General features: G+C 75.0%; 47 protein-coding genes (1 of these 47 running past the window's edge). 25 read left to right on the forward strand and 22 right to left on the reverse strand.

Going from position 1 to position 48451, the window contains the following annotated elements; translation table 11 throughout:
* The 7 genes from ACI79G_RS16550 to ACI79G_RS16580 form a co-directional block, all read right to left on the reverse strand.
* Positions 1-99, reverse strand: partial view of an MBL fold metallo-hydrolase gene (locus ACI79G_RS16550; protein ID WP_456882211.1) — the start only. The gene continues 774 nt to the left of window position 1, outside the view; the window shows 99 of its 873 coding nt (coding positions 1-99); its start codon is at positions 97-99; the stop codon falls past the left edge of the window.
* Complete coding sequence (locus tag ACI79G_RS16555; protein ID WP_456882212.1) at positions 96-1079, reverse strand: Gfo/Idh/MocA family protein; 984 nt, start codon at positions 1077-1079, stop codon at positions 96-98. The genes ACI79G_RS16550 and ACI79G_RS16555 overlap by 4 nt, the downstream gene beginning before the upstream one ends.
* 121 nt (positions 1080-1200) lie before the next feature.
* The gene (locus tag ACI79G_RS16560; RefSeq protein ID WP_456882213.1) at positions 1201-2226 is read right to left on the reverse strand and encodes a class I SAM-dependent methyltransferase; all 1026 of its coding nucleotides are present in this window, start codon (positions 2224-2226) and stop codon (positions 1201-1203) included.
* The gene (locus ACI79G_RS16565; RefSeq protein WP_456882214.1) at positions 2223-3122 is read right to left on the reverse strand and encodes a hypothetical protein; all 900 of its coding nucleotides are present in this window, start codon (positions 3120-3122) and stop codon (positions 2223-2225) included. The genes ACI79G_RS16560 and ACI79G_RS16565 overlap by 4 nt, the downstream gene beginning before the upstream one ends.
* Positions 3119-4315, reverse strand: coding sequence for an inositol-3-phosphate synthase (locus ACI79G_RS16570; RefSeq protein WP_456882215.1), 1197 nt, complete (start codon positions 4313-4315; stop codon positions 3119-3121). Before ACI79G_RS16570 ends, ACI79G_RS16565 begins: the two co-directional genes overlap by 4 nt.
* 147 nt (positions 4316-4462) lie before the next feature.
* Positions 4463-5047, reverse strand: coding sequence for a GrpB family protein (locus ACI79G_RS16575; protein ID WP_456882216.1), 585 nt, complete (start codon positions 5045-5047; stop codon positions 4463-4465).
* Positions 5048-5057: 10 nt separating this feature from the next.
* The gene (locus ACI79G_RS16580) at positions 5058-5417 is read right to left on the reverse strand and encodes a cupin domain-containing protein (RefSeq protein WP_456882217.1); all 360 of its coding nucleotides are present in this window, start codon (positions 5415-5417) and stop codon (positions 5058-5060) included.
* Positions 5418-5643: 226 nt separating this feature from the next.
* Here ACI79G_RS16580 and ychF point away from each other — a divergent pair, with 226 nt between their 5' ends.
* The 5 genes from ychF to ACI79G_RS16605 all read left to right on the forward strand — a co-directional run bounded on the left by ychF (position 5644) and on the right by ACI79G_RS16605 (position 10691).
* Positions 5644-6717, forward strand: a complete 1074-nt coding sequence (ychF, locus tag ACI79G_RS16585) for a redox-regulated ATPase YchF (protein ID WP_456882218.1) — start codon at positions 5644-5646, stop codon at positions 6715-6717.
* A 380-nt stretch (positions 6718-7097) separates the two neighbouring features.
* Positions 7098-7274, forward strand: a complete 177-nt coding sequence (locus tag ACI79G_RS16590) for a hypothetical protein (protein WP_456882219.1) — start codon at positions 7098-7100, stop codon at positions 7272-7274.
* Entirely contained in the window at positions 7271-7945 is a 675-nt protein-coding gene (locus ACI79G_RS16595; protein WP_456882220.1) for a peptidoglycan-binding domain-containing protein, read from the forward strand. The genes ACI79G_RS16590 and ACI79G_RS16595 overlap by 4 nt, the downstream gene beginning before the upstream one ends.
* A 180-nt stretch (positions 7946-8125) precedes the next feature.
* On the forward strand, positions 8126-8959 hold the full coding sequence (locus ACI79G_RS16600; RefSeq protein WP_456882221.1) for an alpha/beta fold hydrolase: 834 nt from the start codon (positions 8126-8128) through the stop codon (positions 8957-8959).
* A gap of 214 nt (positions 8960-9173) precedes the next feature.
* Positions 9174-10691, forward strand: coding sequence for a flavin-containing monooxygenase (locus ACI79G_RS16605; protein WP_456882222.1), 1518 nt, complete (start codon positions 9174-9176; stop codon positions 10689-10691).
* Positions 10692-10793: 102 nt separating this feature from the next.
* On the opposite strand, the gene ACI79G_RS16610 is transcribed toward ACI79G_RS16605, so the two are convergent.
* A complete protein-coding gene (locus tag ACI79G_RS16610; protein WP_456882223.1) occupies positions 10794-12290 on the reverse strand; it encodes a hypothetical protein in 1497 nt (498 codons plus the stop codon).
* A 258-nt stretch (positions 12291-12548) separates the two neighbouring features.
* Entirely contained in the window at positions 12549-12854 is a 306-nt protein-coding gene (locus ACI79G_RS16615; protein WP_456882224.1) for a hypothetical protein, read from the reverse strand.
* Positions 12855-13004: 150 nt separating this feature from the next.
* Between ACI79G_RS16615 and ACI79G_RS16620 the strand changes: the two genes are divergently transcribed.
* Positions 13005-13823 carry an SRPBCC family protein gene (locus ACI79G_RS16620; protein ID WP_091215193.1) on the forward strand — a complete coding sequence of 273 codons (819 nt, stop codon included), beginning with the start codon at positions 13005-13007 and terminating at the stop codon, positions 13821-13823.
* Between the two features lie 117 nt (positions 13824-13940).
* A complete protein-coding gene (locus ACI79G_RS16625; protein WP_456882252.1) occupies positions 13941-14918 on the forward strand; it encodes a patatin-like phospholipase family protein in 978 nt (325 codons plus the stop codon).
* A gap of 75 nt (positions 14919-14993) precedes the next feature.
* Here ACI79G_RS16625 and ACI79G_RS16630 read toward each other — a convergent pair whose 3' ends face one another.
* Positions 14994-15692: a class I SAM-dependent methyltransferase gene (locus tag ACI79G_RS16630; RefSeq protein WP_456882225.1), complete on the reverse strand. Its 699-nt coding sequence runs from the start codon at positions 15690-15692 to the stop codon at positions 14994-14996.
* Between the two features lie 148 nt (positions 15693-15840).
* Here ACI79G_RS16630 and ACI79G_RS16635 point away from each other — a divergent pair, with 148 nt between their 5' ends.
* The 3 genes from ACI79G_RS16635 (at position 15841) to ACI79G_RS16645 (ending at position 18027) form a co-directional block, all read left to right on the forward strand.
* Positions 15841-16872 (forward strand): aldo/keto reductase, encoded by a 1032-nt coding sequence (locus ACI79G_RS16635; protein ID WP_456882226.1) that lies wholly within the window; start codon positions 15841-15843, stop codon positions 16870-16872.
* A gap of 127 nt (positions 16873-16999) precedes the next feature.
* Entirely contained in the window at positions 17000-17314 is a 315-nt protein-coding gene (locus ACI79G_RS16640) for a PspC domain-containing protein (protein ID WP_456882227.1), read from the forward strand.
* 89 nt (positions 17315-17403) lie between these two features.
* Positions 17404-18027 carry a hypothetical protein gene (locus ACI79G_RS16645; RefSeq protein ID WP_456882228.1) on the forward strand — a complete coding sequence of 208 codons (624 nt, stop codon included), beginning with the start codon at positions 17404-17406 and terminating at the stop codon, positions 18025-18027.
* On the opposite strand, the gene ACI79G_RS16650 is transcribed toward ACI79G_RS16645, so the two are convergent.
* Positions 18024-18272 (reverse strand): ANTAR domain-containing protein, encoded by a 249-nt coding sequence (locus ACI79G_RS16650; protein ID WP_456882229.1) that lies wholly within the window; start codon positions 18270-18272, stop codon positions 18024-18026. The two genes, ACI79G_RS16645 and ACI79G_RS16650, sit on opposite strands and share 4 nt — an antisense overlap.
* A 1263-nt stretch (positions 18273-19535) precedes the next feature.
* Between ACI79G_RS16650 and ACI79G_RS16655 the strand changes: the two genes are divergently transcribed.
* Entirely contained in the window at positions 19536-21815 is a 2280-nt protein-coding gene (locus ACI79G_RS16655; protein ID WP_456882230.1) for a putative bifunctional diguanylate cyclase/phosphodiesterase, read from the forward strand.
* 121 nt (positions 21816-21936) lie between these two features.
* Entirely contained in the window at positions 21937-23340 is a 1404-nt protein-coding gene (locus ACI79G_RS16660; RefSeq protein WP_456882231.1) for a peptidase M1, read from the forward strand.
* A gap of 115 nt (positions 23341-23455) precedes the next feature.
* Here the strand turns inward: ACI79G_RS16660 and ACI79G_RS16665 are convergent, their stop codons facing one another.
* The 3 genes from ACI79G_RS16665 to ACI79G_RS16675 are packed head-to-tail and all read right to left on the reverse strand — an operon-like array spanning position 23456 to position 26953.
* A complete protein-coding gene (locus ACI79G_RS16665; protein WP_245700097.1) occupies positions 23456-24295 on the reverse strand; it encodes a succinate dehydrogenase/fumarate reductase iron-sulfur subunit in 840 nt (279 codons plus the stop codon).
* The gene (locus ACI79G_RS16670) at positions 24292-26238 is read right to left on the reverse strand and encodes a fumarate reductase/succinate dehydrogenase flavoprotein subunit (RefSeq protein ID WP_091215217.1); all 1947 of its coding nucleotides are present in this window, start codon (positions 26236-26238) and stop codon (positions 24292-24294) included. The genes ACI79G_RS16665 and ACI79G_RS16670 overlap by 4 nt, the downstream gene beginning before the upstream one ends.
* A 13-nt stretch (positions 26239-26251) precedes the next feature.
* Positions 26252-26953, reverse strand: coding sequence for a succinate dehydrogenase cytochrome b subunit (locus ACI79G_RS16675; protein ID WP_245700098.1), 702 nt, complete (start codon positions 26951-26953; stop codon positions 26252-26254).
* Positions 26954-27124: 171 nt separating this feature from the next.
* On the opposite strand from ACI79G_RS16675, the gene ACI79G_RS16680 reads away from it, so the two are divergent.
* The 3 genes from ACI79G_RS16680 to ACI79G_RS16690 all read left to right on the forward strand — a co-directional run bounded on the left by ACI79G_RS16680 (position 27125) and on the right by ACI79G_RS16690 (position 29030).
* Positions 27125-27733 carry a sulfite oxidase-like oxidoreductase gene (locus ACI79G_RS16680; protein WP_456882232.1) on the forward strand — a complete coding sequence of 203 codons (609 nt, stop codon included), beginning with the start codon at positions 27125-27127 and terminating at the stop codon, positions 27731-27733.
* A 79-nt stretch (positions 27734-27812) separates the two neighbouring features.
* The gene (locus tag ACI79G_RS16685) at positions 27813-28463 is read left to right on the forward strand and encodes an FAD-binding oxidoreductase (protein ID WP_456882233.1); all 651 of its coding nucleotides are present in this window, start codon (positions 27813-27815) and stop codon (positions 28461-28463) included.
* Between the two features lie 51 nt (positions 28464-28514).
* Positions 28515-29030, forward strand: a complete 516-nt coding sequence (locus ACI79G_RS16690; protein WP_456882234.1) for an N-acetyltransferase family protein — start codon at positions 28515-28517, stop codon at positions 29028-29030.
* 121 nt (positions 29031-29151) lie between these two features.
* Here ACI79G_RS16690 and ACI79G_RS16695 read toward each other — a convergent pair whose 3' ends face one another.
* Entirely contained in the window at positions 29152-29850 is a 699-nt protein-coding gene (locus tag ACI79G_RS16695) for a monooxygenase (RefSeq protein WP_456882235.1), read from the reverse strand.
* Between the two features lie 124 nt (positions 29851-29974).
* On the opposite strand from ACI79G_RS16695, the gene ACI79G_RS16700 reads away from it, so the two are divergent.
* Entirely contained in the window at positions 29975-30454 is a 480-nt protein-coding gene (locus ACI79G_RS16700) for a hypothetical protein (protein WP_456882236.1), read from the forward strand.
* A gap of 109 nt (positions 30455-30563) precedes the next feature.
* Positions 30564-31376: a formate/nitrite transporter family protein gene (locus ACI79G_RS16705; RefSeq protein ID WP_456882237.1), complete on the forward strand. Its 813-nt coding sequence runs from the start codon at positions 30564-30566 to the stop codon at positions 31374-31376.
* Positions 31377-31721: 345 nt separating this feature from the next.
* Here ACI79G_RS16705 and ACI79G_RS16710 read toward each other — a convergent pair whose 3' ends face one another.
* Positions 31722-32270 carry a DUF1990 family protein gene (locus ACI79G_RS16710; protein WP_456882238.1) on the reverse strand — a complete coding sequence of 183 codons (549 nt, stop codon included), beginning with the start codon at positions 32268-32270 and terminating at the stop codon, positions 31722-31724.
* A 65-nt stretch (positions 32271-32335) separates the two neighbouring features.
* On the opposite strand from ACI79G_RS16710, the gene ACI79G_RS16715 reads away from it, so the two are divergent.
* The 6 genes from ACI79G_RS16715 to ACI79G_RS16740 all read left to right on the forward strand — a co-directional run bounded on the left by ACI79G_RS16715 (position 32336) and on the right by ACI79G_RS16740 (position 42675).
* Positions 32336-33238 (forward strand): HipA family kinase, encoded by a 903-nt coding sequence (locus ACI79G_RS16715; RefSeq protein ID WP_456882239.1) that lies wholly within the window; start codon positions 32336-32338, stop codon positions 33236-33238.
* Entirely contained in the window at positions 33235-33630 is a 396-nt protein-coding gene (locus ACI79G_RS16720) for a DUF3037 domain-containing protein (protein ID WP_456882240.1), read from the forward strand. Before ACI79G_RS16715 ends, ACI79G_RS16720 begins: the two co-directional genes overlap by 4 nt.
* Before the next feature lie 130 nt (positions 33631-33760).
* Entirely contained in the window at positions 33761-35995 is a 2235-nt protein-coding gene (locus ACI79G_RS16725; RefSeq protein ID WP_456882241.1) for a PhoX family protein, read from the forward strand.
* A gap of 154 nt (positions 35996-36149) precedes the next feature.
* On the forward strand, positions 36150-39050 hold the full coding sequence (locus tag ACI79G_RS16730; RefSeq protein ID WP_456882242.1) for an ATP-binding protein: 2901 nt from the start codon (positions 36150-36152) through the stop codon (positions 39048-39050).
* 68 nt (positions 39051-39118) lie between these two features.
* Complete coding sequence (locus ACI79G_RS16735; protein ID WP_456882243.1) at positions 39119-41626, forward strand: PEP/pyruvate-binding domain-containing protein; 2508 nt, start codon at positions 39119-39121, stop codon at positions 41624-41626.
* Positions 41623-42675, forward strand: a complete 1053-nt coding sequence (locus tag ACI79G_RS16740) for a methyltransferase (protein ID WP_456882244.1) — start codon at positions 41623-41625, stop codon at positions 42673-42675. The genes ACI79G_RS16735 and ACI79G_RS16740 overlap by 4 nt, the downstream gene beginning before the upstream one ends.
* Here the strand turns inward: ACI79G_RS16740 and ACI79G_RS16745 are convergent.
* The 6 genes from ACI79G_RS16745 to ACI79G_RS16770 form a co-directional block, all read right to left on the reverse strand.
* A complete protein-coding gene (locus ACI79G_RS16745) occupies positions 42620-42922 on the reverse strand; it encodes a 4a-hydroxytetrahydrobiopterin dehydratase (protein ID WP_456882245.1) in 303 nt (100 codons plus the stop codon). The genes ACI79G_RS16740 and ACI79G_RS16745 overlap by 56 nt on opposite strands.
* 73 nt (positions 42923-42995) lie before the next feature.
* Positions 42996-43706, reverse strand: a complete 711-nt coding sequence (locus ACI79G_RS16750; RefSeq protein WP_456882246.1) for a phosphoadenylyl-sulfate reductase — start codon at positions 43704-43706, stop codon at positions 42996-42998.
* The gene (locus tag ACI79G_RS16755) at positions 43703-43879 is read right to left on the reverse strand and encodes a hypothetical protein (protein WP_175479449.1); all 177 of its coding nucleotides are present in this window, start codon (positions 43877-43879) and stop codon (positions 43703-43705) included. The genes ACI79G_RS16750 and ACI79G_RS16755 overlap by 4 nt, the downstream gene beginning before the upstream one ends.
* Positions 43876-45546, reverse strand: a complete 1671-nt coding sequence (locus ACI79G_RS16760; protein WP_456882247.1) for a nitrite/sulfite reductase — start codon at positions 45544-45546, stop codon at positions 43876-43878. Before ACI79G_RS16760 ends, ACI79G_RS16755 begins: the two co-directional genes overlap by 4 nt.
* A 229-nt stretch (positions 45547-45775) precedes the next feature.
* The gene (gene cysC, locus ACI79G_RS16765; RefSeq protein ID WP_456882248.1) at positions 45776-46327 is read right to left on the reverse strand and encodes an adenylyl-sulfate kinase; all 552 of its coding nucleotides are present in this window, start codon (positions 46325-46327) and stop codon (positions 45776-45778) included.
* Between the two features lie 304 nt (positions 46328-46631).
* Complete coding sequence (locus ACI79G_RS16770) at positions 46632-47117, reverse strand: RrF2 family transcriptional regulator (RefSeq protein ID WP_456882249.1); 486 nt, start codon at positions 47115-47117, stop codon at positions 46632-46634.
* A 35-nt stretch (positions 47118-47152) separates the two neighbouring features.
* On the opposite strand from ACI79G_RS16770, the gene ACI79G_RS16775 reads away from it, so the two are divergent.
* Complete coding sequence (locus tag ACI79G_RS16775; RefSeq protein ID WP_456882250.1) at positions 47153-47929, forward strand: NUDIX domain-containing protein; 777 nt, start codon at positions 47153-47155, stop codon at positions 47927-47929.
* A partial coding sequence (locus ACI79G_RS16780; RefSeq protein ID WP_456882251.1) for a VOC family protein occupies positions 47926-48451 on the forward strand: 526 nt, incomplete at its 3' end. The genes ACI79G_RS16775 and ACI79G_RS16780, both read left to right, overlap by 4 nt.

The following is a 48451-nucleotide window of genomic DNA, read 5'->3' on the forward strand; positions in this document are numbered from 1 at the left end:
CACCAGCGGCCCGGGCGCCGGCCAGCGCTGCCAGTGCCCGCAGTTGGTGCAGGCGTAGGCGGGCAGGTCGGGCAGCAGCCCGCGGTAGGGGTTGGTCATCTCGCGTCTCCCAGAGCGGTGAGGAGGAGGCGGTGCAGCGCCAGGTCGCGGGCGGCGTCGAACGGCCAGGGCGCGCGCCCGGCGACCGCGGCGGTGAAGGCGGCGAACTGCGCGGCGAAGGGGGAGTCCCCGGCGAAGGGGACGTCGACCGGGTCGGGCCGGTACAGCGTGAGCGACCCGCCCGCGGTCTGGCCCATCGTGTCGACGGCGACGGCCATCCCGCGGGTGCCGACGACCTCGAGCCGGCGGCGGGGGAGCGCGTCGGGGGTGTTGAAGGCGACGTGCAGGTCGACCAGCACGCCGGTCGCGGTGCGCCCGGACAGCAGCGCGCCGTCGTCCACCGGGTAGTCCTGCACCCGCCGCTGCAGCAGCGCGCGCAGCTCGACGACGTCCTCCCCGAGCAGCACGCCGGCGAGGTCGAGGCCGTGCGGGGCCAGGTCGATCGCCGCGCCGCCGCCGGCCCGCGACCGGTCGACCCGCCAGTTGTCGTGCGGCCGGCCGTCCGGCGACCAGTCGGCGGGCAGCCAGCAGCAGTAGACGATCCGCACCGCGGTCACCGTGCCCAGCTCGGGCACCAGCTCGCGCAGCCGCACGTGGGCGGGGTGCCAGCGCTGGTCGTACGCCGTCCCGAGGAGGACGCCGGCCTCGCGGGCGGCGGTCACCATCGCACGGGCGTCGGCGACGTCGGCGGCCAGCGGCTTCTCGCAGAGCACCGCCTTGCCGGCCGCGGCCACCGCCTCGACCACCTCGCGGTGCGCGGCGTTGGGGACGGCGACGTAGACCGCGTCCAGGCCGGGTGTGGCGAGGAAGGCGCCGAGGTCGGCGTGTGCCGGCGCGTCGACGGGCACGCGGGCCAGCGCGCCGGGGTCCCGGTCGTGCAGCGCGACCACCCGGGCGCCCGGCGTCGCAGCGAGGGCGGGCAGCGCGTGGTCGCGGGCCACCCAGCCGCAGCCGGCGACCCCCCACCCGATGGCGTTCACGGCGCACCTCCTCTGCGGGTGCCGGCCGCGAGTGCGACGAACTCGTGACCATCGCGCGCCGATCGCCACGAGTTCGTCGCACTCGCCGGACGGGGGTGGTCCAGTCGGGCGCCGGTGCCGCTCACCACGCCTCCGGGAGGTCGACGAGCAGCCGGCGGCGGGCGGCGTCGGCGGGCAGCGGGTCGGGCCAGCGGGCCGGCAGGTACGCCGAGCGCGGGCCGTACTCACCGGCGTAGCGCTGGCTCGGCCAGCGCAGCTCCCCGCCGGCGTACAGCGGGTTGGGCCGCAGCGGCGGCAGCGGCTCGCCGAGGTCGACCGGGGCGGGGGACAGCGGGTCGCCGGCCACCAGCGCCACCGCCTCGCTCGCGTGCAGCGCGGCGGCCGGGGCGGGGCGCGGCGGCCGGCCCTCGAGCAGCGCGTCGGTCAGCTCGGCGTCGTCGTAGAGCAGGTCGGTGCCGAGCACCGCGGCGTAGCCCTCCGGCGTCAGCGGCTCCCCGTGCGGGTCGGCGACGTGCGCGTGCCCCACGACGACGGTGCCGCCGTCCCCGGCGAGCTCGTGCATCGCCGCGGCGGCGGCCGGCTTGTCGCGCAGGAAGTAGAAGGCGTCGTGGCACACCACGTAGGCCGGCGCCGGCACGCCCAGGTCGGGTGCCCCCGTCACGTCGGCGCAGACGTAGCGCGCCGACGGGCAGACGAAGCGCCGCGCCAGCCACAGCTTGGCCCAGACGACGTCGACGCCCACCAGGTCGGTGCAGCCGCGGCGGGCCAGCTCGCGCAGGTGGGTGCCGGTGCCGCAGGCGACGTCCACCACCGGCCTGCTGCCCGGCCAGTGCTGCTGCAGCAGTGCCAGCCCGGCCAGGTGGGTCGGGTCCGACCAGCGGTGGGTGAAGTAGTCGGCGACCCGGCCCATGCCGAGCAGGTCCATCGCCTCGCGCAGGGTGCGCGCCGCCGGGACGCGGGCCAGCTGCTCGGGCGGCGGGGGCGGCTCGGTCCACCAGTCGTCGGCGTCGGCCAGCAGCGCCACGCGGGCGCGGTCGACCTCGCCGCGCGCCAGCAGGCCGGCCACCTCCGCGCGCAGCTCGTCGCGTCCGGCCCGGGCGTACGGGATGCCGTCGACCACCGGGACCGCCGGAGCCGCTGTGCTCACAGCCCGGCCGCAGCCAGGACGTCGAGGTGGAAGGCCTGCACCGGCCCCGCGTGCACGAGCTCGAGGTCGTCGAGCGCCTGCGACGCGGTGAACGCCGCCGCGCGCGCGTGGTGGTGCACCTGCAGCACCCGGTCGAGGACGTCGGCGGCGTGGAAGGCCTGCGACTCCGGCGCACCGGCGTCCGCCCGCAGCCGCAGCACCGTGCGCAGCCGCGCGGCCAGCGGGCCGGGCAGGGCGGCCAGCTCCCGTTCCTCCAGCGTCGTCACGACCCGGTCGAGCGCCGAGCCGAGCAGCACCTCGCCGGCGAACCCGGCGTCCGGCAGCGCCACGTTGTGCAGGTGGTGGGCCAGCCCGACGAGGAACGGCGCCACCGGGTCGGCACCGAACGCCGGGGCGACGAGGACGCCGTAGACGGCGACGGTCAGGCAGTGGTCGCCGTGGCTCTCCGGCGGCTCGACGACCACCCGCGGCTTGCCCGGAGCGGTGGCCCCGGCACGCGGCTGGCGGTTGAGCCGCTCGGCGAGCGGAGGGGGCTGCGGCGTCGGGACGGCGAGCGGCAGGGCCGCGCGCAGCCGGGCCCGCAGGCCGGCGTCCAGCGGGCCGGCGACCTCGTCGAAGCCGCGGCGCAGCACGTCGCGGGCGTCGTCGTCGGTCAGGCCCGCCGTCCGGAGCACCGCACCGTCGATGCCGGCCAGCCGGGCGCGGGCCACGGCCGCCGCCGTCTCCGACAGCGCGACCGTGGCCGCGTCCTCACCCGCGACCAGCCGCCCCCAGGCGCGGGCGAAGGCCTGCTCGGCCAGCGACCCGGGGGCGTCGGCGACGCGGACCCGCTTGGCGTCGCCGACCTCGGTCAGCAGCGGGCGGAGCTCGGCGAGGGCGGGGGAGCCGCCCGTCACCGGCCGGCCGGCGCGCCGGCGACCCAGTCGAGCAGCACGCGCTCCTGCCGGTGCAGGGCGTGCTCGGGGGTGCTGCCGTCCGGGGACATCGGCGCCTTGAAGAACCAGCCGAACTGGGTCTGCACGCCGGCCGCACCGCGCTGCTGGGCCAGGTCGGTCAGCCGGGCCAGCTCGATGGCCAGCGGCGCGGCCAGGATCGAGTCGCGGCACTGGAAGTCGACCTTGACCTGCATGCGCTGGCCGAGGAAGCCGACCAGGTCGATGGCGTCCCAGGCCTCCTTCTGGTCGCCGCGCGGGCGGTAGTAGTCGATCCGCACGACGTGGTCCTCGACCGGGTAGCCGAGGATCGAGTCCAGCACGCTGCCCTTGGTCTGCAGCTTGCTCGACAGCGAGTCCGGGTCCTCGAGGGCCAGGCCGTCGCGGTTGCCGAGGATGTTGGTGGAGTACCAGCCCTCGACGGTGAGCGAGCGGCTGCGGAAGGCCGGCGCGAGCACCGTCTTGAGCATCGTCTGGCCGGTCTTGCCGTCCTTGCCGGCGACCGGGACGCCGCGGCGCTCCGCGAGGGCCACCAGCGCGGGGACGTCGGCGGCCAGCGACGGCGTGAAGTTGACGTAGCCCACGCCCTCGGCGATCGCGGCGTAGGCGTAGACCATCGCCGGGGTGATGGCCCGGTCGTCGGCGTCCAGCCCGGCCTCGAACGCCTCGATCGTCTGCAGCGCGGGCGCCTCCGGGTCCGGCCAGCGCTCGGTGGAGGCCAGGTTCACCAGCACGAGCCCGTCGAGGTCGTGCTCCTCGCGGAACCGGCGCAGGTCGGCCCGGACGGCGTCGACCTGGGCGCGGCGGGTCTCGGCCAGCACCACGTTGCCGCCGGTCACGTTCCGGCAGAAGTCGGCGTCGCCGGCCGCGGGCCAGGGCGTCACCGAGGACAGGTGCGGCCCGGCCTGCTCCAGCTGGTGGGGGTCGAGGACGCCGTGCAGCTCGGCGGCCTTGCGGAGGTCGGTGCCGTCGAGGTCCCAGCCCCCGACGACGAGGTCGGCGTACCCGGCCATCCCGGTCGCCTCCTCGACGGGGCGGCCGTCGACCTCCAGCTGCGCCAGTGGCAGCCCGGTCGTGTCACCCGTGCCGTTGCGGAGCAGTTCCAGCCCCGCCACGGCGGTCGTGGCGACCGCTCCTCCGAGGCCGACGACGGCCATCCCGACCCGACGTGGTCCAGCGGACAACGGATCCCCCTCGCACTCGACACCATGACGCGCCATCTAGCGTGGCACGGGTCACAGGCGTCCGCAGCCCGGAGCTGGAATCGGTCCAAGATTGGACTGGAATCCAACGCTGAGCGGCGATCACAACCCCGGAGGACGGCGGCCCACCGCCCGTGCGCGGGCGATGACCGACTCGATCACCTCGCCCTTGGCCGCGGCGTAGTGGTTGACGTCCGTCCACAGCTCGCCGGCGAGCTCCTCCTTGCGCGCCTGGTACCGAGCGCGGTCGGCCGGGTCCGCGCGCAGCTGCTCGCGGAAGAGGAGGCACCGTTCGACCTCGGGGTCGTCCGCAGCCCAGACGTGGACGTTCGCGTCGGGGCCGCGGCCCTCGGGGACGACCAGGCACCGGTGTCCGGGCTCGCGGACGTGCAGCCGGTAGCCGGCGGCCTCCAGCCGGGAGACGACGTCCGGGGCCTCCGGGTCGGCGACGGTCACCAGGACGTCGACGCGCGGTTTGGCCCGCAGCCCCGGGACCGACGTCGACCCGATGTGCTCGACGGCCAGGGCGTCGCTGCCGAGAGCGGCGCGGATGCGGGCCTCGTGCGCGGCGAACTGCCGCGGCCAGTCGGGGTCGGGGTCGACGAGGACGACGCGCTTCGGCGTGGTGTCGCGCGGCCCCACGACGACGCGGTCGAGGTACTCGTCGTCGAGTGGCCCCGGGGGCATGCGGGGCTCCTCACGCGAGCCGGCGCTCGGCCGTCAGCTCGCCGGGCGAGTCCCCGGTGTTGACGGTCGCGCTCGGCTCGACCAGGAGCACCTCCGCGCCGTCCGGGGAGAACGGCTGGTGCGGGGTGCCCCGCGGGACGACGTAGAGCTGGCCCGGGCCGAGGACGACGTCACCGTCGTCCATGCGGATGGTCAGGGAGCCGGAGAGGACGAGGAACACCTCGTCGGTTACGGGGTGGCTGTGCCGGGTGAACTCGCCGTGGGTCCTGACGACCCGCACGTCGTAGTCGTTCAGGACGGCGACCGTGCGCGGCTGCCAGGGTTGGTCGATCCGGGAGAGGACGGCGGCGAGGTCGACGGGGCCGGGCATGCGGCCATGGTGCTCCTCGCGGTAACCCGAGCGGGGCCTCCCGGCGTGCGGGGTGTGGGGCGGGCGTCGCACGACCCGTGGCGGGTCAGGAGGAGGCCTCCCCGAGACCGCGGCCGGGGTCGGCCGGCGGCCCGTAGGCTGGGCCCTGCCCGAGCGAGCGTGCGAGCTCGGCGACGAGCACAGCAGTCCGACGAACGCGGACGACGAGCGAAGCGAGGAAGTGCGCGTGAGTCTCACCATCGGCATCGTCGGGCTGCCCAACGTCGGCAAGTCCACGCTGTTCAACGCGTTGACCAAGAACGACGTCCTGGCGGCGAACTACCCGTTCGCCACGATCGAGCCGAACGTCGGCGTGGTCGGGGTGCCGGACCCGCGCCTGGACAGGCTCGCCGAGCTGTTCTCGTCGCAGAAGACGATCCCCGCGACGGTGTCCTTCGTCGACATCGCCGGCATCGTGCGCGGCGCCAGCGAGGGGCAGGGGCTGGGCAACAAGTTCCTGGCCAACATCCGCGAGAGCGACGCGATCTGCCAGGTGATCCGGGTCTTCACCGACCCCGACGTCGTGCACGTCGAGGGCAAGGTCAGCCCGGCCGACGACATCGAGACGATCAACACCGAGCTCGTGCTCGCCGACATGCAGACGCTGGAGAAGGCCATCCCGCGGCTGGAGAAGGAGGCCCGCAGGGACAAGGACCGGGCCGCCCTGCTCGACGCCGCCCGGGCCGCGCAGACCGTGCTGGACGAGGGGAAGACGCTGTTCTCCTCCGGCGTCGACCCCGAGCCGCTGCGCGAGCTGACGCTGCTGACGACCAAGCCGTTCCTCTACGTCTTCAACGTCGACGAGGAGGAGCTGGCCAACGAGGAGCTCATCTCCGAGCTGCGTGCCCTGGTGGCCCCGGCCGAGGCGATCCTCATGGACGCCAAGATCGAGGCCGAGCTCGCCGAGCTGCCCGAGGACGAGGCCGCCGAGCTGCTCGCCGGCATCGGCCAGGAGGAGCCCGGCCTGCACCAGCTGGCCCGCATCGGCTTCGCCACCCTCGGCCTGCAGACCTACCTGACCGCCGGCCCCAAGGAGGCCCGCGCCTGGACCATCCCGGTCGGCGCGACCGCCCCGCAGGCCGCCGGGGTCATCCACACCGACTTCCAGCGCGGCTTCATCAAGGCCGAGATCGTCTCCTACGACCAGCTGGTCGAGGCCGGCTCGATGCAGGAGGCCCGCGCCCGCGGCTGGGTGCGCATGGAGGGCAAGGACTACGTCATGCAGGACGGCGACGTCGTGGAGTTCCGCTTCAACGTGTAGCTCCCGCTGTGCGTGACGGCCCGCGGCCGGCCGTGCCTGCTGCACCCACGGGCAGCCGTCCAGCTCCGTTCCACGGGGACCGGAGCGCCGGGCGTGTGGTGCCGCTGCGGCCGGGCGGACCGACGTGGAGGGGTGCTCGGCGAGTCGTCCTCCGGTAGGAGAGTCGCCGAGTCGGCGGGGAGCGCGATGCGGACGCCCCGTGTCTGCCGCGCCGTCGCCCGGCGCGCCGGGGCCGGCGCGGCGGCGCCCGGCTCTGGTCGACGTCCGGGCGGGGCGGGCAGAGTGAGCGCCGCGGATGCGGAACGGCCCGTCCTCGGTTAACGACGCTGTCGGGAGGGCCGCGCCACGAACCCGTCCCGACGAGGCGGAGGAGGTGCTCGGTGTCGGATCCCGGCCCCGGCTCGCCGAACGAGCTCGACGTCGACCCGGAGGTGGCGCTCGGACCCGGCGAGGAGGGCGCCGAGCTCCTCCCCGAGCCGATCGTGGACCCGGAGCACCCGGACTACGTCGAGCCGGCGCCGTACGCGGTGCCCGCACCGGAGGACGCCGGCCGGTGACCATCCAGATCGGGGGGTACCAGGGGGCGCGCAGCTGCACCGGAGGCCCCACCCCGGGCGCGCGGAACCTGATGTCGTGGTGGCTCGGCGCCTACGGGAACCGAGGAGCGAGGAACCTCGGCATCTACAACTGCCGTCCGGTGAGCGGCGGGTCCGTGCTGAGCGTGCATGCCGAGGGCCGGGCCGCTGACCTGGGGACCCCGGTCGGGAACACCTGGTCCTGGGGGGTGATGGACACCCTCCGCCTCAACTCGTACGAACTCGGTCTGCAGTGCATCATCCACAACCGGAGCATCTGGTCGTCGATCGCTCCGGACTGGCGCCCGTACTCCGGGTCCTCGCCGCACCTCGATCACGGACACGTCGAGTTGCTGTGGTGGGCCGCGAACGGCGGGCTGACCGTGGACCTGCTCAACCAGGTCATGGGAGGCGGCACACCACCGCCTCCACCCCCACCCCCCATGCCGGTGCTGCGGCTGGGGAGCCAGGGGGACGCGGTGCGGAGGCTCCAGGAGACGCTCAACCGCTGGTATCCGAGCCTCCCGCCACTCGTGGTCGACGGTGACTTCGGCCCGAGGACGGACGCTCGGGTGCGGTACTTCCAACAACGCGCCGGGTTGGTGGCCGATGGCATCGTCGGTCCTGCGACCTGGCGGGCCCTCGGGTTCTAGGTCGTCCTGGGACGGTCCGGCGCGAGGGATCGACCCCGCCCAGCCGCGGGGCTGCCGGTGATCGATGCCGTGCGGCTCGCTGCGCCCGCCCGCCACCACGCGTGCCCTTCCGGACCGCTCGCCCCTGTGGTGTGCTCACCCCCCTTTCCTTCCCCGCCACGGACCAGCGACGGAGACGCCGTGACCACTCCCACCACGCACCCACAACGGACCGTCCAGGTCGGCGACATCTCCGTCGCGGTCCAGGAGTACGGCGAGGGCGAACCGCTGCTGATCGTGAACGGGACGACCCAGTCACTGGGCTTCTGGGCCGAGAGCGCGCCGGTCCTGGCCGGCCGCCACCGCGTGGTCACCTACGACCTGCGCGGCATGGGCGGGTCGGAGCGAGGGGCGGGGGAGATCAGCGTCGCTTCGCTGGCGGCGGACGCCCGGGGGCTGCTCGAGGCACTCGACATCGAGCGAGCACACGTCCTGGGGTACTCCCTGGGCAGCGCCATCGCGCAGGAGCTGGCGCTGGCCGCGCCGGAGCGGGTCGCCTCGCTCGTCCTCTACTGCACCTGGGCCCGCACCGACGGCTTCCAGCGCGCGGTCATCACGGGGCTGGCGCACCCGTGGCGCACCGGCGACATCGAGGCCGCGCTCACGGCCCTCGGCATCGCCTTCTCGCCGCAGCTGCTCGACAGCCCGGAGTTCGGCGAGCTCATCGAGCAGCTGCTGCCGCTGTTCCCGAACACCGAGCAGCAGGTCCGGACCACCGTGGAGCAGTGGGACGCCGACCTGCTCCACGACACGCTCGACCGGCTCGGCGGCATCACGGCGCCCACCCTCGTCATCGCCGGCGAGCAGGACCTGCTCACCCCGCCGTGGCACGGCCGGCAGGTGGCCGAGTCGATCCCCGGGGCGCAGCTGCACGTGTTCACCGGCCCGGGCTCCAGCCACGCCCTCGGCGTCGAGCGCGCCGAGGAGTTCCTGCCCCTGGTGCAGGACTTCCTCGCCCAGCACCAGCTGTCCTGACGAGGGACGGAAGAGGCGGATCGCCCCCTCCAGGACGTGCCGGGCCTCGGCCATCCGTGGGCGCGCGCCTCCCGGACCCCGTGGAGGGGCGTCACGACGGGCACGGCCCGTCCACGCCCAGCGAGCCGCCCCACGGATCGCTGCGGTTCCGGAAGCCCTCCGGCCGGACGCTAGTGTGGCCGACGTCACTTCCCAGACCCTGGAGGTCCCACCCATGACGACGACCACGGAACCGGCAACCGTCCAGGAGCCGCGCAGCGACAGCCCCGAGCCCCAGCACGTCGACGTCCTCATCGTCGGGGCGGGGGTCTCCGGGATCGGCGCCGCGCACCACCTCCAGGAACAGTTCCCCGACCGGTCGTTCGTCATCCTGGACGCGCAGGACAACCGCGGCGGCACCTGGTGGACCCACCGGTACCCGGGCGTGCGCTCCGACAGCGACCTGTTCACCTACGGCTACCGGTTCAAGCCCTGGCGTGGGCCGTCGATCGCCGCGGGGGAGGAGATCCTCAACTACCTCGACGAGGTCATCGAGGAGGACGACCTCGGCCGGCACATCCGCTACCACCACCGCGTCACCGCGGCCAGCTGGTCGACCGAGGACCGCCGGTGGACCGTGGACGTCACCCGCGGCGACACCGGCGAACAGCTGCAGTTCACGACCGACTGGCTGTGGATGTGCCAGGGCTACTACAACCACGACAAGCCCTACCAGCCGCAGTGGGAGGGCCTGGACCGGTTCCAGGGCCTGGTCGTCCACCCCCAGCAGTGGCCCCAGGACCTCGACCTCACCGGCAAGCGCGTCGTCGTCATCGGCTCCGGGTCCACGGCCGCCACGCTGATCCCGGCGATCGCGCAGGAGGCGGAGCACGTGACGATGCTGCAGCGCTCGCCCTCCTACTTCCTGGCCCCGCCCCTGACGCACGAGCTGGCCGTGACGCTGCGCCAGCTGGACGTCCCCGAGGACTGGACGCACGAGATCCTCCGCCGTGCCTACGCCGCCCAGTTCAACGAGCTGGCGCGGATGTCGCTCGAGGCGCCCGACGAGTTGCACACCTTCCTCATGGACTCCCTGAAGCCACAGCTGCCCGAGGGCTTCGACATCGAGAAGCACTTCACCCCCCGCTACCGCCCGTGGCAGCAGCGCATCGCGATCGTCCCGGAGGGCGACCTGTTCGCGGCACTGCGCGAGGGGAAGGCCTCGATCGTCACCGACACCATCGACACGTTCACCGAGAAGGGGATCCGGGTCAGCTCCGGCGAGGAGCTCGAGGCCGACGTCGTCGTCAGTGCCACCGGGTTCAACCTGTCCGCCTTCGGCGACGTCTCCTTCACCGTGGACGGCGAACCGGTCGAGTTCCCCGAACGGGTCACCTGGCGCGGCATCATGATCAGCGGCATCCCGAACATGGCCTACGTGTTCGGCTACTTCCGGCACAGCTGGACGCTGCGCGCCGACCTCGTCAGCGACCTGGTCTGCCGGCTGTTCGGGACCATGGAGGCGAAGGGCGCGACCATGGTCGTCCCGACCCTGCGGCCGGAGGACGCCGACATGCAGATCCGGCCGTGGTCGGACCCGGAGAACTTCAACGCCGGGTACGTCGTGCGCTCGCAGCACGTGCTGTTCAAGCAGGGCGACCGGGAGCCATGGACCCACATGCTGGAGCACGCGGACGAGGCGGAGCTGCTGCCCAAGGCCGACCTCGAGGACGGGACGCTCGTCTACGGCTGAGCCCGGCTGTCGCAGGGGTGGGCGGCTGGAGGACGCCCGCCCACCCCTGCTGGTCCGACGCAGCAGCCGGCACCCGCAGTGGCCGGTACGGCTACGCCGAGGTCACGGCCGACCGGTGGGGTCGTCGTCCGACTTGGCGGGCGGGATCAGCGGGTCCGGCACGGGAGCGCCCGTCCCGACGGGGCCGCCCGTGCCGGACACCGGGGGCGGCGTCACGACGACGTCGACCTCCTCGACGACGAGCGCCTCGACGTCGACCGTGTCGGCGCCGGTGTCCTGGCGACCCGACCCGCGCCCGGACAGCTTGTCGATGCTGCCCTGCAGGGGAGCCGGCGCGGCGGCCCTGACCTGCTCCACGGCCTGCTGGACCTCCGGCCGTTCCATGACGCCGGCCGCGGCCTGCTTGATCTGCTCGTACCGGGCCCGCCCGGCGCGCGCGCCGAGCACGTACCCGACACCGAAGCCGAGCCCCAACGACAACCTGCCCATGACTCTCCTCCAGCCCTTCTCCAGTCGTTCTCCGGTCTCGGCGATCGCCTCGGGTGCCGCCTCGACTGCCGCGCCCACGGTGAGCACGGCGTGCAGGACGGTCGTCGCGGCACGACCGATGCCGCCGGTCACCCGCGGCACGGCTGCCGCGACCGCCAGGGTGGCTGCATCAGTCGCCCGCAGGGCCGAGTCCGTCCTGGCGCGGGCGGCCTGCCAGGCCGCCCGTCCCGTCGCTGTGAGCAGCGGCGCGAGCCGGGTCGCAGCCGCGTCGGTGTAGGTCCTGGCCGCCGTCGACGCCTCGCGGGCGCGCTGGGCGGCGTCGACGGCCGCCCGGCCGACCACCTGAGCACCTGCGGCGGCGCCGTGCTGCGCCAGGCGGCTCGAGGCCTCCAGTGCGGGTCCGGCCGCCGCTGCGACCTGCACGGCCCGGGCGCGGACGGCGGATGTGCCGGCGAGGGCACGCTGCGCGGCCGACCTGGGCGGGGGAGTGCGGCGTCGCAGCAGGCGCACCGACCCGAGGGACGAGCCCCGGCGCAGGCGTGCCGCCGCGACGACGGCTGCTGCCAGGCCCGCGAGCAGGGCCACGGCGGCCGCCACCCCGCGACCGCGCCGCGCGTCGCCGCTCGCGGCCAGCTGGCCGACGGCCGTGTCCGGTGTGGCCTCGACCGGGGCGGACTCGGTGGGCGCGGACTCGGTCGGCTCCGGCACGGCCGGCTCGGACACGCCGGCCTCGGCGGTCGGCGCGGCCTCGGTCGGTTCGGGCTCGGCAGCCGGCAGGAGGCTGTCCGAGGTGGCCGTCGAGTACTCGATCCCGTAGTGGCGGTAGAGCTCCGACTCCTGGTCCTGGGACAGCTCACGCGCGGGACCGAAGCGTGGCGCGCCGTCGGCGTCGGCCCGGGTGACCGTGACCTGGACCCGGCCACCGCTGTCGGTCGCGTCGAGGAGCGGGACCACGACCGTCACCTCGTCGCGTTCGGCGTACATCCACTCCGGCAGCCCGGTGGCCTCGTCGGCCAGCAGGGCGGCGCAGACCCCGATCTCGGCGCCGTCGCGGTCGAGCACCGTCCGGCCGATCCAGTCCCTCGCCGCGTCCCGATCCGGCAGTGTCATGGTTGCGTCCTGTCGTCAGCGACCAGGCCGCCACGTCGACGGCCGTCGCCCGCAGCTACCCAGCAGGTGGCGCGGCAATCCGCCCTCGTCGGTCGGACAGGGCCGACACGGCTCGACGGTGTGCGCGGATGTGCAGCCCACGGGCTCAGGAACTGCGCACCCGCGCACACCGGTGCCGAGGGGTCGGCGAGACGGGCCGGGTGGCCCTCCCGAGCCTGCGTCCGCCGACGAGACGTCCCCGCGGGGACGTGAGCCGGCTCAGGCGGCCAGCGGGTGGTGGTGGCAGCGGCCGCCGGCGGTGGCACGGGCGGCGCACGGCGCACCGGCCCTGGTGCGGCCGCCGCTCTCACCGCAGCGGGCCGGACCGGCGACGGCCGGCGCCGCCGGCTGCTCGACCACGGGGCGGGGGAAGGGCAGGACGACGGCGTCGTGCTCCTCGGCCGGAGCGGCCGGGAGGGCAGTGGCGGCAGGGGTCGGGCGGGCGGCCCGGCGGTGCAGGACCGTGGCGGCGGTCGTGCCGGCGAGGAAGGCGGCGAGGGCGGTGGCGACGTGGCTGGCGCGCATGCCCGCCTCATCGGCGGACGACGTGCCCGGCGCGAACCCGCACGTCACAGCTGCCTCGCCCGTCGCAGCACGCCCAGCGGTGACGTGCATCACCTGTCGCACCCCGGGGTAGCGGGGTGTTCCGTTGCCCGCGACGAGGGAGGACCAGCCATGACGACCAAGGTCGAGAGGTCGATCCAGGTCGACGTACCGGTGAACCAGGCCTACAACCAGTGGACCCAGTTCGAGGACTTCCCGCACTTCATGGGCGGGGTCAAGGAGGTCCGCCAGCTCGACGACCGGCGCCTGCACTGGGTCGCCGAGATCGCCGGCGTCCGTCGCGAGTGGGACGCCTCGGTCCTCGAGCAGGAACCGGACCGCAAGGTCGCCTGGGCCGCGACCAGCGGGGCCACCAACGCCGGGGCGGTCCGCTTCGAGGCCGCCGGCCCGAGCTCGACGATCGTGTACCTGACCCTGGAGTACGAGCCCGAGGGTGTCGTGGAGCAGGTCGGCGACAAGCTCGGCATCGTCGAGCGGCAGGTCAACTCCGACCTCGAGAGGTTCAAGAGGCTGATCGAGGACGAGGGCTACGCCACCGGTGCCTGGCGCGGCTCGATCAACGAGGACCTCGACGTCGGCACGCCCGGGGTCGGGGACGCCGTCGGCTCGCACGGTGACAGCGGCAAGGCCGGGGTGTCGGGGAAGGCCGTCGCCGCCGGTGTCGCGGCCGTGGCCGGCGTCGCCGCGGCAGGTGCCGCCGTGGCCGCGTCGCAGGGGAGGGAGCAGGAGCAGCAGCCGGAGGCGGGCGTGCGCCAGCCCCAGGAGGTCACCGTCGTCGAGCAGCCACCCCCGGACGTGGTGCGGGACGACGCGCTGACCACGGAGTCGGACCCGGCGGGCTACACCGCGCCGTCCTCCACCGAGGGCGTCGAGAAGGGTGTCCGGGACGGCGGCGACGACCCCATGATCGGTGGCGGCAGCCGCACCTGAGCCGCAGCGGTCGGTGGAGGCGGGCGCGGCACCGCCTCCACCCACCGGCACGGCGACCGGCCCCCACCGCGGAGCCGGTCGCGCACCGGACCGGGGGCCTGGCAGGCTCGCTGCGTGATGCGCGTCGGCGTGGTGCTGGGCGGTGGCGGCGTCGTGGGCCAGGCGTACCACTCGGGCGTGCTGGCCGTGCTCGAGCACGACTTCGGCTTGGACGCCCGCACGGTCGACGTGATCGTCGGGACGTCGGCCGGCTCCATCACCGGCACGCTGCTCCGACTGGGCGTCTCGGCCGAGGACCTCGCCGCCTGGACGGTGAAGGCCCCGCTGTCGGACGAGGACGAGGTCCTCCGTCACGTGGCCGGCACCCCCGTCCCCGACCTCGCGCCCTTCAACCCGCTGCACGTCCTGCGCCGGCCCCTCCGGCTGCCGGGGCGGCACATGGTGCAGCGGGCGCTGACCCGGCCGTGGCGGTTCCGGCCGTTGGCGGCCGGCATGGCCCTCATCGCGCCCGGACGGCACGACATCGCCGAACAACTGGCCGCCCTCCGCGAGCTGGAGGGACCGGGGTGGCCGGACCCCGACCTGTGGATCTGCGCCGTCCGCCGGCGCGACGGGCGCCGGGTCGTGTTCGGTCGCCCGGGTACCCCCGAGGTGCCGGTCCACCTGGCGGTCGCGGCGTCCTGTGCCGTGCCCGGGTACTTCGCCCCGGTCGAGATCGGCGGTCACCAGTACGTCGACGGCGGGGTGCACTCGCCCACCAACGCCGCCGTCCTCCGCGGTCGGGGGCTGGACCTCGTCATCGTCATCTCGCCGATGAGCGGCCCCGCGGGCTGGCTCCCCGACGTCTACGCGGCCTCGCGCCGGCACGCCGCCCGCCTGCTGAAACACGAGGTCAGGGCACTGCAGCGGGCGGGGACCCGGACGGTCGTCTTCGCTCCGGGTGAGGACGAACAGCGCGCCATGGGCAACGACATGATGTCGCGGCACGACCTCAACGGGGTCATCCAGCAGTCCTTCCTCGCCGCCGGCGCGTACGCCGCCCGGCCGGAGGTCGCCGGCCTCCTCAGGGCGGCAGCCGACCCCCGGAGCCGCTGACGACGCCGGCCGGGCGTCGAGACCGACCGGGCGAGCGCCCACGGCCGGCTCGGGTGAGCTCGCGGAGCCGGCGGGTCAGCTGGTCAGCCGGACGAGCACCTGCTCGTGCAGGGAGTTGTAGGCCAGGTACTCGAAGCCGTGACCGGTCCGCTCGATGAACTCCGTGAACGCCTTGTGCTCGTGCTGCTCCCAGCCGGGGAAGTTGAAGTACTCGTCGAAGAGCAGCACCGAGCCCTCGACGAAGCGGTCCTCCGCCTCGCGGAAGATGGTCACCATCGAGCTGTAGAGGTCCGCGTCGATGTGCGCGAAGGCGATCGGACCGGGGTGCGTGGCGAAGAAGCCGGGCAGGGTGTCCTCGAACCAGCCGACGTGCAGGGTGGCTCCGGGGACCGTGGGCGCCACCTGGGCGAAGGCGCCCTTCGTGAAACCGGTCCGCCAGTCCTCGGGCAGGCCCTCGAAGGAGTCGAACCCGTGGGCGGGCGACCGCTTCGCCGCGATGCGGCTCAGGGTGTCGCCCGTGGCGACCCCGAACTCCAGGACCAGGCCCTCCGCCGGGGCCAGGCCGACCGCGGCCTCGAGGAGCTCGATCTTCGCGTCGTAGGCGGAAGCGCCGGTGAACGAGTGGGCGCGCGGCATGTGCTGCTCGACGAAGGCCGCGGTGCTGCGCAGCGCTGCCCGCTGCCGCTCGTCATCGATGTCGTGCAGGGACCGTCCGTAGAGCCCGGCCACCTGCTGGCCGAACAGCTGGATCAGTTGGTCCACCGTCAGCTCCATGCCCGGACCGTATGCGGAACCGCGTCGGTCACCCGGGACGCGGGGATCGGTCCCGGTCCGCGTGAGGCGAGCGGGGCGGGACTGACGGGAGTGCCCGGCCGGTGAGTGGGGCACCGTGCTCCCAGACCCCGACGAACAGGAGCACCTCGTGGAGTACCGCACCCTCGGCCGCAGCGGCTGCGCGGTCTCGACCCTCGCCCTGGGCACGATGACGTTCGGCGCCGAGACCGACGAGGCGGGTGCGCACGAGCAGCTCGACCTCTTCGTCGAGGCCGGCGGCACGCTGGTCGACCTCGCCGACGTCTACTCCGCCGGCGCGGCCGAGGAGATCACCGGGCGCTGGCTGGCCTCCCGCCCGGCCGACGTCCGCGACCGCGTCGTCCTCGCCACCAAGGGCCGCTTCCCGATGGGCGAGGACCCCAACGCCCTCGGCACCTCCCGCCGCCACCTGCGGCGCGCCCTCGACGACTCCCTGCGCCGGCTCGGCGTCGACCACGTCGACCTCTACCAGGTGCACGCCTGGGACCCGCTGACCCCGCTCGAGGAGACCCTGCGCTTCCTCGACGACGCCGTCTCCGCGGGCAAGATCGGCTACCCGGGCCTGTCGAACTTCACCGCCTGGCAGGTGCAGAAGGCCGTCGACCTCGCCGAGCACCAGCACCTCGCCGTCCCGGTCACCCTGCAGCCGAGCTACAGCCTGCTCGTCCGGGACATCGAGTTCGAGATCGTCCCCGCCTGCCTGCACAACGGCCTGGGCATGCTGCCGTGGGGTCCGCTCGGCGGCGGCTGGCTGTCGGGCAAGTACACCCGCGACCAGCGCCCCGAGGGCGCGACCCGGCTGGGGGAGGACCCCGACCGCGGCATGGAGGCCTACGACCGGGTCGGCTCCCGGCAGCGCACCTGGGACGTGCTGGAGGTCGTGCAGGACGTCGCGGAGGCGCACGGCGTCTCGATGCCGCAGGTCGCGCTAGCCTGGCTGGTCGACCGGCCCGCCGTCACCTCGGTCATCCTCGGCGCCCGCACCACCGAACAGCTGCGCGACGACCTCGGCGTCGTCGACGTGGCGCTGGAGCCCGAGGACGTCGCCCGGCTGGACGCCGTCAGCGACCCCGGCCGCGCCGACTACCCGTACGGGGACGTCGGCGCCGAGCAGCGCAGCCGCACGCCCGCCGGCTCCTGACCCGCGCCCAGGGGCTCGGTCCCGGGACCCGGAGCCCGTACCGGGGACCACCCCGACTGCCGGAACCGGGGAGCGATCCGGGCCTTCCCGGGTTCCGGCGCCGTCCGGGCGGGGCCAGGCTCGTGCCATGACCACGTCCTCTCCGCTCCCCGCGTCCACCCGACCCGAACTGCGCCGCAGCGGCACCGACCGCTGGCTCGGCGGCGTCTGCGGCGGTCTCGCCGAGTACAGCGGCATCGACGCCGTGCTCTGGCGGGTCGGCATGGTCGGCCTCACCGTGGCCGGCGTCGGCGTCGTCGTCTACCTGCTGCTGTGGGTGCTGGTGCCGTCGGCGCCGCTGCCCCCCGATCGCCGTCCCTCGGTGCTCGACGGGCTCGCCGAGCGACTGCACAGCGCCCTCGTCGGCACCCGGTCGGGCCCCGCGCCGACCGACCACGCCTGAGGCCCCGCACCGTCGACCAGCGCGGACGGCCTCCGATGGGACACGATGACGCCCGACCACCGACAACCGACCCGTACGGGAGACCCGACGTGACCGTTCCGCCCGGACCGCAGCAGCCGCCCGCCCCGATGGTCGTGCCGGCCTTCTTCGTGCGGCAGCGGATCACGCTGATGGTCAACCGCTACGAGGTCGTCGGGATGAACCCCGACGGCTCCGAGGGACCGCTGCTCGCGTTCGCGGAGCAGAAGCGGATGAAGCTCAAGGAGGAGGTCGTCTTCTACGCCGACACCGCCAAGAGCCGCGCGGTCTTCCGCTTCAAGGCGCGGCAGCGGCTCGACGTCGCCGCCGAGCACGACGTCTTCGACGAGTACGGCACCCCGCTCGGGTACTTCCGCAAGCAGTTCGGCGCCAGCCTGCTGCGCTCCACCTGGGACCTGTCGACCCCCACGCTCAACGCCGTCGGCCGGGAGCGCCGGCAGTCGATCGCCATCCTGCGCCGGGTCTGGGACGTCATCCCCTACCTCGGCGAGGTCTGGGTGCCGTTCGTCTTCCACTTCGACTTCGTCGACACCGCGACCGGCGCCCCGGTGATGACCAGCGAGCGGCAGAAGGCCATCCGCGACCGCTACACCGTCACCGTGCCCGACCCGCGGCTGGACTTCCGCGTCGCGGCGTCCATGGCCGTCGCGCTCGACGCGCTGCAGAGCCGCTAGTCCAGCGCGCCCTTGTAGATGACGTCCTCGGCCACCAGGCGCAGCTTCACGTTGCGCTGGTTGCTCACCTGACGCAGGCAGTCGAACGCGGCGTCGTCGGTGAGCTGCCGGGTGACCATGAGGATGCCGATGGCCATGCCGATGCGGCGGTTGCTCTCCAGTGCCGCCTGCAGGTTCTCCGACTGCCGGCCGGCGGTGTCCAGGTTGCGCTGCAGCCGGTCGACCTCGGCGGCGAGGGAACGCATCGCGTCGGCGTGCCGGGTCGCCGTGTCCCGCGGCTCCGCTGCTCCGGACCCCCGCTGTCCCGGCCTGGGTGTGCCGGTCGTCATCGATCCCCCGATGCCAGTCGTCGCTCGTCGGCCTGGTGCCTGGTGCCGGGAGTTCGACGCCTGACTGGACTGCCGGGGAGCATAGCCAGCCGGTTCCGCTGCACCAGGGAGCCCCCGGCACGCGTGCTCGGCGAGCGGGCGCCCGCGACCGTCCGGGCTACGGCAGCACCTCGTCCAGCCAGGCCTCGTACTCGTCCTCGGTCATCGGGCGGGCAGCGGCGAGCGCCTGGTCGAGCAGCGCCCGGGGGACGTCGCGCGGCGCGGTCACGCCGACCCGGACGCCGTCCCGCCGGGTCGGCAGCTCCTGCCAGAGGCCGGTCGCCCGCAGCCAGCGGTCCCCGTCGACGCGGGTGCACGCGGTCGTCGGCTGGTCGCCCTCCGGCGTCGAGCGCCGTGGCCGTGCACGGGTCGGCGGGCACCCGGGTGTCGCCCTGGCGGGACAGCCGCAGCACCGGGTCGGAGGCGCCGTCGGCCGGCAGGTAACGCGTCCACAGCGGGTCCGTGCCGGTGTGGTGCGGCGACCGGCCGCGGAAGCCGTCCACCGCGGTGACCCACGGGCGGGCGGTGGTGCCGACCTCGGTCCCCACCGCGTCCGCCTGCGCCTGCCGCCGCGCCTCCGCGGCCAGCGGGACGGCGACGACGGCCACGCTGCCGGCCACCGCCAGCGCGGTGAGCACCCGGACGCGCCCGGCCACTGCAGCCCCGCGACCGCCGCGACGGGCAGCCCCGCGGCGGCGTACGAAGCCCCACCGGCAGCACCGAGTCGACGTCCGCCCGGATCGCCGCCCGGGCCAGCACGAGGACGGTCGCCGTCCCCAGGACGCCGACCGCGGTACCCCGCACCACCGCACCGGCCAGCGGCACTCGGGGCCGGCGGCGCGGTCGAGGACCACGGCCGGCGCGGCGACGACCGCGGTGAGCACGCCGCAGGCGAGCAGCAGCGGCACCTGGCCGCCGAGCAGGGACGCCACCAGTGCGGGGGTCCCGAGCAGCGCGGCGCAGACCCCCAGGGCCCAGGCCAGGACGACGTGCAGCAGGGCTCGGAGGAGGGGCGGGCCGTCACGCGCGCAGCGTGGCGCCCCGAACGCTCCGTGACCGTTCCCCTCCGCCGGGTGAGGCAGGCCCGGTGCTCACGGCCGAGGGCTGAAGCTCCGCCGCCGGGTGACCGATGCTGTCCCCGTGGTCCAGGTCTTCCCGCGCGCCCGGCGCAGCCGCACCCGGCAGCCGGTCGACCGGCCACTGCGGGTCGTCCGCGTCTGCGCGGCCGTCCTGGCGTCGGCCTACGTGCTCTCGCTGGCGGCGCACGCGCTCGGGGACTCCGGCGTGCTCGGCGCCCTCGCCGTCGGCGGCAAGTGGGTGTTCCTCGTCGGGCTGACCGCACTCCTGGTGCTGCGCGGGGTCACCGTGCGGGAGGACCGCGGCGCCTGGCTGCTCTTCGCCGCCGCGGTCGGTTCCTACACGGTCGGCTCGCTCGGCTACGCCATCGCCGACGCCGCGCCGGGGCCGATCGTCCGCCCCGACTGGTTCGACCTCGCCTTCATCGGCTTCCACCCGCTCGCCTGCGCCGCGCTGTTCCGGCTGCTGCGGACACGGGCGCCGCGGCTGACGTCGAGCATGTGGCTCGACGCCGTCGTCACCGGGCTGACCGCCGCGGCCTTCGCGGCGGCGTTCGCGTTCGGCGCCTACCTCGACCTCGCGCTGCGCGGCGCCGTGCTCATCGCCGCCTACCCGGTCGCCGACCTGCTGCTGCTCGTCCTCATCGCCGGCGCCCTCGTCGTCATCGGCCGCGGCGCCGGCGCCGCCTGGTGGTGGCTCACCGCCGGGACGGCGTTGTTCGTGGTCACCGACACCGTCTACGCCCACCAGGTCGCGCACGGCACCTACGTCGTCGGCGGCCCGCTCGACGTGGGCTGGGGCCTGGCGTTCCTCTGCTACGGCCTGGCCGCCTGCCCGGCACCCCGGCCGCGCACCTCCGCCCCGCTGCGTGGCGTCCGCGCGCTCGTCATCCCGGGGCTGTGCGCCATCGGCGCGCTGGTCCTGCTGCTGCGGGGTTACCTGGAGGACGGCGACCCGCTGGCCGGCGGGTTGGCCTTCGGCGCGGTGGTGGCCGCCCTCACCCGCACCGCGCTGACCTTCCGCGAGGTCCGGGCGCTGGCCGACAGCCGGCACCAGGCGCGCACCGACGAGCTCACCGGCCTGCCCAACCGCCGCCAGGTCTTCGAGACCCTCTCCGATGCCGACACGCGGATGGCGGCCGGAGGCGGCACCGCCGTCCTCGTGCTGGACCTCGACCGGTTCAAGGAGATCAACGACTCGCTCGGCCACGGCGTCGGGGACGCGCTGCTGCGCGAGGTCGGACCGCGGCTGGCCGGACACCTCCGCTCCGGTGACCTGCTGGCCCGCCTGGGTGGCGACGAGTTCGTCGTCCTCGCCGACGGCCTGGGGGAGGACGGCGCGCTGGCGCTGGCCCGGCGGCTCTGCGCCACGCTCGAGCGGCCGTTCCAGCTGGCCGGCATGGTGCTGAGCGTGGACGCCAGCGTGGGCATCGCCCTGGGCCCGCGGCACTCCCGGCAGGCCCGGGAGCTGCTGCAGATGGCCGACCTGGCCATGTACGCGGCCAAGGCCGGCCGCAGCGGCCCGGTCGTCTACGACGAGGAGCGCCACGGCTCGGGCCGGCACCGCCTCGAGGCCGTCGCCCAGTTGCGACGAGCTGTCGACGCGGGCGAGCTGGTCCTGCACTACCAGCCGAAGCTGACCCTGGCGACCGGCCGGGTCGACGGCGTGGAGGCGCTGGTTCGCTGGCAGCACCCCGAGCGCGGACTCCTGTCCCCCGACGCCTTCGTCGAGCTGGCCGAGTCCGCCGGGCTCATGGCGGCGCTGACCAGGCGGGTGCTGGACACCGCCCTGGCGCAGCGACGGGCGTGGTCCGACCGCGGGCGCGAGCTGACCGTCGCCGTCAACGTCAGCCCCTCGAACCTGGTCGACGAGGGCTTCCCCGACGAGGTGGCCGGGATGCTGGCGCGGCACGGCGTCCCCGCGACCGCACTGGTGCTCGAGGTGACCGAGAGCCTGCTCATGGAGGACCGGGAACGCGCCATCCGCGTCCTCGCCGGACTGCGCGAGGCCGGCGTCGGCGTCGCCATCGACGACTACGGCACCGGCTGGTCCAGCCTCGCCTACCTGGCCACCCTCCCGGTGACCGAGCTCAAGCTCGACCGCACCTTCGTCGGCGCGATGACCGGCAGCGACCGGTCGGCGTCGATCGTCACCTCGACCCTGCAGCTCGCGCACGCCCTCGGCCTGGTCTTCGTCGCCGAGGGCGCCGAGGACCAGGCGACCGTCGACGCGCTCGCCGCCCTGGGCTGCGACGTCGTCCAGGGGTACCACCTCAGCCGGGCGCTGCCGCCCGAGCAGCTGGAGTCGTGGCTCGAGGCCCGCAGCGCCGCCCCCGTCGGCTGACGCCGCGCGCAGGGGCCTGTTGCGGAACGACCCCGCGTCCCTAGGGTCGCCGCGAGCGGGGCGGCCGGGGACGGGACCCGTCGGGCGCGGGCCGGGCCGACCTGCCGGACGGGGGTGGCCGATGCGTGCTCCGGCGGTCCGCGCGGCCGCGGCGTGCGGCGCGCTCGTCCTGCTCGCCGGGTGCACGTCCGCCGACGGGCCGACGGCGGCGCCCGAGCCCGGAGCCGGGTGCCCGGTGACCGAGCGGGCCGCCCCCGACCCGGACCGGCCGGTCGTCGACCTCGACCTCCGCCTCGCCGACGACCGGCGCACGGTGACCGGCACCGAGACCGTCGCGCTCACCCCGGACCTCCCGGTGGAGGAACTGTGGTTCCGGCTGGTCCCGAACGCACCGCAGTCGGCCGGGCACCGGCTCACCGTCGAGGCGGTGCGCGGGGACCTGGTGGCCGGCGGCGGCTACGTCGACGCCGGCGCCGCCCCGGGGACGCCGGGCGGCCTCTACCGGGTGGACCTGCGCGAACCCGTGCCGGCGGGCCGCACCGTCACGGTGGAGCTGGACCTGCGGCTGCGGCTCACCGACGAGCGGACGCCGGCCGGTTTCGACCGTCTCGGTGTCGCGGACGACGTGACGTGGTGGGGGAGCGGGGTCCCGCTGCTGACCTGGGAACCGGGTCACGGCTGGGGGAGGGACCCGATGGTCGAGATCAGCGGTGAGACGACCGCCGCGCCCGCCGCCGACACCACGCTGCGCGTCTCGGTCCCGGGTGACCTCGTCGTCCTCATGTCGGGGGAGCAGGCGCCGCCGCGGGAGGCGCCGGGTGGCCGCCGGGTCTGGGAGTCGCACGACCCGGTCGCCCGCGACGTGGCCGTCGCGGTGGGCGAGTTCGACACCGCGACCGTCGACGTCGGCGGCACGAGGGTGACGGCCGGGGTGCTGGCCGGCGCCGACACCTCCGCCGAGGAGCTCGCCGAGGCCACCGCCGAGGCGGTCCGGGCGCTGGAGGGCCGGTTCGGCCCGTTCCCGTACGCGACCCTGGCCGTGCCGCTCGTCTCCGACGACGGCGGTGGCGAGGAGTACTCCTCGGCGATCCTCATGGGGGACGCCGACGAGGACCTCCTCGTCCACGAGGTGGCGCACATGTGGTTCTACGGCATGGTCGGCAACTCGCAGTTCCGCGACCCCTGGCTGGACGAGGCCTTCGCGACGTACGCCCAGGGGCACGGGGACACCGACGACCTGGACCGGGCGGGTGCCGTCGGCGGCTCGATGGCCGATTTCGCGGACCAGGACGAGTACGAGGCGTTGGTGTACGGCAAGGGCGCCGCGGCGCTGGCGGCCGCCCGCGAGGCGGCCGGGGAGCAGGCGTTCGACGCGGCGGTGCGCTGCTACGTGGAGAGCCAGGCCTGGACGATCGCCCGGCCCGAGGACCTCGCCCGGGCCCTGCAGGGGCTCGAGCCCGCTCTCGACGTCCTGGTCGAGGCAGGTGCGCTGGGCCGGCAGGACGTCGAGGCCGCCGGCGACTGACCCCTGGTGCGCCGGAGGGCGGGGACCCGGTGCCCGGGTCCCCGCCCTCCTGCGGGAGGCCCCGTCCAGAGGCTCGCCGCGAGCCCGCGAGCGGTGAGGAGGACGGGGTCCTCCTTCAGCTCTTCGGGCGCGCCCCGGCGCGCAGGGCGCCGAGCAGGTCGTGGTTGAGCCGGGAGATGTTCTCCATCGAGATGCCCTTGGGGCAGGCCGCCGAGCACTCGCCGATGTTGGTGCAGCCGCCGAAGCCCTCGCGGTCCTGCTGGGCGACCATGTTGACCACCCGCTCGTTGCGCTCGGGCTGGCCCTGCGGCAGGAGGCCCAGGTGGCTGACCTTGGCCGCGGTGAACAGCATCGAGGAGGCGTTCGGGCAGGCCGCCACGCAGGCGCCGCAGCCGATGCAGGTCGCCGCGTCGAAGGCCGCGTCGGAGTCCTTCTTGGGCACCAGGATCGAGTGGGCCTCCGGCGCGGTGCCGGTGGGGGCGCTGATGTAGCCGCCGGACTGGATGATCCGGTCCAGGGCGCTGCGGTCGACCGACAGGTCCTTGATCACCGGGAACGCCGTCGCGCGCCACGGCTCGATGTCGATCGTGTCGCCGTCCTTGAACTTGCGCATGTGCAGCTGGCAGGTGGTCGTGGGACCACCCGACGTGCCACGGCCGTGCGCCGTTCCGTTGATCATCAGGCCGCAGCTGCCGCAGATGCCCTCGCGGCAGTCGTGGTCGAAGACCACCGGGTCGTCGCCGGCGAGGATCAGCTTCTCGTTCAGGACGTCGAGCATCTCCAGGAACGACATGTCCGGGGAGATGTCCTCGACCTGGTAGGTCACCATGCGGCCCTTGTCGGCCGGGCCCCTCTGCCGCCAGATGCGCAGCGTCAGGGTCATGTTGTGAGGGGCCATGGCCGGGTCGGTCGCCGTGCCGGACGCGAAGGTCGCGCCCTCACGTGTCGCAGTCACTTGTAGCTCCGCTGGGCGAGGTGGACGTACTCGTACTCGAGGGCTTCGCGGTGCAGGACGGGGGGAGCGCCCTCGGGCGTCCACTCCCACGCGGCGACGTAGGCGAAGTTCTCGTCGTCGCGCAGCGCCTCACCCTCGGGGGTCTGGCTCTCGGCCCGGAAGTGCCCGCCGCAGCTCTCGGCGCGGTGGAGGGCGTCGACGCACATCAGCTCGGCGAGCTCGATGAAGTCGGCGACGCGGCCGGCGTGCTCCAGGGTCGGGTTGATCGTGTTCTCGTCGCCGGAGACCTTGAGGTTGGTCCAGAACTCCTGGCGGATCTCGGGGATCCGGTCCAGGGCCTTGCGCAGGCTCTCCTCCGAGCGCTCCATGCCGCACAGGTCCCACATCAGGCGGCCGAGCTCGCGGTGGAACGAGGCCGGGGTGCGGTTGCCGTTGATCGACAGCAGCTTCTGCACCCGGCCCTGCACCTCCTGCAGGGCCTCGGCGACGGCCGGGTGGCTGTCGTCGACCTTCTCGAACGGGCCGTCGGCGAGGTAGTCGTTGATGGTGTTCGGCAGGACGAAGTAGCCGTCGGCCAGGCCCTGCATCAGCGCGCTGGCACCCAGGCGGTTCGCGCCGTGGTCGGAGAAGTTGGCCTCGCCGATCACGAACATGCCGGGGATGGTCGACTGCAGGTCGTAGTCGACCCACAGCCCGCCCATCGTGTAGTGGACCGCCGGGTAGATCCGCATCGGCGTCTCGTAGGGGTCCTCGCCCGTGATCTGGGCGTACATGTCGAAGAGGTTGCCGTACTTGGCCTCGATGGCCGGCCGGCCCAGCCGCTTCATGGCGTCGCCGAAGTCCAGGTAGACGCCCAGCCCACCCGGGCCCACCCCGCGGCCCTCGTCGCAGACGTTCTTGGCCTGGCGCGAGGCGATGTCGCGGGGCACCAGGTTGCCGAACGCGGGGTAGATCCGCTCGAGGTAGTAGTCGCGCTCGCCCTCGGGGATGTCCCGCGGGTCACGGGTGTCGCCGCGCTCCTTGGGCACCCACACGCGGCCGTCGTTGCGCAGCGACTCGCTCATCAGCGTGAGCTTGGACTGGTAGTCGCCCTTGACCGGGATGCAGGTCGGGTGGATCTGCGTGTAGCAGGGGTTGGCGAAGTACGCGCCCCGCTTGTGCGCCCGCCAGATCGCCGTGGCGTTGGAGCCCTTGGCGTTCGTGGACAGGTAGAAGACGTTGCTGTACCCGCCGGTGGCCAGGACGACGGCGTCGGCGAAGTGGGTGCTGACCTCGCCGGTGATGAGGTTGCGCGCGACGATGCCGCGGGCCCGGCCGTCGATGACGATCAGGTCGAGCATCTCGTGCCGCGCGAACTGCTCGACGGTGCCGGCCGCCATCTGCCGCTCGAGCGCCTGGTAGGCGCCGTAGAGCAGCTGCTGGCCCGTCTGGCCGCGGGCGTAGAAGGTGCGCGACACCTGCGCGCCACCGAAGGAGCGGTTGTCGAGCAGGCCGCCGTACTCGCGGGCGAAGGGCACGCCCTGGGCGACGCACTGGTCGATGATGTTGACGCTCACCTCGGCCAGGCGGTGCACGTTGTTCTCACGGGAGCGGAAGTCGCCGCCCTTGACCGTGTCGTAGAACAACCGGTGCACGCTGTCGCCGTCGTTGCGGTAGTTCTTCGCGGCGTTGATGCCGCCCTGCGCGGCGACGCTGTGCGCCCGGCGCGGGCTGTCGTGGAACCAGAAGTTCTTGACCTTGTAGCCGGCCTCGCCGAGCGTCGCGGCGGCCGAGCCACCGGCCAGGCCGGTGCCGACGACGATGACGGTCAGCTTGCGGCGGTTGGCCGGGTTCACCAGACGGGCGCGGAACCGGCGGGTGCTCCACCGCTCGCCGATCGGCACGTCCATCGGCGCCTTGGTGTCGGCGATCGGGTCGCCGACGGTGAAGAGGTCGAGAGGCATCGCGTTGAGCTCCTTAGCCGACGAGCCCGAAGAGGACGCTGAACGGGACGAGCAGGAAGCCGCCGATCAGCACCACGGAGAAGACCAGGGCGAAGAGGTTGACCGTCCTCTCCCGGCGCTTGTTGCTCTGCCCGAGGGTCTGCGTGGCACTCCAGATGCCGTGCCGCAGGTGCATGCCGAGCAGGATCAGGGCGATCACGTAGACCGCGGTGATGAGCGGGTTGGAGAACCCGGCGACCAGGCGGTCGTAGGGCGTGGTGCCGGGCCCCTCGGGGTTCGCCACGCCCATCGTGAGGTCGAGGATGTGGTAGACGACGAACAGGCCGACGATCACGCCGCCCCAGCGCATGGTCCGCGAGGCGTAGCTCTGGGCCACGGCCTTCTTGGTGACGTAGCCGTTCGGCCGGGCCCGCTTGGCCTGCCGCCACAGCGCGATCGCCGCCCAGATGTGGGCGATCACGGCGGCCAGCAGCACGATGCGGATGATCGTGAGGGTCGTCTGCGCGGGCACGGCCGGCTCGCCGATCGTGCGGATCCAGTGGGAGTAGCCGTTGAACGACTCGCGGCCCGCGAAGACCTTGAGGTTCCCGATCATGTGCGCGATCAGGTACAGCACCAGGATGATGCCGCTGACCGCCATCACGACCTTCTTGAAGACCGAGCTCGTCTTCGCGGCCTTGGGCGCTCTGCGCTGGCCGGGTTGCGTCACCGTCACCACAGCCACCGAAGGTATGCCTCTACCAGGTCCACGACCACGTGAACACGTGGTGACACAGCTCTCGTAAGGGTGCCCTTACCGGATCGGGCGGTTAAGGTGCGCGGTCGCGTGGGCAGCCCGACACCGGCCGCGGGGTTGGCGGGCGTCCTCGTGGGGGAGGGAGACGACATGGCTGGACCCACGCGAGGATTCCTCGGCCGACGCCGCGAGCGGGACCCCCGGCTGCCGCCGGGACAGTACGACGTCGGCCGCGACTGGCCGGTGCTGACCGCCGAGCCCACGCCGCGCATCTCGCCCGAGACCTGGAGCATCACCGTCGACGGCCGGGTGGAGCAGCCGACGACGTGGACGTGGGACGAGGCGCACCGGCTGCCGCGCTCGGAGTACCGCGGCGACATCCACTGCGTCACCACGTGGTCGAAGTTCGACACCTGGTTCGCCGGCGTCAGCGTCGACACCCTGCTCGAGGCGGCCCGCCCGACGGCCGATGCGCACTTCGTCGTCGCGACGTCCAAGACCGGCTACACCACCAACCTCGCGCTCGAGGACGTCACCGGCGGCAGGGCGTGGGTGGTGTGGGAGTACGACGGCGGCCCGCTGCCGGTCGAGCACGGCGGTCCGGTGCGGCTGCTGGTCCCGCACCTGTACTTCTGGAAGAGCGCCAAGTGGGTCACCCGGCTGACGCTGCTGCAGCGCGACCAGCCCGGCTTCTGGGAGCAGAACGGCTACCACGACCGCGGCGACCCCTGGCGCGAGCAGCGCTACCAGGGTGACTGAGGGAGGGCCCCGTCCTCCTCTCCCCTCGCGAGCTCGGGACGGGGCCGCACGAGGTTGGCGGTGGGCGACCGTCACGGGCGTGCGGCGGCCGGTGCCCAGGGCCGTGGAGCTGCGGCTCGACGTCCCCGACCGGGTGCAGCACCTGGCCGGCCAGCACTACGTCGTACGGCTGACCGCCGAGGACGGCTACACGGCGCAGCGGTCCTACTCGGTCGCCTCCGCGCCGGGCGAGCCCCAGGTGGAGCTGTTCGTCGAGCGCCTGGACGACGGGGAGGTCTCCACCCACCTGGCCGACGTCGTCGAGCCCGGCGACCAGCTGGAGGTGCGCGGCCCGATCGGCGGCTGGTTCGTGTGGGACGGCGAGCGGCCGGCGCTGCTGGTCGGCGGCGGCACCGGCGTCGTCCCGCTGGTGGCCATGCTGCGGACCGCCCGCGAGCTCGGCCGCACCGACCTGCTGCGCATCGCCGTCTCCACGCGCACGCTCGCCGAGCTGCCCTACGCCGACGAGCTGCTCGGGGCCGGCGCGGTCGTCGTCACCACCCGGGAGCCGCGCGGCGTGCGCCCGGCCGGGCGGCTGACCGCCGCCGACCTGGTACCGCTGTGGGAACCGGGCCGGACCGCGTACGTGTGCGGGTCGGCCGGGTTCGCCGAGGCGGCCAGCCAGCTGCTCGTCGACCTCGGCGTCCCCGCCGCCGACATCCGGGTGGAGCGGTTCGGCGCGAGCGGGTGAACCTGCCCCTCCAGGGCACCTGCCAGCGGGCTCCCCGGGGAGGATGGCGACGTGCACACCGAGGTCCGCCCGGTCGAGGCCGTCGACGACGAGCTCCGGGCGCAGCTGCTCGCCTGCTGGACCGACGTGACCAACGCCGGCGGGTCGGTCGGCTTCGTCCCCCCGGTGACCGAGGAGGAGCTCGCGCCCTACCTCGACGCGGTGGTCGAGCGGGTGCACCAGGGGCGTGAGCTGATCGCGCTGCTGCGTGTCGAGGGCGAGGTCGCCGGGTTCGCCGTCCTGTCGCTGTCGGTCAGCCCGCTGCGGCGGCACTGGGCCACCGTGCTGCGGGTGCAGGTGCGCCCGGAGTGGCAGGGGCGGGGCCTGGGCCGGGTGCTGGTGACCGGGGTCCACGACATCGCCCGGGCGCGCGGCCTGGAGTTCCTGCACCTCACCGTGCGCGGCGGCACCGGTCTCGAGGCCTTCTACGCGGACTTCGGCTACCGGGAGTTCGGGCGGATGCCGGGGGCGATCCGCGTGGCTCCCGGCGACGACCGCGACGAGCTGCACCTGACCTGCCGGCTGTGACCGCGAGCGCCGATCGGGGCCCGCGGTCACAGCCACGGGTCGTCCAGGGGTGGTCGACCGCTGCCCGCAGGGGTGGGCAGCGGCCGAGGCCCGGGGGAGCAGCGCACCCCCGCGGCTGCCGTCAGGCCAGCGGGTCGCGGCCGCCCAGCGTCCCCTCCGCCGAGAGCAGCGCCAGCCGGGCGAACAGCTCCTCGGCGTACCAGCCCTCCTGCGCGGTGCGGGTGACGACGGCGGCGTGCGGCGCGCGGTCGTAGGCGAAGGAGTTCAGCGCCGAGGCGGAGTCCCAGACGCTGAAGGTGCCCTGCAGCCCGAGCGGTGCCTCCCCGATGCCCAGGGCCACGCGCAGCCCCGGGCTCTCGTGCAGGTCGGCCGAGACCGGCGGGACGGCTCGCCAGAAGGTGGCCGCCTTGCGCGGGGTGAGCCGGGCGCGGGTGACCGCGGCGACCGGGCCGTCCCACCGCTGCGGCCAGGGCTTCCCGAAGGGCTCCTGCCGCGACCAGCGGCCGCGGGCGGCCAGCGGCCGCATCCGGGCGCTCCACTGCTCGTCGGCGATCCGCTGCCAGCGGGCGACGACGTCGCCGGTCTCGAACGCGGCGACCGCGCGTTCGTCGTCCCACACCGCGAGCAGGGCCCAGCGGCGGGGGTCGGCGTCGCGCACGGTGAAGCTCCGGCCGCTGCCCGTGCCCAGCAGCTTCGCGAACCTCAGTCCCGGGCTGCGGCGCAGCGGACGCCGGTCGGTCGCCATCCGCAGCAGCGCGGCCGGCACCGACCGGCCGGGCACGCCCCACACGTGCAGGGTCGCCAGCCGTCGTGTGGTCACGGACCCGATCCTCCCTGTCGCGGACGGGCCGCGCCGCGTCGAGGCCGTCGTCGCAGGCCCCTGCGGAGGCGCCATCGTCGCTACGCTGCGTGCATCCTGTGCTGCAGAGCGGGGGGAGACCGGTATGGGTGACCAGGCCGACCTTCGACAGGACCTGCTGAGGCGGGTCAACGCGCGCCGGGCGGGGGTCGAGGCGTACCTGCGCCAGCGGCGCCCCCGCGTCCAGCGGTGGGCCACCGTCACGCTGGTGCTCACGTCCCTGTCGGCGGTCTTCACCGCCGGACCCGCGCTCGGCGGGGTCTCGTTCGCCGAGGCGGTCCAGAACCTGTTGAGCCTCGACAGCACGTCGAGGGTGTGGCGCACGCTCTGCTTCCTGGCGCTGCTGGTCTCGGTCGCCGCCACGGTCCTGACCAACATCAACAAGGCGCGCGACCCCGTCGCGCAACTCAGTGCGGTCGAAGCGGCCGACGCCGAGCTCGAGGGGCTCGCCACGCTGCTGGAGTTCGGCACCCTCTCCGTCGAGGACGGGGTGAAGCTGTACCAGCAGTACGTCACCAAGATCCCCTTCATCGACGACGCGCCCACCGTCGCCCGGCCCGGTTGAGAGGCGCCGACGTGTACGGCCGCGGGCGGCCCGGGTAGCCCTCGTCCGGTCGCGCCTCCGCCTCGGACCCAGGGGAGTCGGCGGGCCGCCGCCCGAGAGGAGACCCGCCGTGGCGCGGACCGCACGCGAGGAGCTGGGCGAGACCGACGCCCCGGTCGAGGACCAGGTGGTGCAGGCCTTCGACCGGATCGTCGACGAGGGGGCGCAGCGGCTGCACCGCAGCTGGCGGGAGGTGCTCACCACCGGTCTGGCCGGCGGGCTCGAGGTGGCCACCGGCGTGGTGGCGCTGCTGGCCACCTACGCCGCGACCGGCAGCCACCTGCTGGCCGGGCTGGCGTTCAGCATCGGCTTCATCGCCCTGATGCTGGCCAAGAGCGAGCTGTTCACCGAGGGCTTCCTCGTGCCGGTGACCGCGGTGGTCGCCGGCCGGGCGAGCGCCGGACAGCTGGTCAAGCTGTGGGCCGGGACGCTGGTCGCCAACCTCGTCGGTGGCTGGCTGGTCATGTGGCTGGTGGTGCACGGCCTCCCGGAGCTCGGCGCCACCGCGGTCGAGTCGGGCCGGACCTTCGTCGAGGCGCCGCTGGACCTCGAGGCGGTCTCGCTGGCGCTGCTCGCCGGTGCCTTCATCACGCTGATGACCCGCATGCAGCACGGCGCGGACTCCGAGGCGGGCAAGCTCGCCGCGTCGGTGGCCGGGGCGTTCCTGCTCGCCGGCCTGGTGCTGTTCCACTCGATCCTGGACTCGCTGATCCTCTTCGGGGCGATCCACCACGGCGCCCCCTACGGCTACGGCGACTGGCTGGCCTGGTTCTGGTACACGACGCTGCTCAACGTCGTCGGCGGGCTGGTCGTCGTCACGTTCCTGCGGCTGGTGCGCAGCAAGGAGCTCATCGAGCGCGAGCGGTCCGCCGCCGGCAGCTGAGGACGCCGTCCCACCGAGCCTCCCGCACGGGAGGCTCGGTGCAGCCAGGTGACCGGCGCCGCCCTGGTCACCGTGCTCGCCGTCGGACGTCCAGCGGGGTCCGACGGCGGCCGCGCGGGAGGCGCGGAACACCTCCGGCGGCTCGGGTGAGGACCACATCTGGTCGGTGAGCAGGACCGCGCTGGTCCCGGTCACCGGATCGGTCCACCAGGAGCTGCCCAGGCCGCGCCCGGCACCGCCCCGGCGGCCACCGCACCGGCCACCGCCGCCTCGACGTCCTCTGCCAGTCCCACGTCGCCTCCCCGGTGCCCGTCCCTGGTCGTCCGACCGGGGAGGGGCCGCGACTCATCGCCCGGCGGCCGCCCGGCGGACCGCGGTCAGGTACCGCTGGGTGGCCAGCCGCTGGACCAGCGTGCTGACCGGCCCGCCGAGGCGGGCCAGCGGTGAGGCCAACCGGGCGAACACGCGCAGCGTGAAGACGACGTCCCCGCCGGGCTCGAGCCGCACGAGGAACGCCTCCTCGCCGCTCTCCGGGTGGCCGGGCAGCGTGCCGTAGGCGAACCCGCGCTCGTCGCCGGTCGTCCGGGCCCACACCACGCGGCAGGGGATGTCGTAGCCCAGCCGCGGCAGCCCCGCCGTGAGGACGACGACGGTGCCCGGCTCGCCCGCCGGCCCGGTGGCCCGCACCCTGAGGCCGACGCCGCGCTGCATCCGCCAGTCGAACACCGCCGCCGCGGCCCGCTCGAAGGCCGCCGTCCCCGAGCCGACGACGACCGAGCGCTCGACGGTGTCGTAGCCGGCCGGCAGCGCCGGCTCCCGCGTCGCGCCCACCTCCGGGTAGGTGAACGGGACGTCGGTCAGGTCGGCGGGGTCGGTCGCACGGAGGAGGCCCACGTCCGCAGTGTCCCCGGCGACACCGGGGATCCGGCGGTCCGCCCGCCGGTAGGGTCGCGGCCACTGTGCTGCCCGCCGTCACCGCCACCCGCTACGTCACCCCGCTGCGCGAGGGTGGCTCGCTGCCGGGGCTCATGGAGGCCGACGACCTGGGCACCTACGTCGTGAAGTGGCGGGCCGCCGGGCAGGGCGTGAAGGTGCTCGTCGCCGAGGTCGTCTGCGGCGAGCTGGCCAGGGCGCTGTCGCTGCCGGTGCCGGCGCTGGTCACCGTCGACGTCGCCCCGGAGCTCGCCGTGGGGGAGCCCGACGTCGAGGTCCAGGAGCTGCTGCAGCGCTCGGCCGGGGTCAACCTGGGGCTGGACTACCTGCCCGGGGCGCTGGACTTCGAGGCCGGCGTCGGGTCGGTCGAGTCCGAGCTGGCCGGCCGGGTGCTGTGGTTCGACGCGCTCGTCGGCAACGTCGACCGCTCCTGGCGCAACCCCAACATGCTGTTCTGGCACGGCCGGCTGCAGCTGATCGACCACGGGGCCGCGCTGACGTTCCACCACAACTGGCCCGGCGCGGCCGCCGCGGTGTCCCGCCCCTACGACGCCGCGCAGCACGCGCTGGTCGAGTGCACCCCCGACGTCCGCGCCGCCGACGCCGCGCTGGGCCCGCGGGTCACCCGGCCGCTGCTGGAGCAGGTGCTCCGCCAGGTGCCCGACGACTGGCTGGAGGAGGCGGTGCACGGGTGGCCCCGGCCAGGGCACCGCCCCGAGCCCGCGACGGGTGGGGAGGCCGGGGTCCTCTCGGAGGTCCGCGCCCGCTACGTCGACCAGCTGCTGGCCCGGCTGGCCGCTCGCGACGCCTGGCTGCCGCCGCTGCTCGCCACCGCGGCCGCGGGCGGGTCGCGCCGCAGGGCACCGCGGGGGGAGAACCGGCCGTCGTGGCTGGGCCCGCCACCGCCGGAGGGGATGAGCCAGCGGTGAGCCGCGAGACCTTCGAGTACGCCGTCCTCCGGGTGGTGCCGCGGGTGGAACGCGGGGAGTCGCTGAACGCCGGCGTCCTCGTCTACTGCCGGCAGCGCGACTACCTCGGCTCCCGGGTGCACCTGGACACCGACCGGCTGCACGCCCTGGACCCCACGGCCGACGCTCAGGCGATCCTCCGCGCGCTGCAGGCCGCCGCCGACGTCTGCGCCGCCGACCCCGCCTCGGGTGCCGCCGGGCGGGAGGCGCTGGGCTCGCGCTTCCGCTGGCTGACCGCGCCGCGCAGCACCGTCGTCCAGGCCGGGCCGGTGCACACGGGGCTGACCGAGGACCCGGACGCCGAGGCCGACCGGCTGCTGGAGCTGCTCGTGCTGCCCGTCACCGGGTCCTGACCACCCGTAGCCCGGGCGGGTGAACGGCAGGTGACGGGCGGCTTCACGAGACCCACGCCCGCGCGTCATGCGGGCGTCGGTGCGCCCGATTAGCGTCCGGGCACCGACGTCTCCCACAGCCGAGGACCCGATGACGGACATCTCCGACTCCCGCCGCCGCCTCTTCCTGCCCCTGCTGAACTCGGTCCGTCACGGCAGCCGCAGCCACACGACCTGCTACTACAAGTGCGGCAACGCCTGCGACGCGGCCGTGCCGAACCGGACGGACAACCCCACGTTCGAGTCCGTCGTCCAGACGGCCCTCAGCCGGCGCGCCCTGCTCAAGGCGGCCGGCGCCGGGGCCCTCGTGGTGGCCGCGGGCCCGCTGTTCCCGGAGCCGGCGGTGGCCGCGCCGGGACGCCGGGGGGCGACCGGGGACGGTGCCCTCACCTTCGAGCCGGTCGAGCAGAACTTCCTCGACGAGCTCGTCGTCCCGGCCGGGTACAGCTCCGCCGTCGTGATGCGCTGGGGAGACCCGGTGGAGGAGGGGGCGCCGGAGTTCGACGTCGACGCCCAGACCGCCGAGGCGCAGGCCAAGCAGTTCGGCTACAACTGCGACTTCATCGGGTTCCTGCCGATCGGGCGCGGGCGCGCGCTGCTGGTCGTCAACCACGAGTACACCAACGAGCAGCTCATGTTCCCGGGCGTCGCCGAGGAGGAGGCGCCCACCACCGACGAGGAGAAGCGCGTCGCGATGATGGCCCACGGCATCTCCGTGGTGCAGGTCCAGCGGCAGGGCGACTCGGGTGTGTGGCTGCCGACCCCCGAGCGCGACCGCAACCGGCGGATCACCGCCTCGACGCCCTTCCGGGTCACCGGGCCCGCCGCGGGGTCGGAGTACCTGCGGACGACGGCCGACCCCGAGGGCCGCACCGTCCTGGGCACGCTCAACAACTGCGCCGGCGGCATCACCCCCTGGGGCACGACGCTGCACGGCGAGGAGAACTTCAACCAGTACTTCGGGACGTCCGCGCCGATCACCGAGGACCCGCGGGAGCCCCGCCTGGGCCGGTACAGCGTCAGCGCCGAGGACTCCGCCGGTCGCCGGTGGGAGGCCGTCGACCCGCGGTTCGACCTGGCGCAGGAGCCCAACGAGGTCAACCGCTTCGGCTGGGTCGTCGAGGTCGACCCCCACGACCCCACCTCGACCCCGCGCAAGCACACCTCGCTGGGGCGCTTCAAGCACGAGACCGCCAACGTCCGCATCGCCGAGGACGGCCGGGTCGTCGCCTACTCCGGGGACGACGAGCGGTTCGACTACATCTACAAGTTCGTGTCGAGGAAGCGGTACCGGGAGGGCGACGACCGCGCGACGCGGGCGCACAACATGACGCTGCTCGAGGAGGGCGACCTCTACGTCGCCCACTTCAGCGGCGACTCGCCGGCCGCGGAGATCGACGGCAGCGGCGCCCTGCCCAGCGACGGCGAGTTCGACGGCACCGGCCGGTGGGTCCCGCTGGTGCAGGACGGCCGCTCGATGATCCCGGGCAAGGACGTCGCCTGGGTGCTGACCTTCACCCGGCTGGCGGCCGACCGCCTCGGCAAGCAGCTCGACGCCGACGGGGACTTCCCCGACCCGGCCAACCCGGTGGTGGTCGACCCCGAGCTGGTGGCCACGAGGATGGACCGGCCGGAGGACATCCAGGTCAACCCGGTCAACGGGCGGGTGTACGCGGCCCTGACGAACAACTCGAACCGGACCGGACAGGACGGCCGGCCCGGGGCGGACGAGGCCAACCCGGTGAGCCGGTCGTTCGCCTTCGACCCCGAGGACGGCCGCTACGAGGAGCGTCCCGGCAACCGCAACGGCCACGTCATCGAGTGGGAGGAGACCGGCTCGATCGCCGGGGACACCTTCACCTGGCGGGTGTTCATCCTGGCCGGCAACCCGGAGGACCCCGGGACCTACTTCGCCGGCTACGACAAGTCCCAGGTCAGTGCCATGTCCTGTCCGGACAACCTGGAGTTCGACCCGGCCGGCAACCTGTGGATCTCCACCGACGGCACCGTGCTGTCGACCCGCAACCAGGAGGCGGGCACCATCGGGGGCACCAACGACGGGCTCTTCGCCGTCCCGACCGAGGGAGCGGAGCGCGGGCACCTCAAGGCGTTCCTCACCGTGCCGATCGGTGCCGAGTGCAGCGGCCCGATGATCCCCCGGGACGGACGGTCGGTGTTCGTGTCCGTCCAGCACCCGGGCGAGACCACCGGCTCGACGCGGGACACCCCCGCGAGCACCTGGCCCGACCGGCTGGGCGAGCGGCCGTTCCCGCGGCCCAGCGTGGTGGTGGTCGCCCGCGAGGACGGCGGCCGCGTCGGCAGCTGACGAAAGGACCACCCTGCCCCCGGCAGGGCGGCCGGCGGCGCCGGGCCCGTGCGGGTCCGGCACCGCCGCGCACGTCGGGCCCGCACGGGCTCCCGCCACCACCTCCCCGCGCCTAGGATCCGCTGCCTGGCGCGCGCCGAGGAGGTCGTCGCCCATGACGGGTGGCCCGTTCTCCGCCGACGTCCCCCTGGTCGGTCGCGACGACGAGATGCGCCGGGTGGACGCCGTCCTGACCCGGGTGCTGGGCGGGGACGCGCACGTCCTGGTGGTCTCCGGGCAGGCGGGGGTCGGCAAGACCCGCCTGGCCCGCGAGGCGCTCGCCCGGGCCCGGTCCCACGGCTTCCGCACGCTGACCGGCCTGGCCGGCCCACTCCAGCGGGACCTGTCCTACGCGCCGCTCGTCGAGGCGTTGCGCCCCCTGGTGCGTTCGGATCCCGCTCGGGGCGCACCCGTCCAGGACCCGTCCGACCTCGGCTGGCTGTTCGGGGACGTGTCCCGGCCCCCGACCCCGGCGCTGGGCGACCCGGGTCTGGAGCGGACCCGGCTGTTCGAGGCGGTGTGCCGGCTGCTCGAGCGCACCGCCGCACGACAGCCGGTGGCACTGCTCGTCGACGACGTCCACTGGGCCGACCGCGGCTCGCTGGCCCTGCTGCACCACCTCGCCCGCGGCCTGGCCGGGCGGCGGTTCCTGCTGCTGCTCACCCACCGCCCCGGTGCGGCCGGGTCGGCACTCACCGAGCTGATCACCGGGCTGCAGCGCGCGGGCACGGTCACCGAGCTGGGCCTCGGCGGCCTGTCCGCGCCCGACGTCGAGCGGTTGGCGCACGCCCTACTGGCTGACGAGCCCCCGCCGGCCCTCACCGAGGTGCTGGCCGCACGTGCCGGCGGCGTGCCGCTGTTCGTCGCCGCCCTCGTCGGCTTCCTGCAGGACAGCGGCGCGCTGACCAGTCGCGACGGACGGTGGGTGCTCGCGGCGCAGCTCCCGGAGGCCGTGCCGGCCGTGGTCGGCGAGCTGCTCCGGGACCAGGTGGAGCGGCTGCCCGCCGAGGCCCGTGTCGTGCTCGACCTGCTGGCCGTGTGCGGCGGTCAGGCGCCCCACCCGCTGCTGGAGACCCTGACGCCCGCCGACCCGCTGATGGCCGGGCTGGCGGTCCTGCGCGGAGCCGGAGTGCTCGCCGAGGAGGTGGTCGGCGCGGAGGTGCGCTACCGCATCGTCCACCCGTTGCTCGCGGAGGTCGCCTACGACCTGATCCCGCTGGTCACCCGCCGGAGGCGGCACGCGGAGGTCGCCCGAGCCGTGGAGGCGCGGCTGCCGGGCCGGTGGGGGCTGCTGGCCCCGCACGTGCGGCGCGCCGGCGAGGAGTTCGACCCCGGGCACGCCCTGGACCTGCTGGTGACCGCCACGGACGACGCCCTGTCCCGGCAGGCGGGGGACGAGGCGCTCGCCGACGCCCGTGCGGCCCGGGACCTGGCGACCCGCCTCGGTCGGCACGACCTCCTGCCCGGCCTGGCCGACCGGCTCGCCGAGGCCTGCGAGCGGGCCGGCCAGCGGGAGGAGGCGGTCACGGCCTGGCTCGACGCCGCGTGCGGGCGACCGGCAGGCGGCGAGCGGGCCGACCGGCTGCACCGCGCCGCCGTCCTGGAGCTGCAGGCGGGGCGGGGGCAGGAGTGCCTGCGCTGGCTGGCGGCCGCCGGGGCCGAGCTGGCCGCGGTCGCCCCCTCGCCCGTGCACGTCTCGGTGGCGTGGTCGCGGCTGCAGGTCGCCGCCCGGTCCCAGGGGCCCGCCGAGGCGGCGGCGGCCATCGCCGACCTGGACCGGCTGGCCGACCGGCTCGGCTCCCCACGGGCACGGGCCGCCGCCCTCTACGGGCGCTGCCACGCCGCCTTCACGGAGGGCCGTTACGAGGAGGCCCGCGCGCACCTGCGCGCGCTGCTCGACGCCGCGGCGGAGCTGGACGACCCGCTGCTGGGCGAGCGCGCCCGGCGCCCCGGCTTCGTCCTCGAGCTGGCCCGGGGAGACCTGGACGCCGCACGGGCCCTGTCCGAGGAGGGCCTGCGCCTGGCCCGGCGGATCGGGGTACCTGCCCTGGAGCTGGCCCACCGGGTCGACCTGGGCACGGCCGACTTCTTCGCCGGCCACTGGGACGGGACGCTGGTCCGCTGCCGCGAGGTCCTCGACCTCGGCCAGCGGTTCGGGCTGCCGCGGGGGACGGCGGTCAGCATGGCGCTGCGCGGGCTGGTGGTGCTGCGCCGCGGGCTGCTGGAGGAGGCCCGGTCGTGCGCGGGCGCGGCACGGGCGGCGGCCGACGCCTCCTCGCTGCCCGACCGGCACGTGCTCGGCCCGGTCGAGGCGGCCGAGGCCGCCGTGGCGCTGGCCGAGGGCGACCCGGCGACCGCCGCAGCGACCGCGGCCCGCGCCGTGCGGCGGCGCACGACGCTGCCCGCGTTCACCCTGGCGCTGGCCGCCGACGCGCAGCTGGCCGCCGGGAACCGCGAGGGCGCGGCCGCGGCCGCGGCCGCCCTCGACGACCTCAGCCCCGGAGCGCCCTACCCCGCGGCCCTGGCCGCCGTCGTGCGCGGCCGGCTGGCGCGCGACCCCGACCGGCTCACCCGAGCCGCCGCAGACCTCGCGCGGCTCGGGTTCCGCTACGAGGCGGCGGTGGCCGACGTGGACGCCGCCGAGGTGACGGAGGCCCCGGCCGACGCGGACGGCCGGCTCCCTGCTGCCCTCCGCACGCTCGACCAGCTCGGCGCGCGCCCGCAGGCCGACCGCGCCCGGCGGTTGCTCCGCCGGCAGGGCCGGCGCGTGCCTGCTCCCGCGCGGGCACACCGCCGCAGCCCGCTGAGCCGCCGCGAGGAGGAGGTGGTCCGGCTGGTCGCCCGCGGCCTGTCCAACGCCGAGGTCGCCCAGCGGCTGTACCTGAGCCCCCGCACGGTCACCACGCACCTGCAGCACGTCTATGCGCGGCTGCAGCTGGGGTCCCGGGCGGCGCTGGTGCGCTACGTGCTCGAGGAACTGCCGCAGGACGCGTCCGGCGGGCCCGCGGATACGTAGGACGACGGATGCCGCGCGGGCTGCGTACCGGACGAGGGTCGGGAGCACCACGAACGGAGGCGTGCACCATGTCCGTCCAGCTGTCCGACCCGGCCACGGCCACCCCGGCCGTCGTCCCCCTCGACGCGGCCACCGACCCCGCCCGCTCCGGCCACAAGGCCGCCAACCTCGCCGTCCTGCTCCGGGCCGGCCTCCCCGTTCCCGACGGCGTCGTCGTGACCGCCCGCGCGCCCGTGCCGGACGCCACCGGCGCGGACGTCCCCGACGACCTGTTCGCGGCCCTGCTCGCCGCGGTCCGCGACTGGGGGGACGTGCCGCTCGCGGTCCGCTCGTCGGGCACCGCGGAGGACTCGCCGCAGTCCTCGTTCGCCGGCCTGTACACGACCGTGCTGGACGTGCGCGGACCGGCCGCGCTGCGCGACGCGGTGGCCCGCTGCTGGGCCTCGGCCGCGGCGTCGCGGGTGACCGCCTACGCCGGACCCGGCGCGGTCCCGGCCATCGCGGTGCTGGTCCAGCCGATGGTCCCGGCGGCTGCCGCCGGCGTCGCCTTCACCGCCGACCCGGTGACCGGGGACCGCGGCGTCGTCGTCCTCGACGCCGCCCCCGGCGTGGGGGAGCGGCTGGTGTACGGGGCGGTGACCCCGGAGCGCTGGGAGGTGCGCGGCGAGCCCCGGCGGCGTTCCGCGGACGACGACGCGGTGATCGAGGCCGCCACCGCCGCGGCCGTGGCCGACCTCGCCCGCCGTGCCGAGCAGGTGCTGGGCCGGCCGCAGGACGTCGAGTGGGCGGTGACCGCCGACGGCGAGGTCCTCGTCCTGCAGTCCCGTCCCGTCACCACCCTCACCGGCCGCACCACCAGGCCGGTGCCCGTCCCGGTCGAGCCCCCGGAGGGGTCCTGGACGCGGGAGTACAGCCACGCGCCGCTGCCCTGGACGCCGTTCACCCGCGTGGTGTTCGAGCCCCGCAACCGCGCGCTCGAGCAGATGTGCACCGAGCTCGGGCTGCTGTTCCAGCGGATCGACTTCCGCGACATCGGTGGGTGGGAGTACCTGCGGATCGTCCCGCTCGGCGGCAAGGAGCCCCCATCCCTGCCCGCCTGGGCCGTGCCCCTGGCGGTGCGGCTGGTGCCCGCCCTGCGGCGGCGGATCCGCAGCGGCGTCGCGGCCGTGCGCGACGACGTCCCCGGCCGGCTGCTGGAGCAGTGGGAGGCGGAATGGCGGCCCGGTCTCGACGCCCGCATCGCCGCGCTGCGCGACGTCGACCTCGCGGCCCTGGACGACGCCGGGCTGCTGGCCTCCGCGCGAGCCGCGCTCGAGCTCACCGACAGCGGGCAGACGGCCCACTTCCGGCTGCACGGCGCGATCGCCATGGTGCTCGGCGAGCTGGCCGCCGTCAGCCGCGAGCTCCTCGGCTGGGACGAGGCGCGCGTGTTCGACCTGCTCGCCGGCACCTCGCGGACGTCGACCGCCCCGGCGCGGGCGCTGGCCGCCGTCGCCGACCTGGTCCGGGAGCGGCCCGCGGTGCGCCGGCTGGTCGAGGACGGCGCACCCGTCGAGGAGGTCCTGGCCGCCGATCCCGCGGTGGGGGAGGCGTTCGGCCGCTACCTGCACGAGTACGGCTGCCGGGTGCTGCGCTACGAGATCGCCGAGCCGGCCCTGGAGGAGCAGCCCGGCCTGGTCCTGGCGCTGCTGCGCGACCAGCTGGCCACCGGCTTCGACCCCGACGCGGCCGAGGCGGACCTGCGTGCCCGGCGGCAGGCCACCCGCGCGGCCGCGGAAGCGGTGCTGGCCGGACGCGGTGCGGCCGACCGCGAGCGGTTCACCCGCGCGCTCGAGCGCGCGCTGCGGGCCTACCCGGTCCGCGAGGACAACGAGGTGTCGACGATCAGCGCCCCCTTCGCGCTGCTCCGCCGGGCGGCGCGGGAGATCGGGCGGCGGCTGGCCGACCGCGGCCTGCTGGCCGACGCCGACGACGCCTTCCTGCTCGAGCCCGAGGAGCTGCTGGCCGCCCTGCGGGACGGCGCGGACCGCCGGGAGCTGGCCGACCGCCGGGCGGGGGAACGGGCGTGGGTGCTCGCCCACCCGGGCCCGGCCGGCTACGGGCCGCCCCCGGCGCCGCCCCCGCCGCTGACCGCGCTGCCGACCGAGGCCCGGCTGTCCAACGGGGCCTTCCTGTGGGCGGTGGAGCAGATACTCGGCCCGGAGGCCGCTCCGGGCAGCGCGTCGCCGGGCGGACGGACGGCGGCCGCCGACGGCGTCCTGCTCACCGGCATCCCGGCGTCCGCGGGCTCCTACACCGGCCCGGTCCGGGTGGTCCGCTCCGAGGCGGAGTTCTCCCGGGTGCGGCCCGGCGACGTGCTGGTCTGCCCGGTCACCTCACCGGTCTGGTCGGTGCTCTTCCCCAGCATCGGCGCGCTGGTGACCGACGCCGGCGGGGCGCTGTCCCACCCGGCGATCATCGCTCGCGAGTACGGCCTGCCGGCCGTCGTCGCCACCGTCGAGGGGACCACGCGGTTGCACGACGACCAACTCGTCACCGTCGACGGCACCACCGGACTCGTGCGGGCCGTCCGGTGACCGCCGCACCCACCGCCGCGTCCCTGGCTGCGCCTCCCGCCGACCGGGTCGTCGAGCTGGGGCACGTGGTCGAGGCGGCGGCCGCACTCCGGACGGCCGGCCGGCTCGGGGTCCTCGAGCAGCTCGGTCAGGGACCGGCGACGGCCGACGAGGTGGCGGTCCGGTGCGGGACGGCGTCCGGCACCACCGAGCTCCTGCTGGAGTCGCTGGAGGCGCTCGGCGTCCTCCGGCGGGACGGCGACCGGTACGCGGTCACGACCACGACGCGCTGGCTGGCCACGCTGCAGGCCGGCTGGTCCAGGCTGGAGGAGGTCGTCCGCACCGGCCGGCCGATCGTCGCCGCGGACACCCCCGCCGGGGCGGCGGAGCTCTACCCCGAGGTCGTGCCGTTCCTCTCCCGGCTGTTCGCGCCCGCGGCCCGCCGGGCGGCCGAGCGACTCGCGCCGGTGCGCGGCGAGGTGCTCGACGTCGGTGCGGGCGCAGCCCCGTGGAGCCTCGCGCTGGCTGCCGCCGACGCGACGGCCCGCGTCACCGCGCTGGACCTGCCCGACGTGCTGCCGGTGACCCGGCGGGCGGTGTCGCAGGCCGGCATGGACGACCGGTTCCGGCTGGTGGCGGGCGACGTCCTCACCGCCGACCTCCCGGAGGAGGCCTACGACCTGGTGCTGCTGGCCAACGTCTGCCACCTCTTCGACGCCGACACCAACCGGGCGCTGCTGCGCCGCCTGCGGCGGGTGCTCCGGCCCGGCGGGACGCTGGCCGTCGTCGACGCGCTGCCCTCGGAGGACCCCGACGAGCGCCGGCTGCTCGCGCTGTACGCGCTGGGGCTGCGGCTGCGCACGGCGGACGGTGCGGTGCACCCCACGGCGTCCTACTCGGCGTGGGCGGAGGAGGCGGGCCTCGGCCCGGTCGACGCGGTGCCGCTCTCCCGGACCCCGCCGCTGGCCCTGCTCACCTGCACCGCGCCGGCCGCGGCAGGCAGGGCCGACGCGGTCAGCCGGGGAACAGCTCGTCGACCCGGCGGGCCAGCTGGACGTCCAGCTCGGTGACCCCGCCCGCGGAGTGGGTGACCAGCGTCAGGTGCAGGGTGCGCCAGCGCAGGTCGACGTCGGGGTGGTGGTCCATCTGCTCGGCGACGAACGCGATGCGCACGAGCGCGGCGACGGCGTCCGGGAAGCCGGGCAACCGCACGCTGCGGCGGATGCCGTCGGCGTCCCCCGACCACAGCGGCAGCCCGGACAGAGCGGAGCTCAGCTCGTCGGGGGACAGGCGGGGCGGTCGGGGCACGGAGCCCATCCTGCCGCCGGGGAACGGCCTCGTTCCAGGGGCCCGCGGCGCGCGGAGCGTGTCGTGGGTGGGACGAGGTCCTTCAGAGGTGCAGCCCGCACTCGGTCTTGCCGCGGCCGGCCCACCGGCCGGCGCGCGGGTCCTCGCCCGGGGCCACCGGGCGGGTGCACGGGGCGCAGCCGATCGAGGCGTAGCCGATCTCCTGCAGCGGGTTGACCGGGACCTGGTGCTCGGCGACGTAGGCGTCGACGTGCTCTTGCGTCCAGGCGGCCAGCGGGTTGACCTTGACCATGCCGCGCTTGGCGTCCCAGTCGACGACCTTCGTGTCCGCGCGGGTGGGCGACTCGTCGCGGCGCACGCCCGAGCCCCACGCCGCGTACCCGGCGAGGGCCTTGGCCAGCGGCTGCACCTTGCGCAGCGAGCAGCACAGGTCGGGGTCGCGGTCGTGCAGTTCCGGGCCGTACTCGGCGTCCTGCTCGGCGACGGTCTGCTCGGGCAGCACGTTGACCAGCGTGATCGGCATGACCCCGCTGACCCAGTCGCGGGTGCCGATGGTCTCCGCGAAGTGGTAGCCGGTGTCGAGGAACACCACGTTGACGCCGGGGACCGCCCGCGACGCCAGGTGCGAGAGCAGCCCGTCGGCCATGGAGGAGGTGACCGCGAAGTCGTCCCCGAAGGTCTCCCCGGCCCAGCGCAGGACGGCCAGCGCCTGCTCGACGGGGTCGGCGATCCCCTCGAAGCGGGCGTCGGCCTCCGCGGCGAGCTCGGGTGTGGGTCGGACGGCGGTCGTCATGGCTGGTGAACTCCTGTCCCGGTGAGCCGGACGGTGAAGGTCCGCAGGCACGCGGCGCAGTGCCACTCGCTCCCGTCCCCGTGCGGGGTCAGCTCCTCGTCCCCGCAGTACGGGCAGAAGAACACGGGCAGCTGCCGGGATCTTCCACCCGTGTCCGCGGACTCCTCGCTCACAGCAGCCAGGACTCCTCGGCCCGCGCCACGTAGGCGGCGAACCGCTCGCCGGGCTCCCGGCGCTCGAGGTAGCCGCGCAGCACCCGCTCGCAGTAGTCGGCGGTCTCGGCCTTGGTCACCTTGTGGCCGCGGAACTTGCGGCCGAAGGCGGCCTCGGTGCCGAGGTGGCCGCCCAGGTGCACCTGGAAGCCCTCGACCATCTCACCGCTGTCGTCGCGCACCATCGAGCCCTTGAAGCCGATGTCGGCGGTCTGGAACCGGGCGCAGCTGTTCGGGCAGCCGTTGACGTTGATGCCGATCGGCTCGTCGAAGTCCGGCAGCCGCTTCTCCAGCTCGGCGTAGAGGTCCTGGGCGTGCTGCTTGGTCTCGACGATCGCGAGCTTGCAGAACTCCAGGCCCGTGCAGGCCATCGTGCCGCGGCGGAACGCGCTCGGGCGGACCAGCAGGTCGTGCTCGGCGAGCGCGGCGACGAGGTCCTCGACCCGCTCGTCGGGGACGTCGAGGATGACCATCTTCTGCTGGGTCGTCGTCCGGGTGCGGCCCTGCCCGTACTCGTCGGCGAGGTCGGCGATCCGGGTGAGCAGGCTGCCGCTGATCCGGCCGGTGCGCAGCGCGAAGCCGACGGCGTTGGTGCCGTCCTTCTGCCGGGCGACGCCGACGTGGTCCCGGGACTCGTGCTTGGGCGGCGCCGCGGCCGGCCCGTCGGGGAGCTCCTCGTGCAGGTACTCGTCCTGCAGCACCTGGCGGAACTTCTCCGGGCCCCAGTCGGCCATGAGGAACTTGATGCGGGCGCGGTTGCGCTGCCGGCGGTAGCCGTAGTCGCGGAAGATCGAGGTGCAGGCCGCCCAGACGTCGGTCACCTGGTCGGGCCGGACGAAGACGCCGATCCGCTTGGCGAACATCGGGTTGGTCGACAGGCCGCCGCCGACCCACAGGTCGTAGCCGGCCTCGCCGTCGGCGTTGCGCACGCCGACGAAGGAGACGTCGTCGATCTCCGGCTCGGTGCAGTGGTCGACGCAGCCGGACATCGACGTCTTCCACTTGCGCGGCAGGTTGCTGAACTCGGGGCTGCCGACGTACCTGGCCACCGTCTGCGCCATGACGTCGGAGGCGTCGAGGACCTCGTCCTCGAGGACGCCGGCCAGCGGGCAGTTGAGCATGCCGCGGGGGGTGTCGCCGCAGGCCTCGGTCGTGGTGAGGCCGACCTCCTCGAGCCGCCGCCAGATCTCGGGGACGTCCTCGATGCGGATCCAGTGGTACTGGATGTTCTGCCGGTCGGTGATGTCGGCGACGTCGCGACCGAACTCGGTGCTGATGCCGCCGATGGTCCGCAGCTGCGCGCTGGTCAGCGCCCCGCCGTCGGTCCGCACCCGCATCATGAAGTAGGAGTCCTCGAGCTCCTCGGGCTCCAGCACGGCGGTCTTCCCGCCGGGGATGCCCTGGGCCCGCTGGGTGTAGAGCCCCATCCACCGCATGCGGCCGCGCAGGTCGCTCGGGTCGATGCCCCCGAAGCCGGTGTGCGCGTAGATGTCGAGGATGCGCTGGCGGACCTCGAGCCCGTCGGAGTCCTTCTTCATCCGCTCGTTGGGGTTGAGCGGCTCCCGGTAGCCCAGCGCCCACTGGCCCTGGCCACGCTGGGGCCTGTTGCTGGTGCGGGGGGTCGTCACGATGGCACTTCCTTCTGCGCCGACCGTCACGGCGCCGGGACCGGACGGGGTGGGCGCTGCCGGATCGGGAGGCGCAGCGGGTGCTGCGGGGGACCGAGGTCAGCGCGCGGGGCGACAGACCGCGCTGCTGACCAGCGCGAGGTCGATGTGACGGCGCGCGACGAGGAGCAGGGCGCGCACGGTCACGCCCTCCATGGTCCCACACACGGCGGGACCCGCGGGGTGTGACTCAGGAGACAGGGGTGGTGGCGCTGTCCATGGCCCTGCGGATGCGCGCGACGGACTCGGTCAGCGGGGTGACCGAGGTGTCGACGACGACCTCGGCGCGCGCCGGCGGCTCGTACGGGTCGTCGATGCCGGTGAACCCGGTGATCTGCCCGGCGCGGGCCCGCGCGTACAGGCCCTTGACGTCGCGACCCTCGCAGACCTCCAGCGGCGTGGACAGGTGCACCAGCACGAACCGGCCGTGCTTCTCGACCAGCGCGCGGGCCTCCTCGCGCGCGGTCTCGTAGGGCGCGATCGCCGCCACGACCACCGTGCCGCCGTGCTTGACGACCTCGCCGGCGACGAAGCCGATCCGGCGGATGTTGAGGTCGCGGTCCTCGCGGGAGAAGGAGAGCTCGCTGGACAGGTGCGTGCGGACGACGTCGCCGTCGAGCACCGTCACCGGCCGGCCCTCGGCCTCCAGGTCGGCGACCAGTGCGTCGGCGATCGTGGACTTGCCGGCGCCGGAGAGGCCGGTGAGGAACACGGTGACGCCCGGGCGCGGCTGTGCTGGCATGCCGCCAGTCTCGCCCAGCGCCTCGCGGCCCCGCCGCCCCGCCCCCGGCTGGCTGCGGACCTTCGTCGTCTCACCGGTCGTGCTCGACCCGCTCGCCGCCCTCCTGCCGGCCGGGCGCCGGCGCAGCGGCCTCGCCCGGGCGGTCGCGGTGCTGGTGTCGGACGCCGTGGCCGACGGGTGGGCGAACGACGCGCTGGACCGGCGGACGGGCTCACGGCCGGGCGCGGGGCCACGGGCTGGTGACGCTCCTGGCGGTCGGTTCGCTCGTGGCCACGCCGGGTCCGTGGCGCGCGACCTCGCCTGTCTACCGGCGCTCGGCGGAGTTGGCGGCGTCCCCGAACGACCGCCACGCCTCCTCCAGCGCCACGAGGTCGGCGACCTCCGGCGGGAGCGAACCCGCGACCACGTCGGCGAGGGTGACCCGCTCGAGCACCCGCCGGTAGGCCTCACGCGCGGCCACCCACACCGAGGCCAGCGGGACGGCGGTGCCCGAGTACTCGACGTCCTCCGGACGCTGGCCGTGCACCTCGGCGAGGAAGCCCTGCTCCACCCGCATCACGCGGGCGATGGAGACCTCCGAGGGCGGCAGGGCCAGGCGGTAGCCGCCCTCGCGGCCGCGCTGGCTGGTGACCAGCCGGGCGTGCTGGAGGTCGCCGAGGATCGACTGGAGGAACCGGGAGGGGATGCCCTGGGCCGCGGCGATGCGGTCGCAGGTCAGGGCTCCGGGTGCCGCCGCGGCCAACTCCACGGCGGCCCGGACGGCGTAGTCGACCCGGGCGGTGATGCGCACGGCGGCCAGTCTGCCCTGTCTGGGAGGGTGACACCGTGTTCCAGCTGCGTTTCACCACCTTGGTGGAGGCGCCGCTGACCGTGGCGTTCGACGTCGCGCGCGCCCTCGGGCGCCCCTGGCCGGTGCCGCTGGAGGAGGTCGTGTCGGTCCGTCCGACCCGCGACGTGTACGCCGTGGGACCCGGCCGCGGCTGGCGCTGGCTCACCCACTCCCGCCGGTTCACCGCCACCGGCGCCGGCACCCTGGTCGAGGAGCGGGTCGACTGGGCCACCGCGCTGCCGCGTCCACTCGGGCGGGTGGTGGACCCGCTGCTGCGGCGGCGGGTGCTCCGCGCGATGCGGGCCCACCTCGACGGCTACGCCGCCGCGGCGGCCCGGCGGGCACTCGACGTCGTCCAGGTGGTCGGCGCCGCGCTGGTGGACGGCGACCGGGTGCTCGTGGCCCAGCGGTCGGGCGGGCCCTACGACGGCTTCTGGGAGTTCCCCGGCGGCAAGGTCGAGCCGGGGGAGGAGGAGCTCACCGCGCTGGTCCGCGAGATCGGCGAGGAGCTCGGCGTGGCCGTCGTCCCCCAGGCGTTCCTCGGCGAGGTGGTGCTCGACGGCGTGGTCGCCGGCGGCCTGCCCGGCGCGTCGACGCTGCGGGTGTGGTGGGGCCGGGTGCAGCCCGGCAGCGAGGTGACCGCGCACGAGCACAGCGAGCTGCGCTGGCTGGCCGCCGACGAGCTCGAGTCGCTGGACTGGATCCCCGCCGACCGGCCGCTGCTGCCCGCCGTCCGCGCGCTGCTGGCCCTGCTCCGGGGGGACCGGCCGTGACCGGGCGCGGGACGCTGCACCACGTCGAGCTGTGGGTCGCCGACCTCGCCGCTGCGGAGGCGTCGCTGGGCTGGCTGCTCGAGGAGCTGGGGTGGGCGCCGGAGCGGTCGTGGCCGCGGGGGCGGTCCTGGCGGCTGGGGGAGACCTACGTCGTCCTGGAGAGCGGGCCCGACGTCGTCGAGGGGGTGCACGAGCGCCGTCGGCCGGGGCTGAACCACCTGGCCTTCCGCCTGCCGACCGGCGCCGAGGTGGATGCGCTCGCCGCCGCGGCCCGACGGCGGGGCTGGTCACTGCTGTTCGCCGACCGGCACCCGCACGCCGGCGGCCCGGAGCACTACGCGGCCTACCTGGAGGACGCCGCCGGGTTCGAGGTGGAGCTGGTCGCCGGGAGCTGGGAACCAGGGCAGGGGGGGGGGGGGGGGGGGGGGGGGGGGGGGGGGGGGGGGGGGGGGGGGGGGGGGGGGGGGGGGGGGGGGGGGGGGGGGGGGGGGGGGGGGGGGGGGGGGGGGGGGGGGGCGGGGG

The sequence above is a fragment of the Geodermatophilus sp. SYSU D00779 genome, assembly GCF_054050595.1.

Bases quoted from the DNA above. Each gene is read 5' to 3' on its own strand.
- ACI79G_RS16570 (WP_456882215.1), bottom strand. From the start codon at position 4,315: ATGGCCGTCGTCGGCCTCGGAGGAGCGGTCGCCACGACCGCCGTGGCG.
- ACI79G_RS16575 (WP_456882216.1), bottom strand. From the start codon at position 5,047: ATGCCCCCGGGGCCACTCGACGACGAGTACCTCGACCGCGTCGTCGTG.
- ACI79G_RS16580 (WP_456882217.1), bottom strand. From the start codon at position 5,417: ATGCCCGGCCCCGTCGACCTCGCCGCCGTCCTCTCCCGGATCGACCAA.
- ACI79G_RS16605 (WP_456882222.1), top strand. From the start codon at position 9,174: ATGACGACGACCACGGAACCGGCAACCGTCCAGGAGCCGCGCAGCGAC.
- ACI79G_RS16610 (WP_456882223.1), bottom strand. From the start codon at position 12,290: ATGACACTGCCGGATCGGGACGCGGCGAGGGACTGGATCGGCCGGACG.
- ACI79G_RS16615 (WP_456882224.1), bottom strand. From the start codon at position 12,854: ATGCGCGCCAGCCACGTCGCCACCGCCCTCGCCGCCTTCCTCGCCGGC.
- ACI79G_RS16620 (WP_091215193.1), top strand. From the start codon at position 13,005: ATGACGACCAAGGTCGAGAGGTCGATCCAGGTCGACGTACCGGTGAAC.
- ACI79G_RS16625 (WP_456882252.1), top strand. From the start codon at position 13,941: ATGCGCGTCGGCGTGGTGCTGGGCGGTGGCGGCGTCGTGGGCCAGGCG.
- ACI79G_RS16630 (WP_456882225.1), bottom strand. From the start codon at position 15,692: ATGGAGCTGACGGTGGACCAACTGATCCAGCTGTTCGGCCAGCAGGTG.
- ACI79G_RS16640 (WP_456882227.1), top strand. From the start codon at position 17,000: ATGACCACGTCCTCTCCGCTCCCCGCGTCCACCCGACCCGAACTGCGC.
- ACI79G_RS16650 (WP_456882229.1), bottom strand. From the start codon at position 18,272: ATGCGTTCCCTCGCCGCCGAGGTCGACCGGCTGCAGCGCAACCTGGAC.
- ACI79G_RS16660 (WP_456882231.1), top strand. From the start codon at position 21,937: ATGCGTGCTCCGGCGGTCCGCGCGGCCGCGGCGTGCGGCGCGCTCGTC.
- ACI79G_RS16670 (WP_091215217.1), bottom strand. From the start codon at position 26,238: ATGCCTCTCGACCTCTTCACCGTCGGCGACCCGATCGCCGACACCAAG.
- ACI79G_RS16680 (WP_456882232.1), top strand. From the start codon at position 27,125: ATGGCTGGACCCACGCGAGGATTCCTCGGCCGACGCCGCGAGCGGGAC.
- ACI79G_RS16700 (WP_456882236.1), top strand. From the start codon at position 29,975: ATGGGTGACCAGGCCGACCTTCGACAGGACCTGCTGAGGCGGGTCAAC.
- ACI79G_RS16725 (WP_456882241.1), top strand. From the start codon at position 33,761: ATGACGGACATCTCCGACTCCCGCCGCCGCCTCTTCCTGCCCCTGCTG.
- ACI79G_RS16730 (WP_456882242.1), top strand. From the start codon at position 36,150: ATGACGGGTGGCCCGTTCTCCGCCGACGTCCCCCTGGTCGGTCGCGAC.
- ACI79G_RS16735 (WP_456882243.1), top strand. From the start codon at position 39,119: ATGTCCGTCCAGCTGTCCGACCCGGCCACGGCCACCCCGGCCGTCGTC.
- ACI79G_RS16745 (WP_456882245.1), bottom strand. From the start codon at position 42,922: ATGGGCTCCGTGCCCCGACCGCCCCGCCTGTCCCCCGACGAGCTGAGC.
- ACI79G_RS16750 (WP_456882246.1), bottom strand. From the start codon at position 43,706: ATGACGACCGCCGTCCGACCCACACCCGAGCTCGCCGCGGAGGCCGAC.
- cysC (WP_456882248.1), bottom strand. From the start codon at position 46,327: ATGCCAGCACAGCCGCGCCCGGGCGTCACCGTGTTCCTCACCGGCCTC.